Genomic DNA, 56,875 nt, shown 5'->3' on the forward strand with positions numbered 1-56,875 from the left:
CGAAAACGACCAGCTCTGTGCGTGCAGCGGCAGGAACAGCCCCACCGACAGCAGCCAGAAGATGAGACGCACCGTATCTCTCATGAAGCGCTGGCCAGGCTGCGGCGGAAGAAAAAGAGCCCCAGCAGAAAAAAGACGACGCCGATCCCGCTGATGGCAAGAAGCTGCGGCCAGACGATGTCGATACCGGCGCCGCGGTAGAGCACCGCCTGCGCCATGCTGACGAAGTGGCTCGTCGGCATCAGCAGCATCACGTTCTGCAGTCCCTGCGGCATGCTTTCAAAAGGGGTCACCCCGCCCGAGAGGATCTGCAACGGCAGGATCGTCAGGATGATGATCAGCCCCAGCTGCGGCATCGTCCGGGCGACGGTGCCCATAAAGATCCCCATCGACGTCGTCGAAAAGAGCATCAACAGCGATCCGAATAAAAAGAGCGTCAGCGACCCTTCGACGGGGACGGAAAGGATCCTCTGCACGACGATCTCGATCGAGAACGTGACACCGGCAAGCACGACAAGGCCCATCGACCACACCTTCGAAAGCATGATTTCCGCCGCATTCAGCGGCATGACCATCAGGTGCTCCAGCGTACCGTGTTCGCGTTCACGGATCAGCGCCGCGCCCGCCAGCATAATGGAAAGCAGCGATATCTGCCCGATCACCTCCATGATGCTGCCGAAGCGGATGCTGTCGAGCGTAGGGTTGTACTTCATGCGCGTGACGACTTCCACCGGCAGCGCTGCCGATGTCCTTTGACCGTAGAGAAACTCCTGGACTTCGTCGTTGACCATCTGCTGGATGTAGCCCGCCCCGATACCTGCCTGGGACATCCGCGTCGCGTCGATGCTGACCTGTAGCGTCGGGTGCCTCCCCTGGAGCAGCTCCTTCTCGAACGAGGGCGGTACGGTGATAATGAAGGTGTAGAGCCCCTCTTCCATCCCCGCATCGGCGGCGCTCGCGCTGATCAGGTCCGGCGAAAGGAACCGGGGCAGGTAGAAGGCGTCCATGATCCGCATGGAGAGGGCCGAACGGTCCCCGTCGACGAAAGCTACGGGCACGTTAACCAGCTCCGTCGAGGTAGAGGTCGCCTTGACGTAGATGGCGAAGGTAAAAGAGTAAATGATCAAGAAGAGCATCATCTTGTCCCGCAGCAGGCTGCGAAGCTCTTTGATGCCCAGAAGGTAGATGTTTAACAAGTGTTTTTTCATCTATTGCTCCTGCTGCTTCAACGCCGCGATGCTCAGCAGCGTGATAATGACGACTGCCGCCGCCAGGGCCGCAAAGTCGCGGGAGAGATCACTGAGGGTGAGCGCCTTGCTGAAGACGCCGCGGCTGATGTTGATGAAGTAGGTTGCCGGGTAAATCTCCCCGATGATACGCCCCGCTCCTTCAAGGGAGCTGACGGGTTCGCTGAGCCCCGAGAAGCTGATGGTCGGCAGCAGCGTCAAAATGGCCGTCGCTGCCAGGGCGGCGACCTGGGTCCGGGTAAACGCGGACATGAGCAGCCCGAGGCCCGTCGTGATCGTCACAAAAAGCAGCGCCCCCAGGCTCAGTGTCATCAGGCTCCCTTTGAGCGGGACCCCGAACAGCAGAACTGCAATCATGACCAGGCCGAAAAAACCGACCATGCTCACAGCGATGTAGGGGAGCTGCTTGCCCAGCAGAAACTCCAGGCGCGTGACCGGGGTGGCGTAGAAGTTGGTGATGGAACCCAGCTCCTTCTCCCGCACGACGCTCAGCGCCATCAGGATCGACGGAATGAAGACCAGCAGGATCGGGATGATCGCGGGCACCATCGCGAAAATGCTTTTGAAGTCCTGGTTGTAGCGGTAGCGCATCTCGATGTCGATGGGCGACAGCGCGGGGACATAGCCCAGCGTCCGTCGTGTCAGCTCCGTCAGGTAGTTGTAGTGCATCCCGCGGATGTAGCCCAGGATCGTTTCGGCGCGGAACGGCATCGCCCCGTCGATCCAGACCCCGATCTGCGTTTGCTGTCCCCGAGTAATATCCCTGCCGAAGCCCGGCGGGATCTCGAGGGCGACGGCAACCTCCCCGCTGCGCATACGACGGTCCAGTTCCGCCTGCGAATGCAGCGGCGGCTGCTCGAGAAAATAGCGCGACCCCGCCAGGCTCTGAACGTAGTCACGGCTCTGGGGGCTCTGGTCCCGGTCGAGCACGGCGAAATGGAGGTCCTCGACATCCATTGTGATCCCGAACCCCAGCGTGAGCATCAGCAGTACGGTCCCGAACACGGCGAAGGTGAGCCGGACCGGGTCGCGCAGCAGTTCAAGCGTTTCACGGTAACTGTACCCGAAAAGACGCAGTGGACTGAAGAAACGGTTCGGGCTCCTGGCACGGTGCGGCTCCGGCGGCGGCTCATCAGCGCTCTGCCCTTTCTCCTCCTCCCCGATCGCCTCCTCGAGGTAGTCGATAAAGGCCTCTTCGAGGCCCGTCTTCCCCCGAGCGCGGATGAGCGATGCCGGCGTGTCGCTGGCCAGGACCCTGCCCTGGTGCATCAGTGAGATACGGTCGCAGCGTTCGCCCTCGTTCATGAAGTGGGTGGAGATGAAGATCGTCACCCCGTCCTTGCGCGCAAGGTCGATCAGCAGTTCCCAGAAGCTGTCGCGCGACACGGGGTCAACGCCTGAGGTCGGTTCGTCGAGAATGAGCATCTGCGGCCGGTGTACGACGGCGACGGCGAGGGAGAGGCGTTGCCTGATGCCCAGTGGCATCCCGTCGGGGTAGCTGTGCTCGTAGGCTTCAAGCTTGAAGCGTTCGATCATCTCGCCGACCCTCTCCTCGACCTCCTGCTCGGGGAGGTGAAAAAGCTCGGCGTGCAGCACAAGGTTCTGCCTGACCGTCAGCTCCGCGTAGAGTGAGAAGGACTGGGTCATGTAGCCGACTTTGTTGCGAGTCTCCAGGTCGTGGCGCTCGCTGCGGACGCCGAAGAGCCACGCCTCCCCCTCGCTGGGGCGCAGCAGTCCGGTCAGCATCTTCATTGTCGTCGTCTTTCCGCAGCCGTTGGAGCCGAGAAAACCGAATATCTCGCCGCGTTTGATCCGGAAGCTGACATGGTCCACCGCCGTAAAATCGCCGAAGCGCATCGTCAGCCCCTCCGCGGCGATGGCCTCCTCTGCTTCCTCAAAGTTGCCCGGAGGCACGACGAGGGTTTCATGCCCCCGACGTTTGCGCTCGGGCAGCAGGCGGATAAAGGCTTCATCCAGCGTCTCCGTACCGGTCTGATGCCGCAGCGCATCGGGAGTCCCGGTAGCCAGAACGCGCCCTTCGTCCATCGCCACCAGCCAGTCGAAGCGTTCCGCCTCCTCCATATAGGCCGTGGCGATGATCACGCTCATCCCCTCCCTGTGGGAGCGGATGCGTTCGATCAACTCCCAGAACTGCCGCCGTGACAGTGGGTCGACTCCGGTCGTCGGTTCGTCGAGGATCAGCAGGTCCGGGTCGTGGATCAATGCGCAACAGAGCCCAAGCTTCTGCTTCATGCCGCCCGAAAGCTTTCCGGCCGGGCGCTCTTTGAAGGGGGCGAGCCCGGTGCTCTCGAGCAGCTCCGCGATCCGCGCTTCGCGCTCCGCCCGCCCCTGGGCGAACAGGCGGCCGAAGAACTCGACGTTTTCGTACACCGACAGAGACATGTAGAGGTTCTTGCCCAGCCCTTGCGGCATGTAGGCGATGCGCGGGCAGACCGATGCGCGGTAACCTGCACTGTCCATATCGCCCCCGAAGACCTCCACGCGGCCCGTTTCGATACGACGCACCCCGGAGATCAGCCCGAGCAGCGTCGATTTCCCCACGCCGTCGGGGCCGATGAAGCCGACCATCTTTCCCGCCGGAATCTCCAGACTGACGCTGTCGAGCGCCTGTGTCTTGCCGTAGTGGTGGGAGATCCCTGCAAGGGTGACCACACTGTTCATGGCGTCTGGTCATCCCCCGGCAGACGGTTCAGGCTTTCTGGCCACGGCGTCTGCGCATCCGTGCGGACATAAGCGGTCCCCGGCAGTCCGATCTTGACCCGTTCAAGGTAGCGGCGCAGCAGAGCTTCGTCGACTTTCACCTTGATTCGGAACATCAGCTTTTCGCGCTCGCTCTGCGTTTCGATTTCTTTGGGGGTGAACTGTGCCTGCGGGGAGACGAAGGTCACGACGGCCGGAATCGCGATGTCGGGACGCGCATCCAGGATGATCCGTGCGTCGCTGCCGATGTCGATGCGCCCCGCCTGCGCCGTCGGGAGGAAAATCGTCATATAGACATCGGTCAGGTCCAGCAGCGTCAGCACCTTTCCGCCGCCGCCGATGATCTCCCCGGGTTCGCGCAGCCGGTAAAGGATGCGTCCGTCAATGGGGGCATAGAGCCGGCTCTCTTCGAGGTTCGCCTTGATCGTATCCGCTTGCGCCCGCGCCGCGTCGATGGCCGCATCGGCGCTGACGACCTGCGCCCGTGCCGCCTCCAGGGCGGCTTCGGTGACGTTCAGGGCCGACTCGTGCTGCTGAAGCTGCACCAGCGGGATGTTCTTGTTCACGTAGAGGTTCTTGGAACGTTCGAGGTTTTTACGCGCAAGGGTCCGTTCGCTCTCGCGCTGCTTGACCACGGAGAGGGCGAGTTTGCGCTGCTGCTCCGCCTGGCGCACCTGCGCCAGGGCCTGGGCGTAACGTGCATCAAGCTCGTCGGTGTCCATGGCCGCCAGCAGCTCTCCCTTTTTGACCATGTCTCCCTCTTTGACCGTGATCTCGGAGAGCCTTCCGGGCAGTTTCGTTTCAATGTCGACCATCGTCGCCTCGATACGGCCGTTGCCCATCGCGATCGTCTCCGGTAAAGAGGGTCCCTCCAGCCGAAGCATCGTGAAATAGAGGACGCCGGCCGCGGCAGCCAGCAGCAAAGCGATGCCTGCACGTTTGAAAAATAGTTTATTCATGGGTTTCCTTTTTGACCGGGTACGCTTCCGGGGTTGCGAGCGCATGCCGCAGCCTCGCGATAAAATCTCTGCGCTCCTCCGCATTCATGAAAAAATCGAAACGCCCGCCGTCATACTGCAGCTGCATCAGATCGACGAGGAAACGGTACCGGGTATTCACCGCGCCGAAATCGGCCGAGAGCGCCGCGTTCTGCGCGACAAGCAGATCGGCCAGCGTCCGGTTCCCGAGGGCATAATTCTCCCGCACAAGCCTGTAACTTTTGCGCGCGCTCCCGGCCGCCGACTGCGCCAGTGCAATCGCCGGGTACGCGGCACGCAGCGTATGCAGGTCCCCCCGGACCCGCTGCTCCAGCGCCGACAGCCGCTCGAGGCGGTCCGCCTCCAGCCGTCTGACCCCCAGGCTTGAACGCGCGGCACGGGCGCTGCGCCCCCCGCCCTCGAACAGCGGCAGGGAGAGCGATACCCCCGCCATCCAGTTGGTCTCGTCCTCCAGGCTGAACGCCGCGCCGGGCGTACGGGTCTCGTCGAAGACATGGGTCACTTCCCCGTACAGCGCGATATCCGGGGACCAGTAGGCCTGCCGGTCGGAACGGTACTGCCGGCGCTGCGCCGAGAGCTGCGCGTCGACCGCATCCAGGTCCGGCGAAACCTTCTGTGCCTCAGCGACATAAAACGCGTTAAGCCGTTCGAACGACACCGCGTTGCTGATGCGTCCGAGCAGACCGCTATCACTGATCACGAGGGCGGGATCTTCCAGGGTTACCTCCGTCAATGCGTACCGGTCGGTGATGGGCCGGTGCAGGATACGGTTGAGCTGTTCATACGCCCTGGCGACATCGGCCTCGGCCCGCAGCCGCGCCTGTGTCGCTACCGCGATCTCGCTCTCCCACTGGTAGACGTCGGAGAGGTCCGTCATCCCCGCATCGACGCGCTGTCTTGCCATCGCAAGATTCGCCTGCATCAGCCGCTCGTTCTCCCGGCGGATGTCAAGCAGTGTTGTGGCCACGTGTGTCTGTAAAAAGGCCGTGGTCGCCTGACGGACCACCTCGAGCTCCAGCCCGCGCTGCTGCGCCACGCGCCCTTTTTGCAGCGATTGTTGCACCGCCAGCCTGGCCAGCGCTTTCTCCGAGAAGAGGATCTGCTGCAGCTTCAGCGCCCCGTCCGTACTCTTCTCGGCATAGAAGCCTCCTTCGACGTAGACGTTGTCGCCGTTGCGCTGGGTGTAGAGCAGCTCGGCACTCAGTTGGGGCAGCAGGACCGAGCGCACTTCGTCGATGCTCTCTTCGCCTTCCCGGACCCCCAGTTTGCCGGCGATCACGTTAAGGTTCTGCTTGAGCGCCGTTTCCGCCGCGGTGACCAGGTCCATCGCTTTGCCCTCAACGGCCGACTCGTGCAGCAGACGCGCCTGTGCCAGGATACGGAACGGCGGCGAGATCTGCAGGGCGCGGGCGACCGCCATATCGATGCGCAGCACGCTCTGCGCTTCGAAAGCGACGGGCTGGCGTTCCGCCGCCCCTCCCCCGGCGATCGCCACAATGTTCAGGGCACTTCGCCGCAGACGCCGTAGCCGCTCGTCGGGAACAAAGAGATCTGCCAGCACGCCTGAGCCCACCCCGGGTTCGGCTCCCAGGGAGAAAACGGGAAGCTTCTCCCGGCGGAGGCCATCCATCAGCTCCGTACGCGCCGCCGCGGCGAGCCCCGACATTTCTCCGAGCAGCACCGCCCCGCTTCCTTCGGCGACGCGGTAGCTCCCATCGGCGGCCACCGGCAGCACCTTGAGCCTGACCCCTTGCACTTTCGCCTGCTCCGCGGCACGCGCCGCCAGCTCAGGGAAGAGCGCGAGCACTCGCGCATCGACCAGCTGCGATGCTTGTTCAAACGGCACGATTTCGCGGTACCGCTTCAGGGCCGCACCGAACGTGCTATGGCCCAGGACATAGTTGACGTTGCGGATACCGCTCCCGTCCCCTGCCGGTATGATCCCCCGCAGGCCGGTACCCTCTGCAAAAGGGATCACCGTCGGCTTTTGCAGAGCACCCCGTGAGAGGGCGACTTCCCCCGCCAGTGTGCCGAGCAGAACGATCATGTCGACCTTCGCATCCTTTTGCAGGCGTTCGATCGCGGCAGCGGTCCGGGCAATATCGCTCCCGCCCTCCGCCTGCAGTGTCTCTGGGAAAAGGATCTTTGAAGGGATGGGGGCGAGCTGTTTCACTTCCGTCACCAGTGCCGCCCGGTCTTGGGCGAATGCTTCATCGTAACGGTCCGCGACAATGCCCACATTGAGGGCGGAAGCCAAAACGGGGAACAGGAGCAACGCCGCAGCGCCCCAACGCCTACATCCGGTTCTCATCTGATCCTCTTTTTTGCTGCCGCGCAGCGTTCCTCGTGTCCGGGTAACAACCTCTCGTCTGGCAGATGAAGGTATCACACAACTGCCCGGCGAGCACCTGCGGATCTCCGCCCGCCACCACCCAGTACTGCATGTAACCGTGCAGCTGTCCGCTGAAGACATACCCGAGCAGATCGGTCTGCTCCCTGTCCAGATCGGGATTGATCTTTGAAAAACATGTCGCCAGGAAACTGTGGATTTTTTTGGCACTCTGCGGAAACTCGTTGCTGACGGCGTTGAAAAAGAGCGGATTGCTGCTTACTCCCTCTTCGAAAACAAGCCGGCCCTGCTCCAGCATGCCGAAAATGAAGCCGGCATACTGTTTGAGCTGTATGACGGGATCTTCATCGGCGATACGGTCTATGGCTTCAAGGAGTGTTGCAATCTTCGATTCGATGTAGGCAAGGTATATCCCCTCTTTTGAACCGAACATCGCATAAACGGTACTGATGGAGACGGAACCCGCTTTGGCCAGCTCCGCAACTTTTAACTGCTGAAACCCCTCATGTTCCAACATCGTGGACGCTATTTTCAAGAGCCTGGCTTTTTTCGTATCCGTTGCACTTATTTTCATGCCGCACACCTTTACTGTGTTGACTGCTTAAAGTATAGGAGCGGTTTTATTAAGAGTAATTTAATTACTGAAAAAATTTGTACAGGTTTTTTTGAAGCAAAAGCGACCGCCTCATCACGCCCCGTTCTCTACACGCGTCAGAAGGTGCAGTGTAACCGGTCAGTACTTCCGTTTTTGGGGAATGACGCCGCGCACCCCGCCCTTGGGGTCATTCATATCTCCCCGGCGACGCGGGATCAGGTGCATATGCACGTGGAAAACCGTCTGGCCGGCGTCGGCGCCGACGTTGATGCCAACGTTAAACCCGGTGATCGTGCCGTCCAACCGGAGTAGGCGCGCTTTTTGGCACAAAAGAAGATCGTGCATGGCGGCGATCTCCTCCTGCGTCAGTTCAAAATAGTCCGCGACGTGGCGCTTCGGGATGATGAGCATATGCAATTGCGTGACCGGGTATTTATCGTAAAAAGCACACACGAGCTCGTTTCCGTCGACGATCGTATTTTCAGGCAGGTGGCAAAAGATACACTTCATAGACATAGGATGACAGAATATCCATTAAAATGCCTTTCGCCCGCATACATCGTCTTTTATGTATCAATAAAATTGATATAATTATTGTCATCCCATTGAAAGGGGATGCGGCGGCTTCGGTATCGTCTCCTTTGCTATGCCTCTCTTTCAAATTGGTGTTTTATTTCCAAATCCGCACAGGATTTACATAAACATAAGAAAACACCTGTAACAATGGGAAATACCGATTTTCATCAGGCGGTACGTTTCGCGCCAAAGGAGTGCTTGCATGAAATACGTCCTAATCCTCTCACTGATCGCCGCTTCCCTGTTGGCCGAGATCGATGTCAGACAAAATATCAAGGCCCTTTATATAGGGGTTCCCCTGACAAAAAGCCAGATGAATTACATTCTGGACAACCAGCCCCAAATCCTCAGCCTCATGAAGGCCCAGGCGATCCAGACGGTCGGTGCACAGCAGATCCATGACAGCAACGTCGTGGAGTTCATGCTGCGCAGTGACGGGACGGCCGACAGCTACAGAGTCCTTGACCATGCCAGCCGACGCAATATCGACCGGCTCAGCGAACTCGTTGTGATGGAGGGCTACAAGCAGATGCCCGTTCCCCCCATGGACACCCCTATCCGCTTCATTATCCGGTATCGTACCGGTAATATGGAGAGCGCCGTCGACCTCACGCCCGAGCCCGAACCGCAGCCGAAGCGGAAAAAACGCGTACGCTGACCCCCTTTCCCGGGGCAGCGCCCCTCTCCCATGCAGATGCTACACTACTGCATCATCGGCGACGTCCACGGCTACTACGACAAACTGATGCGCCTCATCGCCCAACTGCCGAAGGAAGCGCGGCTCGTCTTCGTCGGCGACCTCATCGACCGCGGGCCGGATTCGGCAAAGGTCATCACCTTTGTGCGCGAAGGCGGACACCTCTGCGTGCTGGGGAACCACGAAACGTTCATGCTGTCGCAGCGCCCCGAAAACGGGCGGCGATGGGAAGCGGACGATGCCTATCATCTTTGGATGCAAAACGGCGGCGATGCGACCCTCGTCTCGTACGGGCTGCAAGACTACCCCTCATTGCGGCAGGAAGGAAGCTCCCCCCTGCTCGCCCCTTTTTTCCGCGATATCGCGTGGCTGGAGACGCTGCCTTACTACCTTGAGCTCGAGGGGTGCAGCGTGAACGGCCGCCGGGTCGTCGTCTCCCATGCCTCCGTGTCGCGCATCTGGCCGAAACGCCTGAGCGACCGTGAGGCCTTCAACCGCGACGTCCTCATTAACCGCGATCCCCCCGCGCCGCTCCCCGGCATCTACAACGTCTTCGGACACACCCCTTTTCGCACGCCGAAGCTCTACGATTACGCGGCGCGCATCGACACAGGCCCCTACCTCTACGGTACCCTCAGCGCCCTCGAAGTGCCGTCGCTGAAGCTGTTCGGCAGCACCTGACGCAGACGTTTCAAACCAAAGGTTAACCGCGGAAGCGTTACCATAGCTACATCCCATCCCAAGGCGGCAACAGTGCAAACGTCCCGGAAAAGTATCGGTCTTGTCAGCGCCGTCGCTATCGGCATCGGCGGGATGGTCGGCGGGGGGATCTTCGCGGTGCTGGGCGAAGCGGTTTCCCTCTCCCGCGGCGCCACCCCGCTGGCCTTCCTCTTCGGCGGCATCGTCGCGCTGCTGACCGCCCTCTCCTACGCGCGCCTCTCCGTCGCCTATCCCGGGCGCGGGGGAACCGTCACCTACATCGACAACGCCTTCGGCAATACCCTCGCCTCGGGCAGCGTCAACCTCATGCTCTGGCTCAGCTACCTTGTCACCATCGCCCTCTATGCCGTCGCCTTTGCCGCCTACGCCCACACCTTTTTTCCCGACGGCCCGCCACTGCTGCGCCATATTCTGATCTCGGCGGCCATCGTGCTGCCGACGGCCATCAACCTTGTCAGTACCACCTTCGTCAGCCGTTCGGAAAGCTTCATCGTCGGCGTAAAGATGCTGCTGCTCGCCGTCATTATCGTTTCCAGTCTCCCCTATCTCCAGGCGGCCCCTTTCGAACCGCGCCACTGGGGGCCCCTCTTCTCAATCGTCTCCGCCGGGATGATCATCTTCGTCGCCTATGAAGGGTTTGAGCTTATCGCCAACGCCTCCGAGGATATTGCCGACCCCAAGCGCAATCTTCCCCGCGCCTTCGTCCTCAGCGTCCTGATCGTCATCGTCCTCTACGTGCTCATCGCCGCGGTGACGGTGAGCACCGTTCCCGAAGCGGTGCTGGAAAAGGCCAAAGATTACGCCCTGGCCGTCGCGGCGCAGCCGGCGCTGGGACACGGAGGGTTCATCCTCGTCGCCGTCGCCGCCCTGCTGGCGACCTTCTCAGCGATCAATGCCACCATCTACGGCAATGCCCGCCTGGGCTATACCCTCGCCAAAGACGGCCGCCTGCCCGAAGCCTTCGATGCGGAACGGCGGAACGAACCCTTTATCGGCATCCTCGCCACCATGGCCGCAGCACTGCTGATTGCCAATACCTTCGACCTGACCGAAATCGCCATCATCGGCAGCGCCGGTTTTCTGCTGATCTTCGCCCTCGTCAACGCCGCGGCACTGAAACTGGCCGCGGCGACCGGCGGCAACCGTTTTCTGCACCTGCTGGCCCTGCTGCTGAGTGCATGCGCGCTGGTAATACTGCTTTATCATACCTGGGAGGAGAACGGCCGTGCCGTCATGATCTTCGGGGGATTCATCGCCCTGTCGGTACTCTTCGAGAGCGTCTACGGGCGACGGGTTCGGGGACACTTCCTGAATCGCCCCTATTAACACTGCAAAACGCAGCGACGGGGCAAAGAGGCTGTTAGAAGTTTGCGCTAAGCCTCGAGACGGGCGATGGCACGGCGGAAGGCATCGAGGTGGCTTTCACTCCCCTCTTTGAGGTTTTCAAAGACCGACACCACATCCTCGGGCATCCCGGCGGCCGCCGATTCCAGATCGTCCAGATCCGTCAGCTCGATCAGTTCGCCGACTTTCAGCCCTTCGAGGCGTGAGATATTCCCCTGCGCGACACAGGCATCGTAGAGATCCTGCAGTGCCGGCAGCTCGAACACACCGACGGCGTCCAGGTCGACATAGGAGATGTCGATCCCGTAGCTTACACACAGCGCACCGACGGCTTCGATATGGCTCTGCTCGGAGAGCTGGATCAATGCGAACGTGCTCTCTTCCGGGTAACGTTCCCCCAGCGTGATATAGACGTCGCGCGCTACTTTCTCTTCTTGGTAGATGTAAAACAGCGTATCGCGCTGATCGTCGCTCAGAACCGGATCCGTATCGCTGCTGCTTTTCACACTCCCGTTCGCCTGCAGCGCCGTCGCGCTTCCTGCCAAGAGCAATGCCCCCGCTTTTGCTACGTTTCCGAGAAACTCACGCCTCGTATTATTCATAAAAACTCCTTATATGTGATGGCGCATTGTAATGGGGAAGTGTGAGCGGAGTGTGAGGGCGATTCTTCCCTGAAACGGGGGAGTGGCGCCATAAATCATACGCAAGAAGCAGTGCCTATAAGAGGATCAAAAATTTTGGGAAAGAGATGAAAATTGAAGCAAAAAAACGGCGCTCTGCCCGGGGCGCGTTTACGGAACGATCCGACCCGCCTTCAGAGACGCTCGCTTCCCCGTCTGGCATGCTGTATCGTCGGCGCGAAGGCCTTGGTGCTCACCTGCACGGTCTGCCCGACTTCGAACTGTGCCGCCTCCTCTTTGTCGCAGACGACTTCGACGATCTGCTGCCCGATGGCCACGACGGCGATGTAGATGACGTCGGCGCGAATAATGTCAAGCAGCTCCCCTTCCAGGGTGAACTTCTGGCTGCCGCTGGTGCGCAGCAGCACCTCGCCGGGGGTCCCGTCGTGCACGATCCGCCCGTGTTCGAGGACGACGACCCGCTCGGCCAGGCGGTAGATCTCGCTGGGATCGTGGCTGACCATCACCGTCGTCGTGCCGAACGCCTTGTGCAGGGTAAGGATGTCATGCTGCAGCTTCAGCCTCATGGCCGGATCGAGCGCGGAGAGCGGCTCGTCCATCAGCAGCAGTTTCGGACGGTTCATCAGGGCGCGGCAGAGCGCAACACGCTGCTTCTGTCCGCCGCTGAGCGTCCCCGGGAGACGCTCTTTGAGCTCAAGCAGACCCGTCATCTCCAACAGTATGGCGGCATGGGCGCGGTCGTTGTTGACGTAGAGCAGGTTCTGTTCCACGCTCATATTGGGGAAAAGCGCATAGTCCTGGAAGACGAAGCCGATCCCGCGTTTCTGCGGCGGGAGCATGGTCTTTTTGCCCAACCACGTCTCGCCGGCGACGCTGATCTCCCCCTCCGCGCGTTCCAGACCGGCCAGCAGCCGCAGCAGCGTCGTCTTCCCGCTGCCGCTCTGCCCCGCCAGCGCCACGAAACTCTTTTCCCGGATGGAGAGTGCGATATCCAGCGGCATGTCGCCGCTGCTGCCCTGCAGCATTTTGTGGATGTCCAGTTCGATCATCAGGCGACTCCGATCCGACGGTTCTGGCGCTGGTTGAAGAGGTAGACCCCAAGCAGCACCACGAAACTGAGCGCCACCATGATCGCGCTGTAGATATGCGCCGTGGTGTAATCCATCACCTCGACCATTTCGTAGATGGCGACCGAAGCGACCTTGGTTTCGCCGGGGATGGACCCCCCGACCATCAGGACAACCCCGAACTCGCCGACGGTGTGCGCGAAGGTGACGATAAGCGCCGTGATCAGGGCCGGTTTGATGTTGGGCAGCGCCACGCGCAGCAGGGTCTCCGCCTTTCCTTTCCCGCTGATGTAGGAGGCTTCAAGCATGTTCTTGTTCAGCCCCTCGAAGCCGCTTTGCAGCGGCTGCACCATAAACGGAAACGAGTAGAAGACGCTGGCGATGACAAGCCCCGTAAAATTGAACACGAGTTTGATGCCGAAGGTCTGCTCGAAAAAGGCGCCCAGCGGCGAGTTGTACGAGAGCGCGTAGAGGATGTAAAACCCGAGCACCGACGGCGGCAGGACGATCGGCAGGGAGGTAACCGCCTCGACGAAAGGCTTACAGCGGCACGCCGTCTGCGACAGCCACCATGCGACCGGCAGAGCAACGACAAAGAGAATGAACGTCGTCAATCCCGCCAGTTTGAACGATAGGATAAAGGGGCCGAAATCAATCGCTTCCATCTGTCTCCCACCGCGCCGTCAGGTCGGCCATGCCCGCCTGATAAGGGCTGCTTGTGACGACCCCCTCCACGCCCGATGCTGCGTAATCGGCCACGTTGGCCGGGTTGATCCCCCCTGCGGCCAGGATGGTCGCGCCGGGATGGTGTTCGCGCTTGTAGGCGACAAGTTCCTGCAGCGTGTCGGGACCGCATTTGTCCATCTGGATCACGTCCGCGCCCAGGGCCAGCATCCGCTTGGCATCCTCAAGCGATTCGGACTCCACCGTCAGTTTCTTCTCGACGCAGCGCTGCTTGAGCTCCCGCAGCGCCGCCTCGAACGCGGCGGTGTCCTTGTAGAGTGCGCGGTGCTGTTCGAAAACGAGTACCGTCTCCGAGAGGCCGAGCCGGTGCGGCATCGCCCCGCCGCACATCAGGGCACGGGTGGAAAAGCGTTTGGCGAAGGGGAAACTTTTGCGGGTAACGAGCAGTTCGCAGTGCGGGTTGACCGCATGCGCCTTTGCGAGCATCGTCCGGGCGCGCGTGGCCATGCCGCAGGCGTATTCGAGCAGTATCTGGCAGAGCCGCCATGCGCTGTGCAGCGTTTCGTGATCCCCGTGCAGCTCCAGCAGCACGCTGCCGGGCGCCGCAACGCTCCCCGACGCGAAGCTGCTTTGCGCCTCGCACCCCAGGAGTTCCCCGATGCGCACCGCCTCTTCGGTGCAGGCCGCGACGACCTCGTCGCGCGTCAACACCTTCAATGTCGCCCGCTGCGGCGGCAGTGCGAGCAGCTGCGTCGTCAGATCGAAATAGGGAAGATCCCCCCTGATATACTCCCAGAGCTCCGGGTCCGATAGCCGGTTCATGCCTCTCCTTTTTCAACGATCTCCAGGATGGAGAGATCGCTTGCCTTGATCAGCGCCGTGACGCTGTCGCCCCGATGCAGCGCCATTGTCTCGGCGGAATCGCGGGTAATAATGCTCTCCATCCGGGCCGGGCCGACACGGAGCGTCACGCTGCACAGCAGCGCCCCCGTCTCAACCGTTTCGATCACCGCCTCGAGGCGGTTGGAGATGGAGAGATGCCCCTCCAGTTTCTTGGCCAGCGCCACATGGGACGCTTTGGCCCCGAGGATCACCCGCGTTCCGACGGCGATCGGGATTGCAAGCCCCAGGGCCATCATCCGCATCGGTGCCCCCGCGGCATCAAAGGAGACAATCGTGATGTTGTCCCGGCGTTCGATACTGGTGATATAGGCCTCGATGCGATTCACTGTACGATGTATCCGTAACGACGCAGGATCGCCTTCGCTTCGTCGCTGAGCATAAAGTCGTAGAATGCTTTGTACTCCGCACTTTTTCCGGCATTTTTCAGCAAGACGACCCCCTGTTTGATCGGCGTATAGAGTGCCGGATCGACACTCGCCCAGTTAACGTTTTCCTTGTATTGTGCCATTTTCGGGCTGTAAAGGGAAGATTTCGCGATGAAACCGACGTCCGCTGCCGTCAAGGCATACGTCACGGTCTGCGAGATCGACTCGGCATAGACGAACTTCGGCTTGGCGGCATCATAAACGCCCCCTTTTTGCATCGCCTCGACCGCGGCGGTACCGTAGGGGGCCGTTTTCGGGTTGGCAATAGCGATCTTGCTGACGGATTTGTCCGCCACCAGGGCGATCCCCTTGGAGAAATCCATCGGTTTCGCGCTGAGGTACGCCAGGGCGCCCTGTGCGTATACGACCGGCTTGGTCACGGCAATGCCGTCGGCATAGAGCGATGCGGGGTACTTCATGTTCGCCGCCATGAAAAGCCCGTAGGGGGCGCCGTTCTTGATCTGTGCCGTCAGCTTCCCGCTGCTGCCCAGCGTGACCTGGACTTTCGTATCCGGGTAGTGTTTCGCAAACACCGCTTTGAGTTCATCGATTGCGTAGCTGACGTTCGCCGCCACGGCGATATTGATCTCGCCGGCAATCGCGGAGAGGGACAAGAGCAGTAACAAAAATGTCTTTTTCATCATAATAGGTTCCTTTATTTCGCGATCATAACGTCGCTGGCTTTGACAATGGCGATGACGTTGCTGCCCTGCTCAATACCCAGTTCCGCCATGGATTCGTTGGTAATGATAGAGGTCAGCAGATCCCCGCTCTCCAGCTGAATGATCAGCTCCGTATTGACCGCCCCCTGGATCACTTTCTCTACATGACCCGCCAGTTTGTTGCGGGCGCTGATCTTCGGCATGCCCCCCGTCGCGATCAGAACGTGCGACGCTTTGAAAAAGGCACGGACCACGTCCCCCACGGCCAAGCCGAGGCTCTCGACACTTTCAATCGTAATGATGGCGCTGAGCGTCGTCCCTTTCGGCGCGCGCAGCGCTATCTTGGCGTTTACCGCCCCTTTGTTGACGGAGAGCACCCCCGCCTCGATCTGGTTTCTGGCACTGATTTTCATTTTTTGTTCCTTCTTTCTTATTTGGCAGGTTTAGCGATCATCATGTCCGAGGCTTTGATGATCGCAACGACGGGCATACCCGACTGCAACTCCAGGTTTGAAACGGCGTCGTCGGTCACGGTCGCGCTGATACGGTCCCCGCCGCCTAGCCGGATCCGCACTTCCGCATTGACAACGCCGCGGTGAACGGTTTCGATCGTCCCTTCGAGCCGGTTCCGCGCACTGATGGGGATGGCCCATCCCGTGGCGACCAGCACATGCGAATCTTTGAAAAATGCGATAACCCGGTCCCCCTCCTTGACGCAGAGCGTATCAGAGGCGTTCCCTGTGATCGAAGCGAACATCAGGGTCCCCTGCGCCGTTTTAAGTTCCAGCAGCGCACTGACCCCGTCCCGGCGCACCGCGACGATATCGGCATCGATCTGGTTACGTGCACTGATCATCATGCTCTGCTCCTTTAGAAGAGGTAGTTGAGCTCGAAGCGGGCATCCAGGCTGTCGGCATCCGGTTTTTCGGTGTCGTTGTACCCCAGGCGCAGCCGCCACTGCAGGTCGGCCAGCATGGGCAGGTTCTGGACGAATCCGAGGTAGTAGTAGTTCTCATCATAGTACCCCTTCGACTCGTCCGCATCGGTATGAAGAAAGGAAGCCTGTACGAACAGGTCCGTAAAGACCCCGGTTTTGTTGGCGGCGCGCTGCAGCTCGACGCGGTAGCTCTTCGTATTGGCCATCCAGTTGTAGCGGGCCATCGAGCGGGTATAGCCCGCCGTCGGGAAGCCCCGCCACGGGGTGATCAGGTCCGCTTCGTCGAAGACCTGGGTATAGCCGAAGTTGAGCTTGTACTTGCCCAGCTGCGCCACGATCCGTGCGGCCACCATCTGGGCGTCGAGAGAGTCGGCTTCTTTATAGCCGCCGGCCGCGCCGCTCTGGCCTGCCAGTTTGCCGCTGTATGCCGCGCCGCCGACCTTACCGGCGCCGTTATCGAACTGCTTGATGTAACGCACACCGGGTGTCAGCGATACGCTGCCGAGGCTGACCTTGTAGTTCGCCTCCGCCATCACCTCGCTGACGAGCTCCGGGACGATGTAGAATGCGCCGTCGAGTTTCAGGTTGGCGATCGCCGTATTGTGCAGGTCCCCGGTGATCAGCGGTGCGTCCGTCGGCTTGCCTGCCGCTTTGAGACGCGTATAGGTAAGCCCCTTGTGCATCGCGGAGTCGTCGTTCTCGCTCCACTCCGGGCGCTCGGAACTGCTGCTGTTCGCGTCGCCGTACATTAGGACCGAGTGCGCCTGCGTATGGTCGCGCAGCTTCTGTTCGGCGAGGTAGGCCACTCTCACGGCTGTCGCCGGAACCGCCTTCGTATCGATGACGATCCCGTCAAAGGTGTTGGGGATCATTTTCGTGTCGTTGGACTTGGTATAGAAGGTCTCCACCAGCTGCCGGCCAACGGCAATGCGGGTTTTGGGGATGCCGCTGTAGGCGATGTACGCCTGGCCGAGTGCTCCCATCCCCTTGTTGCCCGTATTGACGTAATCGTAACGGCTCAGGACATCTTTGCCCGGTTTAAGCGTATTGACCGGATCATTGCTGTCATCGAAAAAGGCCTGGGAGTAGTAAAGGCCCATGCCGAAATCGAATCCACCGTAGCCTGCGCTGCGGTAGACCAGCGAGCCGCCGAGGGCACTGATAAGATGGCTGTCCTGCTTGGCCGTCTCCGTCTGCCATTTATAGTAGAAGGTATTCGAACGCAGGCGGGCGTAAAACTCCCCCTCGCTGAACATCTCCGTGAAGCTCTCCGCCTCTCCCGGTACAGCGTTATATACCAATGTATAGTTCGAATTCAACGCCTGTTTCGGGGCATTTGCATCCGCCGCGTAAAGCGAACCTCCAAGAACCCCCGCTAATACGGCACTTATCCAGCCTGTCGTTTTCAATGACTCTCCTTTTATCACGCTGCTTATAGAGCGTTATTTTTTATAAAACATAACGATGTCTGCAAGGTCTATTCTCTAAAAAGTGCCCTAGAAGCACGAATAAAGCAGAAAAATGCGACAAAACATGACAAAAGTGTTATATTCTGAAAAATATAACGGTATCGTAGATGAAGTTGCCTTGCCCCCTCCTTAAGGAAGGACGCATCCCCGTTCACATCGTCTTAGGACGAAGGGAGAGCGTTTATACTATACCTAAAACCATCCGGACGGTAGCGTATGCAGCTTGATCTCACCCAAGGCAGTATCCGAAGCCATATCAGGACCCTGGCGGTGCCTGCGTGCATCGGCTTTTTTTTCCACACCCTCTTCAACATCACCGATACCTACTTTGCAGGGATGATCTCGACCCAGGCGCTGGCTGCCCTCTCACTCTCCTTTCCGATCTTCTTCATTATCATCTCCCTCGCCGAAGGGATGAGCGAAGCGGTGACGGCCCTCGTCGGCAATGCCCTGGGGGCCGGGGAAACGGAGCAGGCACGCCATCTCGCACACAATGCCCTCCTCTTCGGGGGCCTGCTGGCCATCGCACTGACCGCCGCGGGCTTTGTCACCGCCCCGGCACTGATGTCCTCGCTCGGTGCCCGGGACGCCTACCTCGCGGAAGCACTGGCCTACATCAATGTCATCATCGCCGGTACGGGCCTCTTCGTCTTCACCTTTTTTCTCAACGCCCTGCTCAATGCCGTCGGGGATACCGTCTCCTTCCGCAACGTGCTCATTGCCGCCGCCGTGATCAACGTCGCGCTCGACGCCTGGTTCGTGCGCGGCGGGTTCGGCGTCGCACCGATGGGCGTCACGGGCATCGCCCTGGCCACGGTCATCATCGAATCCATGAGTGCCGCCTATCTCTTTTACCGCCTCAAGACCAAACCCGTCTACCGCGGCAGCGCGCCCTTTCGTTTCGATCCCTCCGCCCTCGTCGAGCTGATCCGGCAGGGGATCCCCCCCAGCGCCAACCTGGCGCTGATGGCCGCGGGCATCTACATCATCACCTATTTCGCCGCGCCCTACGGGCAGGAGGTCGTCGCGGCCTACGGCGTGGGCATGCGGATTGAACAGATCATTCTGATGCCCGCCGTCGGCCTCAACGTCGCGGTCTTGGCCATCGTTGCGCAAAACAGCGGCGCCCACCGGTTCGAACGCATCGGCGAGACTGTCGGCCGCTCCCTCTTCTACGGTGCCATCGTCGCCCTTATCGGCGGTATCGTGCTCTTCGCGGGCGCCGGGACGGTGATGGGCATCTTCAGCAGTATCCCGAGCGTGATTGACGAAGGCGTGCTTTACCTGCGCGTCGAGGCCTTCCTGATCTACCCCTTCGTCGTCATCTTCACCTACGTCGCGATGCTCCAGGGGGTCAAGCGGCCCGCGTTTATCTTCTATATCAGCCTCGCCCGGCAGGTCGTCGCTCCGCTGATCGTCCTCTGGATCCTTGCCCGTATCGCGCCGTCGGCTCTCTCCGTATGGCTCGGCGTCGGGGGCGTCGTCATCACTGCCGCCGTCGTGACATACTGGTATGCGCGCCGCATCCTCACCGACCTCTCACGCGCCCCGATCTGATACCCTTTTATCCACCTGGAGTGATGAATTTTTCATCATTCTCGAATAGACTTTGCACTAAAACTCATCTACAATGCCCGGCGTGAATACGATTTGACCACAGACATTATATTTTCTCCTTTTCCCTCTCCACGGTGCGGTTGCGCCGGAGCAGAGAACATGGCAATTTTACGAAGGAGTTTCCATGCAGAACCTTGTAACCATTTACGAAGAGAATGCCGACCTGATCCAGAAGTTCATCCTTGCGTCCATCCAACGGATCGGACTCATCCATCTGACGGAAAAGAACGTCAAGCACATTTTTTCCGTCTTCCCGAGCCTGGAGCTGGCCTATGAGACCGACGAAGGGTTCGCCCAGACCTCCGCCAACCACAGCCGCCACAAGAAGGATTCGGCAGCCGTCGGCGCGGACCGGAGCTACCTCATCGACGAGAGTAAACTCTCGGGCGACTACTATTTCCATGAACCCTACCTCTCCACGACGACGGGGCACCTGTGTATCACCGTCGTCTACAAGACGGCCAAAGGGGGCTATATCCTGCTGGACTTCCAGCTGCGCAACCTCCTTGAACGTTTCATGCTGATCGAGAATAACGGCGCCCTCAAGCTGACCCACCGTACCCTCTACGGCATTATCGGCGGGGGGCTGCTGCTGCTGGGGATCTTTGTCGTCCTCTACGGACTTTTCAGTTTCGGCCACTACCTCATCGTCGAAGATGTGCTTTCGCTGGAGATGTTTTTCAAACCCGTCATCGCCCTCACTCTGGGACTGGCCGTTTATGACCTGGGAAAAACGATCGTCGACCAGGAGGTAATGCCCAAAACGCAGAAAGTCCATGAGGGGATCAAAGTGAAGACCCTGCTCAACTTCTCCGTCTCAATCATCATCGCCCTGATGATCGAGGCGCTGCTGGTCGTTTTCAAGATCTCCATCTCCAACTACCACGACCTTCCCTACGCTGCCTCGCTGATCGGCGCGCTCGCCCTGCTCTTCTTTGTGTTCTCCTACTTCATCTACATCGTCAGAAAGAGCGGGACTGCCCCTGAGATCGAATAGACCTCAATAGGCATCGAAGAGCGTCTGAATGAGCGCGGCATCGTGGGTCGCGAGCGAGAGCGGACGCCGCTGGCCGTGGCGGACCCGTTCGTCGAACGTATCGCTCTCAAGGCGGTAGAAGACGCCAAGCGGGAACGGCCCGCTCTCCATCGCCCGCGCCATCGCCGCACCGAGATCGGCCGTGTCGTGGGAGGCGTCCAGTTCGTAGGTATGCTCCCCGAACCAGCCGAAGGTGTTGATTTTATTGAAGGTCACACAGGGCTGGAAAATGTCGACCAGGGCATAGCCGCGGTGCAGAAAAGCGGCTTTGAGCACCTGCTTGGCGTGTACGGGGTTGCCGATATTGACCCGGGAGACGAACCCCGCCCGCAGCGCCAGCGCCACGGCGAGAGGGTTGAAGGGCTCGTTGCCGACCCCGTCGACCTGCACCTTCGTTTCCATCCCCTTTTGGCTCGTCGGCGACGCCTGCCCCTTGGTCAGCCCGTAGATCATATTGTTGTGGACGATATGAACGATGTCGACGTTGCGGCGGACGGCATGCAGGAAGTGGTTGCCCCCCTCCCCGTACATATCGCCGTCTCCCCCCTCGGCCACGACGGTCAGTTCGGGGTTGGCCGCCTTGACCGCCGTCGCGACGGGAACGGCGCGCCCGTGCAGTACCCCGAACATATTGACGTCAACGTAATAGGGCGTCTTCGCCGCCTGGCCGATGCCCGAAACGATGACCACGCTGCGGCCGTCGGCTTTCAACTCGTCGAGCACCTCGCGGATCAGGGTCAGGATGCCAAAATTCCCGCATCCCGGACACCAGCCGATATCTGTATTTTCACGTTCAAACGGTTTCATGCGCGCTCCTTTATGACGGCGGCGAGTTCCTGCGCCAGCTGGTCGGCAAAATAGGCGAAACCGTTGCTCTGCAAGATACGCCGGTCGACCCTGACACCGTGCAGCGCCAGCTGCTCCGCAAAGGCGCCGTCGGCGTTGTTCTCGACGACGATGCGGTAGTCGTAGGTCTGCAGGAAGGCGAGCTGTTCGGGATTGAGCGGATGCACCCAGGCAAAATGAACCTGGCAGGTCCGGTCGTCTCCCAGACGTGCCAGGGCCTCGGCAATCGCACCGCGGCTCGAGCCCCAACCGATCACCGCGATGCTCCCTGTGCCGCGCACCTCCGGCGGCCACACCTCGGCCACGATCCCTTCGGCCTTTCGGGCCCGCTTGGCGACCATCGCCTCTCGGACGCGGAAATCCTCGGTGATCTGCCCCCTTGCGTCGTGTTCGTGCCCGTCACTGCAGACCAGCCCCTCGCCGCCGCCCGGCACGGCCCGGGGGCTGATGCCCGAGGGGGTGTCGGCGTAGCGGTTGTACGTTTCGGATGCGGGTGCAATGTAACGGCGCTGTTCGAAGGCAGCGAAATCGACGTCGCCGGTCATCGCCATCGTATCGGCCAGGTACTGGTCGCTGAGCACGATGACGGGCAGCTGCCACCGGTCGGCCAGTTCAAAGGCGAGATGGCCCAGTTCGACGCATTCGTGCAGCGAACCCGGGGCGAGAATAATCCGCGGGAAGGGGCCGTGCCCCGAGTGCAGCGCGAGGTTCAGATCGCCCTGTTCACTGCGGGTCGGCAATCCCGTCGCCGGGCCGGGCCGCTGCGCCAGGTAGACGACGGCGGGGGTCTCCGTGATGCCCGAGAGGCTTATGCCCTCTCCCATCAGCGCGAACCCGCCGCCCGATGTCGTCGTCAGTGCCCGTGCACCGGCGTACCACGCCCCCATCACAAGGTGGATCGAGGCGATCTCGTCCTCGCTCTGCTCCACGGCGATCTCGAAACGCTTGGACATCCCCGCCATAAAGTTCAGGACTCCCGTGGAGGGGGACATCGGATAGGAGGCGACGAAGTTGCACCCCCCGGCAAGGAAACCGAAACCGCAGGCGGTCGTGCCGTCCATCAGGTGCAAGACGGCGGCCCCTTCGGGATGGGAGTAAGGCAACGGCGGCAGCGGGGGGTGCTGAAGAGTACGGCCCGCATCGGCCCCGGCCTCCGCCGCAAGAACATTCCCCTCGTCCCGCGCGAAACGCGCCTGCACGCTGGCTTTCAATGCATCCGTTTCAAGGCCCAGCATCCCGTAGACCAGCCCGGCGGCATAGGTGTTGGCGTAGCGCGGATCGCCCAGCCGCTGCGCCTCGCGCTGCATCGCAACGGCAATCGCGCCGGGCGCCTCCGCCGAAAAACGCTCGTCGGTCAGTACGACCGTCTGCGCGCTAAGGCGCGGCGCCGCGTGGGTCAGGGCCAAGGCGTCAAGCGCAATGAAGAGGTCCACTTCCCAGCAGGGTGCCTCCAGCGGGGTATCGGCAATGCGGATAAGCGTCGTATTGCTCCCCCCGCGTACCCGGGACATGAACTCCTTACTCGAATAGACGTAGTAGCCGCTGCGGACAAAGGCGTCGCTGAGCACCTTTTCCAGGGTGTCGATCCCCATGCCCGCTGCCCCGCCGATCAAAATGGAGAGGCTCTGCCCCGTTGCGGGCGGGGTTGAAGACGCCGGCATATGCCGCTGCAAGGGCGGCATAAAAGGGTCGGCGGCGAAAGGGACCTCATACCGACCGGCCGAAGGCAGCTTCGCCCCCGTCTGCGGCGAAGGCACGGATGCCGCCGCGGCAGTGGACACGGGCGCCTCTTTCGCCTGGGGATAGGGCATGCTCTCGCCCCAGGTGATCTTGCCGCCGTAATAGCCCAGCACGATCACCCCCAGGCCCGTCAAAAGAACGATGGCATGGTAGGTAATGCCTTCGGCCGACATCGTGTAGACGATGCCCGGGGCTTCGAGATAGAGCATGATCGCGACGATCCCCGCCAGCAGCATCGCCACGGAGAGCACGATCTTGACGGCAAAGGGACGGCGCCACGTGCCCCCGTAATTGATCCGCCAGCTGATCAGCCCCGGTACCATCGCGACCGCCCCCATGACCGTCGCTGCCAGGAAAGTATAAAAGACGGCGGCGGCATAGAGTGCCGTCGGCACGGCGAAAAAGAGCAGGTCCATCAACGCTGAAAAGAGGTGCAGCGCGATGGGAAAGTGGACGGTCATCGGGTGGGGGTGGTAACGGCGATAGAGCGCCTGCCAACGGCGGCGGCGCTCCTTGTTCGCATCCGGAGGCGGTGCATCGGCCCGGGCCTTCAGCTCCGGCTCCGCATCCAGCGTGCCAATGACGCTGTAGCGTTCAAACACCTCATCGCCGTGCGGCGCACCCTCAAGCATGGGCGTGAGATCGCGCCCCGCCTGATGCATCCCCTGGTGGTTCCCCTCCGCCCACATCGGGCTCTCCGACACGTCGTAGATCTTCCCTTTGTAGGCAACATAGGCGGGTCTTCCGTCGCGGCCGTCGTAGGCCGCAAGTTCACGCGGTGTCATGGCCTCCTCCTTTCGCTTCGCTTTTCGCGGAGGCCGTCACGCCTGCTTACGTGGCGGTCGTTTCGTTTGCCTGCATCGTATCGACATAGTCGCAGACTTCGCTGTCGTCATTGCACGGCTGGCTGTAGCCTGCGATAGGGTCGTTCTCCTCCGCGGCAAGGTTGTCGGAAACGAAGCGCCAGTTGATCAGTTTCCACCAGTTTTCCAGGTACTCCGGCCGGGCGTTGCGGCGGTCGATGTAGTAGGCGTGTTCCCAGACATCGCAGACCAGCAGCGGCCGGCGACCGTAGCGTACGGGCGTGTCCGCGTTGGAGGTCGTTTCAATCACGAGGGTATTATCATTCCTGAGAATAAGCCAGGTCCACCCCGACCCGAACAGCCCGGCCGCCGCGGCGAGGAAGGCCTCTTTGAACCCTTCCATGGAGCCGAAGTCGCGCTCGATCATCTCGGAGAGCTCCGCCGACGGCTCCGTGCTCCCGGAGGAGAGGCCCAGCCAGTAGAAGTCGTGGTTGAAGACCTGCGCAGCGTTATTGAAGGTTGCACCTTCAGCCTCGCGGATGATCTTGAGCAGCGGGACATGTGCGAAGACCGTCGCGTTGATCAGCGTGTTGAGTTTTGCGACATAGCCGGCATGGTGTTTCCCGTAATGGAACGACACCGTTTCGGCAGAGATATAGGGTTCCAGCGCCGTCTCTTCGTACGGCAGCTTCATCAGTTCAAATGCCATATTATGCTCCTTTGATTGGGCTCGCTTGTATTATCATAACTTATCGAGGTAAAGGGATGGGAAGGAAATTGTTTTAGCGTCCGGATAAAGCCTGCCTTCAGAATAAGCAGACCGCCCGGGCGCGCGGGAACCAAAGAGTGTATACTTCCGTCAAAAAAGACCCGTCCAGTGAAGCAGTTCCTCTCCCAGACCGACCGCGGCGTGCTTTTCATGCTGCTCAGCGCCCTCATCTCCGCCCTCAACGGGGCCGTCGCCAAGCTGCTCGGCGACGACCTGAGCGCCCTGGAGATCGTCTTTTTCCGTAACCTCATCGGGGTGCTTATTATCCTCGTGATGCTGCGCCATACTCCCCCGACCCTTCCCGGCGGCAAACTCCACCTGCTCCTGCTGCGCGGCTTTTTCGGCTTCAGCGCGATGATCCTTTTCTTCTATACGATTACCGTCATCCCGCTGGGCGAAGCGATTACGCTCAACAAGACCTCGCCGCTCTTCGTCTCCGTACTGGCCTTTTTCCTGATGAAGGAGCATCTGAACCGTTACGCTCTCGCGGCGCTCCTCATCGGTTTTGCCGGTGTCCTCTTCATCTCCAAGCCGACGGGGATGCTGATGGGGTACGAGCACTTTCTCGGGCTGCTCGGCGGTTTCTTCGCCGCCTCGGCCTACGCCACCATCAAAACGATCCGCCACGTCTACGACACCCGCGTCATCGTCCTTTCGTTCATGGGGGTGGGTACTCTTGCGCCCCTGCTGCTCTTTGCCCTTTCCCCCTTCGTGAGCGCGCCGGATGCCTTGGCGTTCCTCTTTCCCGCGTTCTTCTGGCCGACATCGCCGAAGGTGTGGGGGCTGATCGCCTTCATGGCCCTCATCTCCACCCTCTCGCAGTGGCTGCTTACCAAAGCGTACAGTTTCAGCAAAGCGGGGATCATCGGGGCGGTGAGCTACACGAACATCCCCTTCGCCGTCGGTTTCGGCATCATGCTCGGCGACGGTTTCCCCGACGCCGCCGTCTGGCTCGGCATCGCCATGATCATCGCCGCCGGACTTCTGGTCAAAAAAGGATAAGAAATGCAGCAAGAGCACATTGTCATTCTCGGCGGCGGTTACGGCGGCTTGCGGGCCGTCGAACATCTCGCCGGCGACCCGCGCTTTCGCATCACGCTGATCGACCGCCACCCCTACCACTACCTGCAGACCGAAGCCTACGGCTACATCGCCGGGCGCTTCGACATCCACGACATCACGATAGACCTTGCGAACTGGTGCCGGGGCTTCGGCCGGCATGTCGCTTTCAAGCAGGCGGAAATCACCGGCGTCGACCCGGAGGCGAAGGAAGTCGTTTTGGAACATGAACGCATCCCCTATGACAGCCTTATCGTCGCCACCGGGGCACGCACGAACTTCTTCGCGTTTATCAAGGGCCTGCGCGAAAACAGCTACGGGGTCAAGAACCTCCAGCGCGCCTTCGCCTTCCGCCAGACCTTCGAACAGCTCGTCTACACCAAGGTCGAAGAGACCCGCGACCCAGAGCCGGCCGAGCTGCAGATCGCCATCGGCGGGGCGGGGCTCAGCGGCGTCGAGATCGCCGCGGAAATGGCCGACGTCATCGAAAAACACCACAAGACCCTCGGTACCAATGCGAAGAAGATCAGGATCACCCTCATCGACGCGGCCGACACGATCCTGCCGGGGATGAGCAGCTATATTGTCAACCGTACGGCAAAGCGCCTGGAATCGCTGGGAATCCGGATCCTGACCAACGCCTTTATCGACCGGGTCGAGGATGGCGCCATCCACCTCAAAGACGGCACGGCCCTCTCCTACCGTTTTATGATCTTCACCGGGGGGATCATCGCCAATACGCTGCAGAGCGACGTGCCCCTTGAGACAAACCGGCTGGGCCAGATCGTTCCCGATGCCTATTTGCGCCTCTCCCCCCACATGAATGTCTACGCGGTCGGCGACTGCGTCGAACTCAAAGACGCGAAAGGCAACCTTCTCCCGCCGACGGCCCAGACGGCAGAAAAGAGCGCTGAGTACGTCGCCGCCTCCATCCGCAAACGCCTGAACGGCGACCCTGTTTCCCCATTCCACGCCAAGGTCGACGGCGTCTTTGTCGCCCTGGGCGGCCGCTACGCGGTCGGCGAGCTCTTCGGCATCATCCGCGTCAGCGGCTACACGGCCTACCTGCTGAAAAAACTGATCACCAAGGGGTACTACCTCGGGCTCAAACTGCGCATCAACACCGGCTTCAAAAAACGCACAGAGGCCTGAAGCCGTCAGATGACGCTGACGGGCAGGTAGAAATCGAGGTCGAAACGTTCGTCGGCTTCGAGAAAATGGTTCCGGCGGTAGACGACGTAGGGCGGCAGGGTCTTCGCTTCGAAGCCGCTCTCGGGCAGCCACGTATGGTAGATGTAGCGGATCAGGTTCGGGACCTCGCCGTAGCGCCCCTGCATCGTGAAGCGCGCGCAGAGCGACGAGGGGATGACGAAGCTGGAGACGGAACCCGACACCTCAAAGTCGTCGGGGATCTCGATAGCAGCGACGTAGGCGCACTCCTCAAGCGGCACGATCGAGGGGTTGTCGTGGTGCAGCCCGATCTGCCGGGCCTGTTCCAGGCCGTGTTCGACCGCGTAGGCATAGAGCCGCTGCCAGACGTCGGCAATGGAACGGTTGTAGCCGCGGTGGCGGATGTAGGCGACGCGGATGGCGGGCATTTTGACGATGGCCGGTTTGAGCCCCGTAAAATTCGACGCGATCCGCGGCACATTGTCGGAGTAGCGGATATTCTCCCGCGAAAAAGCGAGGTAGCCCCCTTCGCGCCACTGCGTCGGCGTCAGGGCATAGCGCTGCCTGAAGGCCCGGATAAAGGCCGAATGCGTGCTGTAGCCGCACTGCTGCGCGATCATTGAGACTTTCTCTTTCTTGTTGACGATGAGCAGGTTCGCCGCCTTCTGCAGCCGGATGGACTGCAGGGTATCGTAGAAGTTGCGCCCCGTCACCTCCTTGAAGATCCGGTGGAAATGGTAGACGCTCGTGCGGTTGCGCTCTGCGAGCACCTCCAGGGTGATCGGCGAATCGATATGGCGGTAGATGTAATACAACGCATCGTTGACGATGTGGGCGTGGTGGCGCAGCGTCTCTTTCTTCATACGATAATTTTAGCAAGATCTGCATAGTTTTATGCAAGAAATATTGAAGATTAATCTTCGGAATCGGCGTATCATCGCGTTCATATAAAAGGATAAGAACATGAAACGCCAATTTATCCGGGAGATCCTGGATGTTATCACCGCGGACACCATCTCCTTCGCCGGAGGGCTTCCCGACGCCGACCTCTTCCCCCTCGACGCCTTCAAAACGGCGGCCGACCGCGTCCTCTCCGAGCCGGCCAGCCTGCAGTACTCGCGTTCGCAGGGGTACGCCCCCCTGCGCGAAAAGATCGCCGAGCGCTACTGCGCCGCGGGCTTTGAAACCCGCGCGGAGGAGATTCTCATCACCACAGGCTCACAGCAGGCCATCAACCTCATAGCCTTGAGCATGCTTCCCTACGGGGTCACCGTCGAACTGCCCGCCTACCTCGGGGCGCTCAGCGCGTTCCGGCTGGCAAAAGTCAAGACCGAGGGGGTCGCGCTGGAACACGACGGCATCGCAATGACACCGTTGAGACGCAGCATCGCCAGGACGGGAGCGGCCTACCTGATCCCAGACTTCCAGAACCCGACGGGGCTGCGCTACAGTGCCGCCAAACGCCAGGCCGTCGCCAAGGCGGTGCTGGACGCAGACGCGCTGCTGATCGAAGACGCACCCTACAGCGAGCTCTATTTCGACCATGCCTCCCTGCCCATCAGCGCAACCATGCCCGAACGCAGCTTCCACCTGGGCTCCTTTTCGAAGATCCTGGCCCCCGGCCTGCGGGTCGGGTGGGTCCGGGCCAGCGAGGCGAACCTGCGGCGGCTGCTCGTCGTCAAAGAGGCGATCGACCTGCATACGTCGACACTGGACCAGCGCCTGATCGACGCGTTTTGGGAGACCGAGGGGCTTGACCGCCACCTCTCATCGCTGCGCATCCATTACCGGGCTAAAAAAAACGCGCTCTCCAACGCACTGCGCACCCAGCTGCCCGACTTCGTTTTTGACGAGCCCCGCGGCGGCATGTTCCTCTACGGGAGGCTGCCCGGCTTTGACACGAAAACATTGGTCAACCGCTGCTTGGAGCGCGGGGTCGCCTTCGTCCCCGGCAGCGAGTTCTACCCCGGCACGCCTGCGCTCGACGAGCTCCGGCTCAATTTCACCCACACCGACCCGGCGCAGATGCACCGCGGCGTCGGACTGATGGCCGATGCCTACCGCGAACAGATCGTTTCGAAAATAACGGGGGTGGCCAGGGCCACTGCATGAAAACCGCTTCGCACGCCTTTACGGAGAGGATGGCCGCACGCTTCGAGACCTTCGACCGGACCATCGAAGCCCGTCTCGACCTTGTCTTTTCCAAACTGATCACCGGGCTCAAATACGCCTTTATCGCCGTGATGGTGCTCTACCTGGCCGTCTGCATCCTGAGCCTGTCGCACAAGATCGTCTCCTTTACCCTGGACCAGGGGGCGCTCGATTTCCGCTCCATCAAGATGATCCTGACCGACGGCCTCTTCGTGCTCATCGTCATTGCCATTACGCGGACCTTCCTGATCCGCAGCGCGTTCAACTATGCCCTGACCCTGCTCGAGATCGGTTTCGTCGTTATCATCCGCAAACTCATCCTGCTCGACACTGTCCCGGAGGAGACGGGGCTGATGCTCGTGCTGAGCCTCACGTCGACACTCTTTTTCCTGCTCATCGTCTACATCCACAATCTCCGGCGCCGCTGGAACAGGGAGGACGGCGCGGGGGATTAACGGTAAATTAATGCCTTTGCTCTACAATGATTGACATTCAACCACCTACAGGAGTTCTCCCAATGAAACCCTTCACAAAAATGGCCGTTATCGCGGCCGCCAGCCTCGCTTTTGCCACGACGGCAGCCGCTGCCTGCGGCGGCCAAAGCACTCCGCAGGGCATGCACGGCACCGCCGACAACAAAATGCATATCGCCCGCAAAGTCGTCAATGCCGTCAGCCAGACGGGGCTCAGTGCCGCTCAGACACAGGCCGTCACCGACGCCATCAACACCTTCAAAGCCAAACAGATGACACGCAAAGCCGCCAAAACATTCCCCATCGACGCCTTCGGGGAAAAAGCCTTTGATGCCAAGCAGTTCAAAGCGGCGCAACAGAAGCAGTTCGATGCCAAGATCGACGCCATGACCGAACTCTTCACCACCATCTACGCCGTGTTGACTCCGGAACAGCGCCCCGTCTTCAAGCGCGCCTTCACCGCACCGATGGTCAAGATGATGATCAAACGCAACATGATCAAAGGTGGTATGAAAAGCGGCGGCGGCATGCAAAAGAGCGGCATGAAAGGCGCGGGCATGAAAAACAGCAATATGAAATGCGGGGGGATGAAGTGCGGCGGCATGTCCCACTGAGAAGCGAACCCGCCACCATCTATTGAACCGTACCGTACTCCCTCCCCGCGCGGCCGGGAAGCGGTCGGACGCACACTTCAGCACTCCTCCATTCCGAGACGTATTTCTCCCTCAATACCCCGTTACTTTGTAAAGAGAGTGTCAAGAAACGCCCCTTGTCGTCTTGACACCTTGGTACTACCATGTGAACATCTGAATACAAGGAGTACCTATGAAATCCATTCTGATCGCCGTCGTCTGCGCTTCGTCCCTTATGGCGGCGAGCCCGGAAGTCGGCAACTACATGCAACAGCTTCAGACAGAAGCGTCCGAACCGTTTGACGCCGCGCGCGGCGAAGCGCTCTTTACCGCCGAACAGATCGGCAAAAAAGGGACGAAGATCGCCTGCACCAGTTGCCACGGCAGCGACCTGACCCAAAAAGGGAAAAACGTCAATACCGGCAAGATCATCGACGCGCTCTCCCCGGGAGCCAACCCCGCGCGCCTCACTTCGCTCAAAGAGGTCAAAAAATGGCTGCGCCGTAACTTCAAGGATGTCTATAACCGCGAGGGAACGGCCCAGGAAAAAGGTGATGTCCTCACCTACATCATGCAATACCGCTAAGGAGTTTACAATGAAAAAGCATCTCTTTGTTATCACGTGCGCACTGCTGGCAGTCGGTTCGGTCTACCTCGCGGCGGATGACCATTACGAAAAACACAATGCGCAGAGGTATGAAAAAACCGCTGCCGAGGATGCCGTCACGTCCGGCGGCCAAAAACGCAGCACAGCACCGGTCGAAACGACCTCCGCGCGTCTTTACAAAAACGAGTGCGGCGCCTGCCATATGGCCTACCAGCCGGGCCTGCTCCCCCGTGCCTCCTGGACACGTATGATGGTGTCGCTTGGGGACCATTTCGGGACCGATGCAACCCTTGAGCCGGCCGATGCGGCAGAGCTTGCCGCCTATCTCGACGCGAATGCCTACGTAAGCGCGCCTTCATCGAAACATATGGCGAGGATCGCCAAATCCGTCTCCGCGGACGCGCCGATGCAGATTAGCCAAGCCGGCTACTTCGTCAAGGAACACCGAAGAATTCCGCAACGCGCTATCGTTCAGCCCGATGTCAAGAGTCTTGCGAACTGCAACGCCTGCCATACGAAGGCCGAAAACGGTAGCTACCGTGAACGGGAGATCTTTATCCCGAACTACGGGCGCTGGGACGACTGACGCATCTGCGCGTCAACCCGGAGGTGAACCATGAAAAATAGCTATATCTGGAGTCTGCCAACACGCCTCTTCCACGGGCTGCTCGTGCTCTTTATCCTCGGTGCCTACCTGAGCGCCGAAGAGGAGAGCTGGCTGCTCTGGCACGCGGCGTTCGGTTTCGCCGTCGGTGCCCTGCTGCTTTTCCGTATCGTCTGGGGCTTTTGGGGGCCGGAGCATTCCCGTTTCGCCGATTTCGACCTGAAACTCTCCTCGTTGAAGACCTACATGCTGACGCTGCTAAACTCGCACAAAACGTACGCAGGCCATAACCCCGCCGCCAGTTTCGCCGTGATCGGTATTATCGCCGTGACACTGCTGCTCGTGCTGACGGGCCTGCTCACCTACGGTGTCCAGGAGAACCGCGGGCTCTTCGCTTTCCTGCACGGCACGTTTTTCAAGAAGATGGAACTGTTCGAGGAACTCCATGAACTCCTCGGGGCCCTGCTTTATCTCCTCATAGGGGCCCATATCGCAGGCGTTTTCCTCGACCGTCTCCTGCACCCTTCCCACGGCACGCTGCGCTCCATTGTCAGCGGATACAAACCCATTGAAGGCCGCAGTGTCAAACTGACATTCTTTCAAAAAGCCATCGCGCTACTGGGCATTGGGCTCGCCCTCGCGACCCCCGTTTACCTGCTGACGGTGCGCGACAACCCCCTTACCGCCACACACACGGCCGCCGTCGATTACCGAACGGAGCATCCGCTCTTCGCCAACGAATGCGCGGCGTGCCATACCCTTTATCCCCCCTCGCTGCTACCCGGCCGTTCCTGGCGGCGCCTGATGGCGGATCTGGAGAACCATTTCGGCGACGATGCCTCGCTGGAGGCGGCCGAGACCCAAAACATCCTGGCCTACCTTGTCGCCAACGCGGCGGAACACGCCACCTCCGAGGCCGCCTTCAAGCTATCGGCCTCTATGTCAAATATGGATATCATAGCAGTGACGCAGACACCGTTCTGGAAAAAGACCCACCGCAGGATCGCCGCGGACATTTTCGCACGCGACGCGGTCAAAGGCAGGGCCAACTGCAAAGCCTGCCACAGCGACGTTGAACGCGGCCTGCTCGAGGATACGAATATCACGATACCGGGAGAAAGGAGTTGAGATGCGTTTCATCGTTCTGATTGCCCTGCTTTTCACCCTGCTGGCGGCGGACCACGACGACCACCGCGAACACCACATGCCGATGGACATCAGCTACCTCGACCTCACTCCGCAGCAGCATGAACGCGTCGAGAAGATCGCCCGCGACTACCGCAAAGCCCATCACCGCCTCAACCGCCTCGAAGCACAGACCCGCGACTCCGTCAGGGCCCTCTTCGAAGCCGAACGTTTCGACCGGACAAAATTTCTCGAACTGACTACGGCGCTGCAGAACGAAAACGACAAAGTCCAGGCGGATTTTTTCGAAGCGCTCCACGCCGTTTTGACCCCGATGCAGCGCAAACGCTTCACCCCCTACCTGGAGGAGTGGGAACGTGACTAAGCGGGTAATGCTGATCGAAGATGACCGGGCCATGCAGGCGCTTATCAGCGGCTACCTCACCGATTACGGTTACGGCGTCAGCAGTTTCGGCGACCCCCGCAGCGCCCTCGAAGCACTGAAACAGCACAAAGAGGCGTTCGATATCGTCATCCTCGACCTGATGCTGCCCGGCATGGACGGTTTTGACGCCGCCAGGACGATCAAATCCGTCAGCGACATCCCCATCATCATCTCCTCCGCCCGCGGCGACATCGGCAACAAGATCCACGGTTTTGAGCTCGGCGTCGACGACTATCTTGCCAAACCCTACGAACCGCGGGAGCTCATCCTGCGCATCGAGGCGGTCCTGCGCCGCTACGGCAACGCCCCGCAGCTGCAAGTCTCGGACTTCACCGTCGACGAACAGAGCAGAACGGTCAGTATGGAGGGGTACCCCGTCGACCTCACCCCCGTGGAGTTCGAGATCTTCCTTTTCCTGCTGAAAAACCGCGGCAACAACGTCTCGCGGGAGCAGATCGTCCACGCCACTTCGCTGGAACCCGAGACCAAGGGACGCACCGTCGACATGCACATCAGCAACATCCGCCTCAAAATAGGCGACAGCGCCAAATCCCCCAGCTACATCAAGTCAGTCTGGGGGATCGGCTACCGCTTCATAGGTTGATCCGATGTCCATTTTCCGAAAAATCATCCTGCTTTTTTCCGCCAGCCTGCTGCTGATGCTTGCCATCGGCTACCAGGTAGACGCCATGTATACCCAGCGGACCGAAGCCCTCGTCACACAGCAGTACCTTGACGATGCCCGAAAACTCTACGGGTTGCTGGCGACGACCGAACCCGAGGCGCTTGCAGCGGCCCTCCCCTCGATGGGCTTTGAAGCGGTCGAATCAACGCAGGCGACCGGGGCCGAGCCCCTGCTTGAACGCCCCCACTCCTTCGGGGATATGCGGATCCTGAAGACGCGCGACGGCACCTATCTGCTGGCCATCCGCTACATGGAGACCGCATTGCTGCTGCGGGACACCGCTCTCGACGGCACCCTTCAGGGGCGGTGGCTTCCCCATCTGCTTGTCGGGCTCGATATCGTCCTGCTGGTCATGATCTTCCTTGTCATCATCGCCATGCTGGCCCCCCTGGGACACCTTGCCGCCAAGATGCGGGCCTTTGCCGAAGGAGATTACGACAGCCGCTCCGATGTTCCTGGGCGTGACGAGATCGGGGCCGTCGCCGAAACCTACAACCACCTCGCCCAGCGCCTGCAGGACACGATCGTTGCGCGCGAAGCGCTCCTGCGCGATATCGGCCATGAACTCCGGACACCCATTGCCCGCGGCATGTTCGCCGCAGAGAAGCTCCCCGATTCCGACGAAAAAAAGCTGCTTCGGCGCTGCTTTTCGGAACTGGAGTCCATGACAAGCGAGCTCCTTGAAGTGGAGAAGCTCTCCGTCACCGGGGAGCTGGATCTCCAGACGATCCGCGCGGAAACGCTCATACTGCAGGCGCTCTCGAAAATGATGATCGACGACGAGGAGAAAGTTTCCATTGCACTTGACGAGGATTTCGATCTTGAGGGCGATCCCCTCTACCTCTCCATCGCACTCAAAAACCTCATAGACAATGCGCTGAAATACGCCACTGCGTACCCGGTGACGGTTACGGCCGGGGCCGGCAGGATCTGTGTCCGCAATCGGGGCAAGCCGTTAAGAGAACCGGTTGCAAAGGCCCTGGCTCCTTTCCGGCGCGGGGTGCACTCACGGCGCCAGAAAGGGTTCGGTCTGGGCCTCTCCATCTTGGCCAAGGTCCTGGAACGGCATGCCCTTCCGCTCTCGCACCGTTACGAAGAGGGGTGGCACTGCTTCTGCATCGATTTTAGCCCCGCACAGCGCCAAAAGGGCAGTGAGACCGGATAATCCTATGCCCCAAGCCGCTGCATATAGTGCAGGTAGAACTGCTGCGCCGTGCGGCCGCTGCGCGAAGCCCGCGCGGCCGAGAAGCGCAGCGCTTCGCGCATGAGCAGCTCCCGGTCGGCATCGACCCCTTTGAAATAGTGCTCGACCATGACCAGATAATCGTCCTGCGTCCCCTGGTAAAAAGAGAGCCAGAGACCGAAACGGTCCGCCAGGGAGATCTTCTCCTCGACACTGTCGCCGTAATGCAGTTCGCCGTCCTTGACCGTCGTGCCTTCATTGTCGCTCATGTATTCGGGGACGAGGTGGCGGCGGTTGGAGGTGGCGTAGACCCGGACGTTTTCCGGCGCGCTCTCGATGGAGCCCTCCATCGCGCTTTTGAGATAGGTATAGGAGAGGTCCGTCTCGCCGAACGTCAGATCATCAAGGAAGAGGATAAAGCGGTACGGCTCGTCGCGCAGCTCGTCTATCACCTCGGGTAGGTAGCGCAGGTCCTCTTTGAAGAACTCGACGATCCGCAGCCCCTCCTCGGCGTAGGCCTGCAGCAGCGCCTTCACCAGCGACGACTTACCGGTGCCCCGGCTGCCCCAGAGCAGCACATTGTTTGCAAAACGTCCCGCAAGGAAGTTCTCCGTATTCTCGACAAGCGCCGCCTTCTGGCGGTCGATGTTGATCAGCGCCTCCAGCGGCATCGCATCGATCCGGGCGATGGGTTTGAGCGTCTCCGTCCGCCGTCTGAAAACGGCAGCCAGGGTTGTGTTCCATGCGATCATGGCATCTCCTCTCCGGCAAGGTATTTCCCTGCCATTATACCCCTGTGCAAATTTCGGGCACCTTCGCTACAATGATAATATAATTTCACAACGGAGGGCGGAATGAGAATTGCCATGGGCGGTGCTACGGGGTTCGTCGGGAGACACCTGCGAAAACGATTTGAAGCGGAAGGATGGGCGGTCATTCCGCTCAGCCGCAGCGACCTCGCGCTTCCGGCCGAAGCACTGGCCGAGAAGCTCATCGGCGCCGATGTCATCATCAATATCGCCGGCGCGCCCGTCGACCGCCGCTGGAGCCGCCGCTACAAGGCGCTGCTCGTCTCGAGCCGCGTCGGCACGACGGAGCGCCTCGCCGAGGCGATCGCCCTGCTGGAGGTCAAACCTTCCCTCTATATCGGCGGCTCCGCCGTCGGCATCTACCCCTCGAAAAAATGGCACGACGAACTGAGCGAAGAGTACGCCTACACCTTCCTCGGCGAACTCTGCCAGCAGTGGGAAGCGGCGGCGACGGAGGTCAAAGCGTACGGCGTGCGGACGGTCATCTTCCGCCTGGGCATCGTCCTGGGCAACGGAGGAATGCTCGCACGGATGCTGCCCGCCTTCCGGCTCGGCCTCGGCGGCGTCGTCGGCGACGGGAAGCAGTACCTCTCCTGGATCCACATCGGCGATCTTTGCGAGGCCTTCGCCCGCGCCGTCACCGATGCCAAGATGCGGGGAATCTACAACCTCGCGGCGCCCCGGGTCTCGACCAACAAGGAGCTCACCGAAGCGCTGGGAACGAAACTGCATCGCCCCACTTTCATGCGCCTGCCCTACTGGTTTCTGCGCCTCGTTTTCGGCGAGGGGGCGGAGGTGATCGCCGGCGGCCAGTGGGCCGTACCGCGGCGCCTGCTTGATGCCGGTTTCACCTTCCGATTTGACCATCTCGGCGACGCCCTGGACAATCTGCTTACAAAACGGAAAGATTAAAACGCTTCCCTGCCCCGCCCGAGCGAAATAACGCTATAATTCAACCATCATTCGCAGCGGCGGAGCGTACCGAAAATCCGTCTCTTTCCCTGCACTACCAAGGACACACCATGGCCATCCCATCCGTAGCGTTCAAACGCCAGAATCACCGCCTTCTGCTCTGTGAAGAGAGCCGTAAAAACGAGCTCCTTGCCCAACTGCTTGAGGAGAACGCCGACAGAAAGATCAGCGTCGTGACCGCCGGCGATACCGGAGCCATCAGCGTCCCCGAGACCGTCACCGTGCTAAGCGACGATGCTGTAGAGGGCGCTGAAGCATGCGACCTGCTCATCAGCTACGACCTGCCGGAAGTGCCGCAGCGCTATCTCGATCGTATGGCGCTCGCCCGCGAAGGGGCCCTCGTCCTGCTGGGCGAGGAGGACCGCCCGCGGCTCATGGGCATCGAGATGCTTCTGGGCCGGGCCATCTCCCAGGAGCGTCCGGAGGGCTTCGCCCCCGAAGAGGCCCCCAAGCCGGTGCAGCGCCCGAAACGCTACAAGAAACCATCCGCCCGTCTCTACGCAGAGGACGCACCGAAAAAAGCCCCCGCTAAACCGAAAGGCAAAGGCGCCCCGCGCAAGCCGAAAGAGAGCGGCGTTTCACGCTACATCGGCACGGACGAGAACGGCAAACCGATGTTCTCGGGCAAAACGGGCGAACGCAACCACCGCCATGACGGCAAGCCCCATGACGAAGAGAGCCTTGCCGCGAAAAAAGAGTGGGAAGCGAAACGTAAGAAGTACGGCAAGAAGCCCTATGATGCGAAGAAAAAACCGCCCTACAAGGGTGAGAAGAAACCCTATGAGGCCAAGAAGACCGAGACCCCTAAGGACAAACCGAAACGCCCGATGATCCGTATCAAGGCGGAAAAACTCAAAAAGAGCGAACCCAAAAAGTAAGCGCCGCTATTTCCCCAGCGTGTAGAGGTTGTTGCTGCCGTGGCACGCCGCCTTGAAACGCTCTTTGAGCTCCCGGTCGTAGGTCATGATGAAGACGTCGGCCTGCCGGAGCTGTAAACGCTCAAACTCCCCCAGCAGAAAATCATCCGCCACGTTCTTGCCGTGATCGACGACGGTGAAGTTGAACGACTCCAGCCGCTTGCCGTAGTCATACAGCTCCGCCTCCCACTCCCGCCGCTTGAGGTAGAGCGAGTCGGGGTTCGCCGCCAGGTAGATGCGGTCGTCGGGGACGTTGAACTTCTCGATGACGTGGGTGAACATGGGACCTATGGGGCCGAAGTTCTCGATATCCCAGAAGAGGTAGGTGCTGCGCGTACGCGTGCGCCGCTGTTTGTTGAGCAGCTTGAGACGCTTGGAGATATTGAGGTGGACATGGGCGTTGTCGTTGGTGAGCTCGATCTGCAGCTTCAGCGCCTCCGCCTCCGCCGTCTTGAACCCCAGCACCTTCCCCATGTCGATCAAGAGCTGCAGCTCGGCCAGTTCGGCCTGCGCCCCGCCCTTCTGGTAACGCCCCAGCGCCTTGATCTTCTCCGGCGGGAAAAGCAGCGCAAGCGTCACCGGCCGCTTTTCGGCCACAGCTTTGCGCACGGCATGGAAAATGGTGTAGGCCCCAGGCGTTTCCGGCATCTCGACCGCCCCTATGACCTCATCGCCTATCATAATCTTCTTCATGCTGCGGATTATAAGGAGAAAGCATAAAGGGGGCCTGAGATTTTCAGCCCGGAAGAAAATCATGGGAATGGCGCTTCGGCATTTTCAAGGCGTGTATTAATACTCTAGTGTTAGAATGCATCACACCATCGAAAGTCGCCCCTTGAAATCGAACAATACAAACGTCAGAAAACACCTCACCGAACAGACCATTATGTTCGCCAGCGTTGCGAAATGGATTGTCATCTCCTCCCTGATCGGCGCCGTGATCGGCAGCATCGTCGCCTATTTTTTGAAACTGCTTGCCTACGGTGAAATGAACCGTGGACAACTGCCGTTTGATTACTACCTGCTCCTCCCTTTCGCGTTGATGCTCGCCGTCACGCTCGTGCGAAAGTTCGCGCCCGCCGCGGAGGGTCACGGTACGGAGAAGGTGATCGAAGCGGTGCATAAACATTCGGGTAAGATGAATTTTGTCGTCGTCCCCGTCAAGCTTCTCAGTACGGCGCTGACGATCTTCTCCGGGGGTTCCGTCGGGAAAGAGGGACCGAGCGCCCAGATCGGGGCCGCCACGGCCTCCCTCCTCGCCTCCGTGATGAAATTCAGACCCAAAGACCGGGAGAAAGTCGTCATCTGTGGTATCAGTGCGGGCTTCGCCTCCGTTTTCGGCACCCCTATCGCCGGGGCGATCTTCGGGGTCGAGATCCTGATCGTCGGCGCCCTGATGTACGATGTTCTTCTCCCCTCCATCGTCTCGGGATTCGCCGCCTTTTATGCCGCAAAATTCTTCGGGATCGAGTACACCTACTTCGATATCGCCTTCTACACCAATCTTGATTTCGACTTTTTCCTGCTGCTCAAGGTCGTCGCCGGCGGAATTTTCTTCGGGCTTGTCGCCGACTTTTTTATCACGGTGATCCGGAGCAGCCACCGCTACATCGAGACGTTGCCCTTTCACTACCTCACCAAGGCCTTCGGGGGCGGTGTCATTTTGCTCCTGCTGACGCTCGTCGTGGGAGAGGCGTACCTGGGGCTTGGCTTCTCCACGATCCAGGACGCCCTCTCGCCCGACGGTTCGGCATCGGACGGCATTCCAGGATACGCCTTTATCCTCAAAAGCATCTTTACCGCCGTCACGCTGGGCAGCGGGGGGAGCGGCGGGGTCATCACCCCTATCTTCTTCGTGGGCGCCACCAGCGGCAACGTCTTCGGCCACATGGTCGGCGGCGACATCCCCTTCTTCGCGGCGCTGGGCTTCGTCAGCGTCCTCGCCGGAACGACCAACGCCCCTATTGCCGCCATGATCCTCTCGGTGGAGCTCTTCGGGATGAACGTCACCCACTATGCCGCCCTGGCGATCATCATCTCCTTCCTGATGACCGGCCACCGCAGCGTCTTCCCCTCCCAGCTCCTGGCCATGCGCAAGTCCGAGGCGCTGAACGTCAAACTCGGCGACGAGATCGTCAACGCCGACGCGACGCATACCACGCGTTTTTTCAAGAACATGAAAAAAATCTTCGGCATCCTTTTGAACTTCTGCTGCGGCGGCGGAGATGCGGAACGCTCCTTCCCCAGACTGCCGCGCACGCCCTCGAAGAAGCGGCGTCATGACGCCTGAAGGGCTTTCACCGGTTTAGGCCGCGTAAAGTGTTCGCATTCCGTCGCCGATGATGCATTTCTTCATAATCAGGATTATGACAGGAACGGATACGAGCGGGCTGGTGATTTTGGGGAGCAAGCAGATTACAGCAGTATGTTTAGGGACCGAAAGCGCACTAAACGGATGAAAAAATCTTTGCGGAAATCCAACCGCAGAAAACCCGGACGGGTTTCCGGCGGATGGCAGGGCTTTGACACACTTACTGGAAGATTGTCGGTCCGCCGGGTACGACCCGGACGAAGACCATGCTGCCGTCTACTGTCATGTAGTTGTTGGTCGGATCGAAACTGACCGTCATGTTGACCGGGACCTGCGCCCCGAGCGTATCGTCGACCGTCAGGCCGAACTCCATGTTCGTATCGCCGGCGATCGTGTCGCATCCGGAGGTGATCGTATCGGTACAGACCGCACTCTCGTCCGTCGGGGCAGCCGGCGTCATCGTGACCGTGCCGTTCGTTTCGACCACATAGGTGCCGAACTCGGTCATGTTAAAACGCCCGACGGTTCCCGGTTCTGAACCGACGGGATCGGAGCCCTGGCTGTCGTCGATGTCGGCAACCATATAGTTGCCGGCGCCGTCCAGGACCATGATGACGAATTTGATGTTGCCGGTCGTCGACTGGTTGACGATCCATGCCCCCGCTTCCGGACTGATTGCACTGCTCAGACGGTTTAAGACCACCGTACCGTCAATGCTGGTCAACGTTGCCGTATCATCGCCGTTATCGCTCACGGTCGCTCCCACGGCAGTATCGCCGGCATTGGTGTTGATCACCGGGGCGGCTGAGGTGAAGCTGCCGGAGGGGTCGAGCGTGTACTGACCGACTTCCACGCCGCCGATGACGCCGTTCGTGCCCAGGACCTGCTGAACCCCCATGTACTTGTCGTTGTCGGCGATGATCAGTAGGGCGTCCATCGTCGTGATGCCGCCCAGCGCCCAGGCACCGACCAGCGTCGAATCGTTCGCGGTCGCCGTACCGGAACCGCCCCCGTTCATGAAGTAAGCGATCAGCGCGTCGCGGGCGATCGCATTGAACTTGATCTCGATATCGCCCGTAAACGCCGGCTGCATTTCGCCCTCGGCGACATAATCGCCGCCCCCGTCGTTCATCACGGTCGCCGCGAACGGCACCTGCATGCTCGGCAGCTCGACGATGATCACATCGCCGTTGCCGTCGTTCTGGACATACCAGCTGCCGTTTTCAACGACCTGGGGGTTCATCATGTCGCTGAAGTCGATCAGCACGACCGTCCCGCTGCTGCTTCCGTCCGTATAGGTGTCCCCGGTAGTGAACTGGATGCCGGTACTGCCGTTGACGTTGAAGACGTAACCGCTCGTGCCGCCCTGGTTGGCCGCGACGAAGTCCGCCAGCGTCGTGAACGTCATGGAGGAGTAGTTTACATCATACGATGTCAGCATCCCCCAGAAATCATACTCATCACTCAAACGCAGGTGCGCCGTTTTATACCCGACGGAGCCCGCCGGCATGGTGATGCCGAACATCCCTTCGAGTGCCGCCTGGTCATAGACATCTCCCAGGTTCGCAAAGAGGTGGCCGTTCGGCGGGATGGAGACGTTGAGCTCCGTCCCGCTGGCGTCGATCGTGAAGGGATGGCTCTCCGTCACCGTGCCGTTGATATCTTTGAACATGACCGTGCCGTTCGAGTCGGCATAGAGTCCGTCGGAGTTGACCGCATAGACCGCCGTACCGTTGCTGTCGGGCCAGACGCCCCACAGGTCCATGTCCGCGAGGAGGGAGACCTGTGCCTTGGCAAGGGCATCCCACTCCGCCTGGCTGATGGGGATCTCGGTCAAAGCGTAGAACCCGTCCACCGTCACCGGCGGTACCGGCGGCGTGTAATTTTCAAGTGCCGTCGTAATTGCACCCATCGCAATATCGTTCCCCATCAGACTGCCGTCGTTGTCGAGAATATAGCCGGCCGTCGGTGCATTGTGCGCGCCCAGCCAGACATCGCCGTTGTACATTGTGACGAAGATATCGCCGTCTTGCATCAAGGCATCGTAATTCGGGATACTCGCATTAAGTTCAGTAAAGATCGTCAGCTCTGCCTGATTGGGCAGGTTACCCACCGTCCAGGTACCGACGATCTGTGTATTATCGCTGTCACTAACGAGGTAACCGCTCATCCCGAGACTCAGCGTCGTGACGTCAGTACCCGTATCATCCACCGCAGCCGTAAAGGAGGCGTTCATCTGCGGTCTGACTCCCGTCGAACTGTTTTCGTCCCAGTAGATCATGTTCCCGTAGTTGTTGTTCATGAAATCTTCCATGAAAGCGTATGGCACGCTGACATTCATCGGGCGCCAGTCAAGGATGTACGTATCGACAAGATACTTGCTCTGCATCGTATAGTGCAGGGCCCCGGAGGGGAAGGTCACCGGCAGCGTCATACCGCCGCCGATATCGATATCAACCGTCTGGCCGTCCAGCACTTCCGCCTGGGCGATCTGATAGGCCGCAAAGGGAGAAGAGAGCGTCGTAGCGTCCGCACTGATCGTATAGGTCGACGACACTGCAGCCTCCGTCGTCCACGTGCCGTCGGCGGTATTGAGCATGAAATTGGTCCCGAACGATGCAGAAACCCACATGCTGTTGTTCCTGTCAAATACGTAGCCGTACACACTCATCGTACCGCCGTTCAACGTATGGGTTTCGTACGCAAGCGTGCCGTTGTCCTCCACCCAGTAGCTGTAAAGCGTCATGCCGTCATAGAAGGACGTATCGGTGAGCACCGGGTCGGCAACGACCGTGACGGTAAAGGTCTCCTGTGCACTAAGCACACCGTCGTCGACGGTGACCGTCACGGTCGCCGTACCGACACCGGTCGGATCGACCGCCACCGTCGTACCGTTCGCCGAAACCGCGGCGACCGTCGGATCGGACGAAACGGCGCTCAGCGTCAGCCCGTCACCGTCAATATCGGCAACGGAAACCGTGACATCGAAACTCGGCGCGCTGAGCGCCACCGCTGCCGGATCGCCGATGGGGTCGATTGTCGGGGCGTCATTGATAGGCGCGACCGTGACGGTGACCGTCCCCGGAAGCGAGGTCGCGCCCTGGTTGTCCTGGATCGTGTAGGTAAAGCTGTCAGAACCGTTAAAGTTTGCATTCGGCATGTAGGTCACAACACCCGTGACCGGATCGACGGTGAGGTTACCGTCTGTCGCAGCGGAGACCGCCACCGTCGTCGCATCCACCGAACCGTCGCTGTCCCCGGTGTGTGCCACCACGTCGATCAGTACCGCCGTATCTTCATCGGTAGTGGCCGCAAAATCGCCCGCTGTGGGCGAGAGGTTGGCCACGACATTGATGGTGACCGTTGCCGCAGCGCTGGTGAGGTTGCCATCGGAGACCTGATAATCAAAGGTAAAGTTGCCTTCGGAGGCGCTGGTGAAGCTGAAGGTACCGTCACTGTTGAGTGTCAGACCGGCAAGCGTCCCGACCTGCGTGAAGGTCAGCGTGTCGCCGACATCGATATCCGACGCATACGTACTCAGATCGCCGTCGAGCGGGGTATTCGTCTGCACCTGGAACGTTGCGGCCGACGCCGTCGGCGCGTCATTGACGTTGATGACTTCCAGATCGAAGGCTGCCAGCGTCGCCGTCAGCGCTGAGTCGGAGACGGAGATGACGATGCCCGTGGTCGTGCCGACATCGGCATTGCCCGGGGTGCCCGAAAGCGTACCCGTCGCCGTGTCGAACGTTGCCCAGGCGGGCTTGTTCACGATGCCGAAGGTCAGCGTGTCGCCGTCGATATCGCCCGAAGACGGCGTAAAGGTGTAGAACGCGTCCTGGTTCACCGACGTTGCCGGCGTACCGCCGATCGTCGGCGCGTCGTTCACGTTAACGACCGTCACCGAGAAGAGCGGCAGGGAGACCGTCACCGTACCGTCGCTGACCGAGATATTGATATCGGCGGTCGTTCCGACATCGCCGTTGCCCGGCGTACCCGTCAGCGCCCCCGTTGCCGGGTCGAACGCCGCCCAGGCGGGCTGGTTGACGATGCCGAAGGTCAGCGTGTCGCCGTCGATATCATTCGAGGACGGCGTGAAGCTGTACGGCGCATCCTGGTTCACCGACGTCGCCGGCGTTCCGCCGATCGTCGGCGCGTCGTTTACCGGAACGACGGTCACGCTGACATTGCCGTCGGCGCTGCGTCCCGTACCGTCACTGACCGTATAGCTGAAGCTGTCCGGGCCGTGATAATTGGCGACCGGGGTGTAGGTGACCGTCCCGTCCGGATTGATCGCCGTCGTGCCGTGGCCTGCAGCTGAAACCGACGAGACGAAGAGCATGTCGCCGTTTTGGTCCGTATCGTTCGCCAGGACGTTGAGTGAGGCATTGGTATCCTCGTCGAGGGTCAGAGTGTCGGCCACCGCTACCGGCGCGAATTCGTTGCGCTTGACGACAAGGTCGAATGCCCGGTTGTTCGTAACCAGGCTGTTCGCGACCGTCGCTTTGAGCGTCACGGCCACGTCCGCCGTAGCACTGCGTGTCACGGCGCCGGTCGCGACATCGATGACGCCCACAGGCGTCGCCGACCATGTCAGGTTAAGATCCGGCGTATCATAGGGTGCCGCAGCGGGACTGCTCAGGACGAGATCGGCTGTAATGCTGTCATTGGCCGTATTCGTCCCGAGATAGGTGATGTTGTTTGTGAGGGCATCCTCGACCTGCGCCAATGCGGCGATCATCGGGTCGACATAGGTTCCCGTTTCGATCGCATCGGCGACCTGGGTCGTGTTCATGTCGTTCAACGTCGTCGTCAGCTCCGTGACGGCGGCCGTATCGCCGTTTTCGATTGCCCCTTCCGCGGCTTCGGCGTAGGTGTTGATCGTCTCGCCGAAACCGTCCAGTTCGTTGACGGTCGTGACGTTCGCCGCGAGCGCATCGATCGTCCCGGCGAGCGTTTCAACAAAGGTCGCGATCGACGGATCGAGCGTCACCCCCGTATCGGTACTGACCTGGCCTGCCAGCTCGGTCGCGTTAAAGTCGCCGCTGAACGTCGTGGCTGCCAGAGATGCAAACACTTTCGCATAGGCAGCGTCAAACGATTCGCCGTCGCTTTTTGTCGCAGCGGTCAGTACTTCGGCGACTTTCTGTACTTTCTGCGCCGCCATAAAGCTGTCGCTGTCGAGCATCGGGTCGTTTTTGACCTGATCGGCAGTGACCCCGAGGTTGGCCGCAACCGTATCGGCCGCCGCATCGAACGTGATCGACGGGTCCGATGCCATGATCGCCGTGACATAGGTTGTCAGCGGTGAAAGGACGATATCCGGACGCGTCGCGTCGTAAACAGTCGAGAGCCGCCCTTCAAAGGGGTAGCCCGTACTGATATCGGTACCGCCGTAGGCATAAATCCTCGTCCCGTCCGCGATCGTCGCCTCAAAAGCGAAGTCGCCGTTCGTGTCGGTCACCGTCGACAGCTCCGTAGCGTTATGCTCCCCTTCGCCGGTACTGTCGACAAAGACGGTCGCTCCCGATACATATCCGTCAACCACTCCGCCGCCGCTGGCGCTGCTCGTACTATTACTGCTGCCGCCACCGCCGCAACCGCCAATCGCGATTATGGCAGCCACAGACAGCATGATCTGGCTTATCTTGATCATTATGAACTCCTGAAACTTTTCCTGCTATAAAGCTACAGGAAAAAAGTCAAAAAAAGTCAAAAAATGTGTTAGGGGGTGAAGCGGGTTTTACGAAAGAATGTAACCCTGTTTGCTGAGGCTCTTGATCCGAAGCTCGGGGGCGCGTTTTCGCAGGGAGTAGACGACCGTTTTCAGCGAGGATGACGACACCTCCTCGTCGGCCCAGATGGCGAATTCGAGGTCGTGGTAGCTGACGACCTGGTGGCGGTGCCGTACCAGATGCTCCAGCAGAATATTCTGTTTGACCGTCAGCGCCACATCTTCCCCGTCGGCATAGAGGCTTGCGGTGACGAGGTCATAGGTATGGATGGGCGAGAGGACGATACGTTCGCTCTTTTCCGCCTCGTCCTCCTCTAATCGTTCGCTTTGGTGGCGGCGGTAGGCGCTCCGCAGGACGGTTTCAAGCTCCTCGGGGCCGAAAGGTTTCATCACGTAGCCGTATGCCAGGGGGCGGAAAGCCTTTTGCAGCGTCTCGTTGTCGCAGTACGCCGTGATGTAGACGATGGGGACCGTGTGCTGCTCCCAGATCATATCGCTCAGCGCGAAACCGTCGACTTTGCCTCTGATATTCACGTCCATCAGGACCATCCCCGGAATCTCCTCCTCGAACGCGGCGATAACGGCCATGGCGTTATCGAACACACCGATAACGCGGATCCCCCACCCGTTGAGAATACTGGTGATGTAGCGGGCCGTCAGCATTTCATCTTCCACCACCATCACGGAGTCGATCATGCCTGCCCATCCTTTGCTTCAAATGTTATGGTAATGGTCACACCCCCGTCGGAAGCGATGTCGCAGGTACCGTTATCCAGCCCTTTGACAAGGTCGGTGATCAGCATCATGCCGATGCCCTCACTCGTCTCCGAGCGCTCAGGAAGCCCCTTGCCGTAATCCCGTACGATCAGATCGTAGCTTCCCCGGCCGCGCTGAACGAGTTTGATCAAAACCTCTCCGTGCTCCGTGTCGTCATAGGCATACTTGATGGCGTTGGTAACGCCTTCGTTGACGATCAGTCCGATCGACAATGCATTTCGGATTCCCAGCCGGATGGATTTCTCGCATTCGCAGTGAATCTGTACCGCCGAGATTTTCTGGAGGTTCAGCGTCAGCATCTGCAGGTAGTGATGCATATCAATGTCTTCAAAATCCTCTGCACTGTAAAGGTTTTCATGTACCATCGCCATCGCCCTCAAGCGGCCGATGTTTTCGGTGAAGTATTTGCGGTATTTCGGCTCTTCGATCTTCTCCGACTGCAGCCACAGCAGGCTCATGATGACCTGCATATTGTTTTTGACGCGGTGGTGAAGCTCCCGGAGCATGACTTCGCGCTCCCGTGCCGTTTTTGCCAGGCGCACTTCATAATCCACGCGCATATGTTCGAAATAGTAGACGACGAACGAGATAGCGACATAGCCGATAAACATCTGGATCAGGAGCCCCGCGGGAAAGATCGGGTCGCCGATATGAAACGCGCTCAGCAGCAGCACGACGCCGATACCGGACGCATTGAGGACACTCCACCGGATCCCCCGCTTCAATCCGTGCTGGGCAAAAACGTAAATCGGCAGGGAGGCGGTCCAGAAGAGCGCGGAATCCCTTTCGAATCCGTCGATGTGCAGCGAGAGAATGGCGAGGCCCGAGATCACCCCGACAAGGATGCTCGAGGTCGTTTCCAGCCTGACCCTCCGGGTGCGGAACAGCATGTTGTTGATCAGGATAATGACGATCCCGAAGAGCTCCAGGACGGCAAGCGTATCAAAGCCGTGGGCCAGGTTGTTATAGATGTCCAGGGCAAGGACCAGGACCGCGAAGACCGTAATAAGGTTTGCAATGACCGAGCGTTTATACTCGATTGAATCTTCGGGATAGTCGATATTGTCACGGACAAAACGTTTACACCAGTGCGAGCAGAACATTCAGCCATCATAGCATGTTTTCTCTTGCGCCTGACGCGACCGCCCTTTCGGGCTCACTTCCCGGGCTGATTCGCCTTGTCGTGATCTTTCGCCTCTTCCATGCACGCGATCAGTTCCGTCTGCATATAGGCGCCCTGCAGTTTTGCGACCTGCTCGTCATGCCGCTCCTGCTGGTGCGCATCCAGTCCCGTGTCGTTATCCGCCACTTTGTCGTAGATGCTCTGCATCGCCGACCCCGCAAGCGTTTCGGTGGAATCCGTATGGACCATCTTCCAAAGTCCGTCGAGCCCGTCGGCGGGCACGGGGAGATTGCAGTAATAATACTTCGCCGGCGTCAGGCCCCAGAAACAGAAGCCGAGCGAGAGGTAAAACTCCAGTGCCTGGGGGACGCAGCTCGCCTTGAAACGCCGGACATGGTGCTGCACCGCCAGTTCGAACACCCAGTGCAGCAGCATCAGCGCGTAGCCGTGGCGCCGGTGGCACTGCGGGGTGAGGATATTGTGGATGGTCAGGTAATCGTGATAGCGGTCGATTTTGTAGAAAAGGTAGCAAAGGTGCTCCCCCGCATCATCCGTGAGGATAACGCTCCCCTCGGCATTCCAGCTGTAGTGGCGGTCCCACCACCGCATCGCCTGGTCGGCGAAGCCCCGACTTTTCGCATCGTCGATCTGCGCGATGGAATCAAAGTACTCTTTTCGGTTAACGTCAATGACACGGTACGGCATAAGTGCCCCTTTGCAAGCCAATAGTAATGCTTGAAAAGGGAAAACTTCACAGAGGTATTAAAAGTGACAAATAAGTGATGCGTTCAGTATAACGCCCCGGCTGTATCTGCGGTCCGCCCGGGTGTATAAGAAGTGACCATTTGGGTAACCTTCACTCTTTTGCCTTCAATATGTCTGCATTTCAACTTGCGATGTAGCTGATTTTGAGATATGATACAGCACAAGAAAGATGATATAGAGAGTTTCATCTTGGTTAGTTAAGTATTGAAGGCATTCTTTCCTCAATTTTTTCGATACCTTGCAGAGTGCTCCACATTCAATTTCGACGACTACATCAAAGACAAGGACTTGCGTTGGCAGATCTTAAAAAGGGAACCGTTAAATGGTTCAACAGTGAAAAAGGCTATGGGTTTATTTCCCCTGAAGACGGCGGTAAAGACGTATTTGTACACTTTCGCCAGGTCAACAGAACAGGCTACGGCCGCGTTGAGCTCCAGGAAGGTCAGGAAGTGACTTTCGAGATCGGCGAAGGGCAAAAAGGCCCGCAGGCAGAGAACGTCACTCCGCTCTAAGCCCCTGTCGGCGGAACCCTCCGCCACCAGGACACCTTTGAAAACCCTGCAGATGCCCTCAGGTTTTTCAAAGATGCCCTGCTCTCCCCGGGTCCGGAAGGTTCCGGCTACGCTTCCGAAACACTCTCCGCTTCAACTTCCAGTTCCTCTTCCGGAACGTAGATCTCCGGAAGCGGCACGTAATCATCGCTTTTCTTGGCCTCTTTCTTGAGGCGTTTGGCCTCTTTCTTCTGCTTTTTATCAAGCTCCCGACGACGTTTTTCGAATGTCTGCGTACTGCGGGCCATCAGCGCATCCCCGCTTTCATCTGCGACAGATACGCCGCGACATCTTCCGCTTTCATCGGCTGCTCTTTACGGCGATCGCTCTGCGCATTGCGCTTCTTGTTCTGCTGCGCCGGCCGCTTTTTCGCATCGCCGCGCTCGCTTTTCGGCTGCTGCGAAGCGCGCTTGCCCGCGCTGTTCGTTTTCGCTCTGGCGGCAGACTTCGTCTTTTCGGGCAGCCGAGTCTCGAACCCTTCAACACTCTTCTGTGGGATCGACGCCTTGATCAGCTTCTCGATGTTGCGCAGGTAGTCGGCCTCTTCGGCGCAGACCAGTGAAACGGCCTCCCCTTCGTTGCCAGCGCGGCCGGTCCGGCCGATGCGGTGCACGTAGTCTTCAGGCACATTCGGCAGCTCGAAGTTGACGACATGCGGCAGCTGGTCGATGTCGATCCCGCGCGCCGCGATGTCCGTCGCCACGAGGACACGGACCCGACGTGCCTTGAAAGCCGCCAGCGCCTTCGTGCGCGCATTCTGGGTCTTGTTGCCGTGGATCGCCTCGGAAGGAATGCCGTCGGATGTGAGCTGCTTGCAGAGGCGGTTCGCCCCGTGCTTGGTCCGCGTAAAGACCAGGACCTGCTCCCAGCCGTTGGTGTTGATCAGCGTGGAGAGCAGTGCGCGCTTACGGTCCTGTTTGACCGGGTAGACGACCTGCGCGACGCGTTCGGACGTCGTGTTGCGGCGGGCGACCTCGATGAGTTCAGGATTGTGCAGCAGGCCGTCGGCCAGCGTCTTGATCTCGTCGGAGAAGGTCGCGGAGAAGAGCAGCTTCTGCGCCTTTTTCGGTACGAGTTTGAGCACCTTTTTGATGTCGTGGATAAACCCCATGTCGAGCATGCGGTCCGCTTCGTCGAGGATCAGGAGCTCGATGCGCGAAAGGTCGATGTTCTTCTGGTTCGCATGATCCAGCAGGCGCCCCGGCGTCGCGACGACGATGTCCACGCCGCCGCGCAGTTTATTGATCTGCGGGTTGATGTTGACCCCGCCGAAAATCACCGTCGAGTTCAGCTTCAGGTATTTGCCGTAGGTCTCGACGCTCTGTCCCACTTGTGCGGCCAGTTCACGCGTCGGCGTGAGCACCAGTGCACGGACGGGTCGTTTGCCTTTAGAAGGCGCCGCGCTGCTGAGCAGCTGCAGCATCGGCAGGGTAAAGCCCGCCGTTTTGCCCGTACCCGTCTGGGCACCGGCAAGGAGATCTTTCCCGCCGAGCACGACGGGGATCGCCTGTGCCTGGATGGGTGTGGGTTCGGTGTAGCCCGTTTCGGCGACAGCACGCAAAATGGGCTCTGAAAGGCCCAGTGTAGAAAATGACATATGTATTCCTGTCAATAGGGGAGTACGTGTAGGATCCTCCAAGGATCCGAACGTTCCCTCAAGCCTGCCAAATATCCGAAAACATTATCGATCCAGGCTGTGGTGAAAAAAAATTGTTAAGGTAATCAAAGGATGGCTATGCGCAATCGAAGGATGACGAAAACGGAGTCAGTCGCAGACCGTGGTGCGCTGAAAGTATTGACATTATACCATAACCCCTACTTCATCGGTTCGCAGCCTGCACCTCACCGACAGAGAGCATGCTCTTCTTGCTCCCCGGAGGAGAGCGGCGTGAGCTTTTCAGGCTATAATAGTTCCCAGTGGAATACCGCAATCCCCTCAGTCTGAAAGGGAGCAGATGTATTACTACATCGTTAAAATCATCACTACGACGCTGCTGATCGTCGTGATCTCCGAAATCTCCAAACGGAGCACCCTTATAGGGAGTATTCTCGCTTCGATCCCTCTGGTCTCGGTTCTGGCAATGATCTGGCTCTATGTCGATACCGGTAACACCCAAAAAGTGACGGAACTCTCCTACAGCATCTTCTGGCTGGTTCTCCCGTCGCTGACACTGTTCCTTTCTCTTATGCTGCTGCTCAAGCGGGGGGTGGGGTTTTATCCAAGCATGGCGCTTTCGATCATCCTGACCATTCTGGCCTACTATCTGATGATCGCGCTTCTGGAGAAGTTTGGTATAAAGCTGTAGCAGCCAAGGAACCCTGAAAATCACACCGAGGTTTATCCCGGGAAGGCGCGAGGAGTGTGTAATGATGGAAATGATGCCGATCGGTAAAGCCTTTACCCTGATAGAATCCGGCCCCGTCGTCCTTGTAACGACAAAAGACGGAGAAAAAAACAACATCATGACCATCTCATGGACGATGGTGATGGATTTCACGCCGCGCTTCGCCATGACGACGGGTCCTTGGAACTACTCTTATGCCGCGCTGCAACAAACACGCGAATGCGTCATTGCGATCCCGACGGTGGACCTCATCGACACGGTCGTCGGCATCGGTACCTGCAGCGGCTCGGATACGGACAAATTCGGGAAATTCGATCTTACACCGGCTGGCGGTGAATTTGTCGGCGCACCGCTTATCAAAGAGTGCCTGGCGAACATAGAATGCACGGTCGTCGATATCATCGAGCAGCACAACATCATCGTGCTCGAAGGCGTGTGCGCATGGTTTGATCATGCGCGGAAAGAACAGCGGACCCTCCACGCCGTCGGCGACGGTACGTTTATTGTCGACGGCGAACGGCTGGACCGTAAGCGGATGATGCGTTCAAAACTTCCGGAGGGCGTCTGACGTGCGGGCGTCGGGAAGTAGAAATATTGTAATTTTCATCCAAATGGACTAAGATTCATTAAATACTGTTTTTATTAAATTATGAATAGTGAAACAGAGCGGACGTCCTCCGTCTGTACCAAAGGAGAATCTTATGGCATATTGGAGCAAAAACAATCGCGCCTGCAAAACGACCTGGTCGACGTTAAAGCTTCTCGACCAGCTCGACACGGTCTTTCTTGAAGCCGGAGAGCTCAAGATCAAAGAGCTAACCTTTTTCAATCAGACCAGCAGCACCGATCAGCGCAAAGCCGCGGCCCGGATGCTCGCGATCCAGCTGGACAATGTTTTCCGCGAAGTACGTGGGGCGACGTATGAGGAGGATATCACGGGAGAGCAGGCGATCGACTCGATGCTCAAAGTTCTGACGACACCCGAGGCAACCGTTTCGGACCTGGCGGAAAAGTGTGATGTCAGTTACAACTTCTACGGCGAGGAAGACGAATGAAAAGAGGCAGTTCCCTGTGCGCACTCGTCGCGGGCATCATGAGCGCATTTTTTCTCGTATTGAACCCGGCCCGGGCCCATGCAGAGATCAATACGGCAACCATCGTCAACGCATCCAAATCCGGTGTCAGCCGCCTGCTGGACGAACGGCAGCCCCTCGCCGATGCCGCGCAGCACTCCATTCTGGAAACGATGCTCAAAGGCGCGGATATTAAGCTCAAAGTGTTTGAAAGCGACGACAACGCCTCCACATCGCTCGGCTTCGAGTATGAATATTCCAGGGACATCGCCCAATACGCTTTCCGTTCGGAGAAGGCAACGCACACCGGACTGGCACTGAACTTCAGCGCTTCGGGCAACGTCGCGTTTGAGCAAAGTGCCAACCCGCGCAATCTGACGGACACGCGCTTTTCGTTCGGATACTACTTTTCGACCGGAGGCGTTCTACCCGGGACACCGGATTTCGCCCTCCTGAACAGGCTCGAAGACGCCGCCGCCGAAGCCAACACGACCGATGAACTCCGGCAGTTGTCCGCATGGAAAGAGCTCGCCAAAGCGGTTCGGAATCAGCTCTCGGATCAGTACTACTTCGACCTCTCCGTCAAAGGGGGCCTTGAAGCGGATCAGTCCTTTAAAGCGAAGCAGTATTACTACGGGCTTTATGCCAATATGATTGCGAAGGGTTGGAATGCCGAAACGTCGGTGCTGGCCCAGTTCAATATCCTCGACTACCCGGCGGCGCTGCTGCGTCTGCTCAGCGGCGTCGATGACACCTGGCAACCAAGAGGCTCTTCTTTTCCGGAGTTTTTGATCGGCATCGACCAGGTGGACCCGGATTCAGACACCCCGCGCCAGATCATCGCCGGGGATGAATCCTCTTTTACGCGGATGCGGTTCGAAGCCAGTTTTCGGACCCTCGCCGCGACCTACAATGACGCCGACGCTTTTATAGAGGCGAACTACCGCTACTACCAGGAGATCAATCCCTCCAGTGCGGTCAAAGCCGCGGGGCTGGACACCTACAGCTTTTTTACGGTGGCGCTCGTCATGCCTGAGGCCGAGGGCCTTTATGTCAGTTATTCCGACGGGAAACTTCCCCTGGACAGACAAAACGACCAGGTATACGAACTGGGCTTCAAGTACAAGTTTTAACGCGGGCTGCGGCGCAACGGCTACTCTGTTGCGGCCGCGGGTTTCGATAGAAAGAGCGACGTATAGATCCCCGCCCCGATCAACACCGCCCCGACGACGTGATAGGACTGCAGCGTTTCGCCGAGAAAGATATAGGCCAGTACGGCGCCGAAAAGCGGCATAAGGTGGGCAAACTGTCCCGTTTTCGCCGCGCCGAGCACGTCGATTCCCCTGTTCCAGAAGATATACGAGAGGATCGAGGCGAAGAGCGAGACGTAGATGAAGTAGGTCCAGTAATTTTCAAACAGCAGCAGTTCGGTATGAAACGTGTATCCCTGCACCAGGTAGATCGGCAGCAGGTAGACGAACCCCAGGTACATATTGGCCATGAAGAGCTCCGCGCTGCTGAAGCCCGCGGGCTTCAGTTTGAACAGGACCGAATAGAGCGCCCATACCAGCGAGCTGACGAGCATCCAGAAGTCGCCGTGGCTGAGGTTGAGCGCGGCGATGTTGCCTATTTCCCCCTTGAGGATCAAAAAGAGAACCCCCATCGTCGAGAGGGCGATGCCCATAACCTGCCGCTTCGTCACGTCATGCTTGAGCATGAGCGCCGAGAGGATCAGGATCATGATGGGCACGCTGGAGTTGATGAGCAGCGCATTGGTTGCCGTCGTCGTCTGCAGCGCCGTGTAAAGGATCGTGTTAAAGAAGGTCACGCTCAAAATGGCCAGGACAGAGGTGACGACGAAGTGCGCGCGGATCAGCCGGATGATGTTGCGGAGGCTGACATAGTACAACGCCGGCAGCAGCATGACGCAGACCAGCAGCCAGCGGAAAAAGACCAGCTCCAGCGGCTGGACATCGTCACGGACGAACCGCCCCAGTACGAAGTTGCCCGACCAGAAAAGCACGCAGAGACCGACAAGAATATAGACGCTGTACTTCTTCATAGTGCCCCCCACGCTTAATGACTAGCGGCATTGTACAGGATTTTGAAATTTGGTTAAGATAGCCGGTAATGATTATGGGTAAACGGACACTGCCGATGACACTGCTCTACCTCTTCCTCATCGTACTCGTGCTGCTGATCATCGCGCTCTCCCTGCTCCGCTTCTGGGACCGGAACGCGGAGCGGACCGAATGGCGGCGGCTCCTCTCGAAACAGCCTGTGCACCCCGTACGGTTCGACCCGGCGACGGTGGCGGAGCTTCCGGAAGCGGCACGACGCTACTTCGCCTACACCATCGCCCCCGGCACACCGCTGCTAAGCGTCGCCGAGATCGACATGAAAGGCCTCTTCAGCCTCAAACCGCCCGAGTACCTGCCCATGGAGGCCCGGCAGATCCTCGCCCTGCCCTACGGCTTTGTCTGGAAGATGCGACTCGTCGGCGGCCTGCCCGTCTCCGGTTCCGATACGGACAGCTGGACGCGGTTTCGGATACTGGGGCTCATCCCCGTTGCCCGGGCGGGCGGCGATGCGGACCATACCCGTTCCGCCTTCGGCCGCTACGTCATCGAAGCGGTGTTCTGGACCCCGGCGGCCCTCCTGCCCGGACCGGGCATAAGATGGGAAGCAGTAGGCGAGAGCGGCGCCCGCGTCACCGTAACCAGGGGGGAGCTTTCACAGTCGGTGGATGTCACCCTGAGTCATGAAGGAAAGCCCATCGAAGTCTCCATGATGCGCTGGAGCAACGCCAACCCGCAAAAGCAGTACCGGCTGCAACCCTTCGGCGGGATACTGTCGGACTTCCGCGACGTCTCGGGCTACCGCCTCCCCTTCAGGGTCGAAGGGGGCAACCTGTTCGGCACCGAGGAGTATTTCCCCTTTTACAAGGCGGAAATCACGGCCATCCGCTTCCCCCTGAACACTATGCCTAAAAACTGATCGCAGCACATTTTTTTTAAAAATTATTAGGAAATATGATAAGCTTGGTGTCAGCAACGCATTTCTTGCCCGCAGGAGGGAATAAAATGTACCGTATCAACCGGGAGAAGCTCCTGGCCGTCATCCGCGAAGTGGATCAGGCCATCTACAACCATAGCCAGTGGTACCAGAACATCATCCGTTCCATCGTCTGCCGCCTCCCCTTCGACCAGCGGGACATGGCCGAAGACGCCCACCACCACTGCACTTTCGGACAGTGGTACTACCACTGTTCCGAAAAGGAGATGCAAGAAAACAAGACCTTTCAGTCCATCCGCGGCGAGCATAAACAGGTACATGCCAATGCGAAGCTGCTGCTTGAGACCTCCTCCCGGGGCGAGGCCATCTCCTATATCGATTACGACAACTTCGCCAATGCCGTCGAACGCCTGCGCCTGAACCTCCAGACGCTCAAATACGAACTCGAAGAGACCCTGTACAACCGCGACCCCCTCACCGGTGTACGCAACCGTATCAGCATGCTCAGCGACCTGCGCAAGCAGATGGACCTGATCGATCGCCATGTGGATACGACGGTCATCGCCATCCTGGACGTCGACCGCTTCAAGCAGGTTAACGACACCCATGGCCACCCGGTAGGCGACCTTGTCCTTGCCAACATCGCCGCCTATATCCTGCAGCATCTGCGCCCCTATGACAATGTCTACCGCTACGGCGGGGAGGAGTTCTTGATCATGATGCCCCATACGGATGTCGAGACCGCCGCCGCCGTCATCGAACGTATCCGCGAAGGGGTTGCACAAATGCAGACGCACATGCATAACGGCGAAACTATCAGCGTCACGATCTCTGCCGGTGTGACCAAGCTCCGGGACCACCACAACATTGAAACAGCCATCGAAGAGGCCGACAAAGCCCTCTACGAAGCCAAACTGGGCGGGCGAAACAAGAGTGTCGTTTCCGCCTGATTGGCGCCTTTCCCGCTGCACCAAGCGCGCTGACCTCTGCAAAACTTCAATCAATATTAAAATCTAAAATAAGAAAAATTTTTATCATCATCTGTTTTTTTTATAGTAACATAACCGCCGTAACTAAAAACAAGGAAAAATCACAATGCGTATTCTTGCCGCCCTCACCCTCTCCACTACGCTGGCATTCGCCCAAAGCGTCACCTTCCAGGGCAACCCCGTCGCCCTGGAAGGCACCATGCCAGGCGTGGGCGAAAAAGCCCCGACATTCACCGCCGTCAAGAACGACCTCTCGGTCGTCACCATCGGCGGGACACATCCGAAGACGCAGATCATCGCGTTCGTGCCTTCGATCGACACCCCGGTCTGTTCCCTCGAATCCAAGGCCTTCGACGACAAGGTCAAACAGATGAAGGGCGTCGACCTCTACATCGTTTCCATGGACCTTCCTTTCGCCCAGAAACGTTTCTGCGGCTTTGAATCCATCGGCAACATTACACTGGCATCAGCCTACAAGCGCGCCGATCATGCGGGGGCGTCGCAGTACGGCGTCAG

General features: G+C 59.4%; 56 protein-coding genes (2 of these 56 only partly in view). 27 read left to right on the forward strand and 29 right to left on the reverse strand.

What is annotated here, in order from left to right:
- From WCY31_RS09025 to WCY31_RS09055, 7 genes are all read right to left on the reverse strand, one after another.
- A protein-coding gene (locus WCY31_RS09025) for a lipid A deacylase LpxR family protein (protein ID WP_345972128.1) crosses the window boundary here: on the reverse strand, positions 1–84 show its 5' portion. It extends 927 nt beyond the left edge of the window; 84 of the gene's 1,011 nt are visible here — the first part of the coding sequence; its start codon is at positions 82–84; the stop codon falls past the left edge of the window.
- Positions 81–1,208: an ABC transporter permease gene (locus WCY31_RS09030; RefSeq protein WP_345972129.1), complete on the reverse strand. Its 1,128-nt coding sequence runs from the start codon at positions 1,206–1,208 to the stop codon at positions 81–83. The genes WCY31_RS09025 and WCY31_RS09030 overlap by 4 nt, the downstream gene beginning before the upstream one ends.
- A complete protein-coding gene (gene rbbA / locus WCY31_RS09035; RefSeq protein ID WP_345972130.1) occupies positions 1,209–3,929 on the reverse strand; it encodes a ribosome-associated ATPase/putative transporter RbbA in 2,721 nt (906 codons plus the stop codon).
- The gene (locus WCY31_RS09040) at positions 3,926–4,927 is read right to left on the reverse strand and encodes an efflux RND transporter periplasmic adaptor subunit (RefSeq protein ID WP_345972131.1); all 1,002 of its coding nucleotides are present in this window, start codon (positions 4,925–4,927) and stop codon (positions 3,926–3,928) included. Before WCY31_RS09040 ends, rbbA begins: the two co-directional genes overlap by 4 nt.
- Positions 4,920–7,277, reverse strand: coding sequence for a TolC family protein (locus WCY31_RS09045; RefSeq protein ID WP_345972132.1), 2,358 nt, complete (start codon positions 7,275–7,277; stop codon positions 4,920–4,922). The genes WCY31_RS09040 and WCY31_RS09045 overlap by 8 nt, the downstream gene beginning before the upstream one ends.
- A complete protein-coding gene (locus WCY31_RS09050; RefSeq protein WP_345972133.1) occupies positions 7,261–7,890 on the reverse strand; it encodes a TetR/AcrR family transcriptional regulator in 630 nt (209 codons plus the stop codon). The genes WCY31_RS09045 and WCY31_RS09050 overlap by 17 nt, the downstream gene beginning before the upstream one ends.
- Before the next feature lie 159 nt (positions 7,891–8,049).
- A complete protein-coding gene (locus WCY31_RS09055) occupies positions 8,050–8,421 on the reverse strand; it encodes an HIT family protein (RefSeq protein ID WP_345972134.1) in 372 nt (123 codons plus the stop codon).
- Positions 8,422–8,689: 268 nt separating this feature from the next.
- Between WCY31_RS09055 and WCY31_RS09060 the strand changes: the two genes are divergently transcribed.
- The 3 genes from WCY31_RS09060 to WCY31_RS09070 all read left to right on the forward strand — a co-directional run bounded on the left by WCY31_RS09060 (position 8,690) and on the right by WCY31_RS09070 (position 11,230).
- A complete protein-coding gene (locus WCY31_RS09060) occupies positions 8,690–9,145 on the forward strand; it encodes a hypothetical protein (RefSeq protein ID WP_345972135.1) in 456 nt (151 codons plus the stop codon).
- 30 nt (positions 9,146–9,175) lie between these two features.
- Positions 9,176–9,865, forward strand: a complete 690-nt coding sequence (locus tag WCY31_RS09065) for a metallophosphoesterase (RefSeq protein ID WP_345972136.1) — start codon at positions 9,176–9,178, stop codon at positions 9,863–9,865.
- Between the two features lie 72 nt (positions 9,866–9,937).
- Complete coding sequence (locus tag WCY31_RS09070; protein ID WP_345972137.1) at positions 9,938–11,230, forward strand: APC family permease; 1,293 nt, start codon at positions 9,938–9,940, stop codon at positions 11,228–11,230.
- A 47-nt stretch (positions 11,231–11,277) separates the two neighbouring features.
- On the opposite strand, the gene WCY31_RS09075 is transcribed toward WCY31_RS09070, so the two are convergent.
- The 9 genes from WCY31_RS09075 to WCY31_RS09115 form a co-directional block, all read right to left on the reverse strand.
- On the reverse strand, positions 11,278–11,850 hold the full coding sequence (locus WCY31_RS09075) for a DUF2202 domain-containing protein (RefSeq protein ID WP_345972138.1): 573 nt from the start codon (positions 11,848–11,850) through the stop codon (positions 11,278–11,280).
- Between the two features lie 212 nt (positions 11,851–12,062).
- Positions 12,063–12,938: an ABC transporter ATP-binding protein gene (locus WCY31_RS09080; RefSeq protein WP_345972139.1), complete on the reverse strand. Its 876-nt coding sequence runs from the start codon at positions 12,936–12,938 to the stop codon at positions 12,063–12,065.
- A complete protein-coding gene (gene modB / locus WCY31_RS09085) occupies positions 12,938–13,621 on the reverse strand; it encodes a molybdate ABC transporter permease subunit (protein WP_345969485.1) in 684 nt (227 codons plus the stop codon). Before modB ends, WCY31_RS09080 begins: the two co-directional genes overlap by 1 nt.
- Entirely contained in the window at positions 13,608–14,462 is an 855-nt protein-coding gene (gene modD / locus WCY31_RS09090; RefSeq protein WP_345972140.1) for a ModD protein, read from the reverse strand. Before modD ends, modB begins: the two co-directional genes overlap by 14 nt.
- Positions 14,459–14,869, reverse strand: coding sequence for a TOBE domain-containing protein (locus WCY31_RS09095; RefSeq protein WP_345972141.1), 411 nt, complete (start codon positions 14,867–14,869; stop codon positions 14,459–14,461). Before WCY31_RS09095 ends, modD begins: the two co-directional genes overlap by 4 nt.
- Positions 14,866–15,609 (reverse strand): molybdate ABC transporter substrate-binding protein, encoded by a 744-nt coding sequence (gene modA / locus WCY31_RS09100; protein WP_345971546.1) that lies wholly within the window; start codon positions 15,607–15,609, stop codon positions 14,866–14,868. Before modA ends, WCY31_RS09095 begins: the two co-directional genes overlap by 4 nt.
- A gap of 14 nt (positions 15,610–15,623) precedes the next feature.
- On the reverse strand, positions 15,624–16,043 hold the full coding sequence (locus WCY31_RS09105; protein ID WP_345969488.1) for a TOBE domain-containing protein: 420 nt from the start codon (positions 16,041–16,043) through the stop codon (positions 15,624–15,626).
- A gap of 17 nt (positions 16,044–16,060) precedes the next feature.
- On the reverse strand, positions 16,061–16,489 hold the full coding sequence (locus WCY31_RS09110; protein ID WP_345969489.1) for a TOBE domain-containing protein: 429 nt from the start codon (positions 16,487–16,489) through the stop codon (positions 16,061–16,063).
- 11 nt (positions 16,490–16,500) lie between these two features.
- Positions 16,501–17,976 carry a hypothetical protein gene (locus tag WCY31_RS09115; RefSeq protein WP_345972142.1) on the reverse strand — a complete coding sequence of 492 codons (1,476 nt, stop codon included), beginning with the start codon at positions 17,974–17,976 and terminating at the stop codon, positions 16,501–16,503.
- 276 nt (positions 17,977–18,252) lie between these two features.
- Between WCY31_RS09115 and WCY31_RS09120 the strand changes: the two genes are divergently transcribed.
- Complete coding sequence (locus WCY31_RS09120) at positions 18,253–19,593, forward strand: MATE family efflux transporter (RefSeq protein WP_345972143.1); 1,341 nt, start codon at positions 18,253–18,255, stop codon at positions 19,591–19,593.
- 184 nt (positions 19,594–19,777) lie between these two features.
- Positions 19,778–20,650, forward strand: coding sequence for a hypothetical protein (locus tag WCY31_RS09125; protein ID WP_345969492.1), 873 nt, complete (start codon positions 19,778–19,780; stop codon positions 20,648–20,650).
- 3 nt (positions 20,651–20,653) lie between these two features.
- Here the strand turns inward: WCY31_RS09125 and WCY31_RS09130 are convergent, their stop codons facing one another.
- From WCY31_RS09130 to WCY31_RS09140, 3 genes are read right to left on the reverse strand one after another with little or no spacing between them, the layout of a single operon-like run.
- On the reverse strand, positions 20,654–21,496 hold the full coding sequence (locus WCY31_RS09130; RefSeq protein ID WP_345969493.1) for a thiamine pyrophosphate-dependent enzyme: 843 nt from the start codon (positions 21,494–21,496) through the stop codon (positions 20,654–20,656).
- Positions 21,493–24,060 (reverse strand): 2-oxoacid:acceptor oxidoreductase subunit alpha, encoded by a 2,568-nt coding sequence (locus tag WCY31_RS09135; protein WP_345972144.1) that lies wholly within the window; start codon positions 24,058–24,060, stop codon positions 21,493–21,495. Before WCY31_RS09135 ends, WCY31_RS09130 begins: the two co-directional genes overlap by 4 nt.
- A 46-nt stretch (positions 24,061–24,106) precedes the next feature.
- Positions 24,107–24,787 carry a superoxide dismutase gene (locus WCY31_RS09140; protein ID WP_345972145.1) on the reverse strand — a complete coding sequence of 227 codons (681 nt, stop codon included), beginning with the start codon at positions 24,785–24,787 and terminating at the stop codon, positions 24,107–24,109.
- 168 nt (positions 24,788–24,955) lie between these two features.
- On the opposite strand from WCY31_RS09140, the gene WCY31_RS09145 reads away from it, so the two are divergent.
- Together WCY31_RS09145 and WCY31_RS09150 are read left to right on the forward strand one after the other, a co-directional pair.
- A complete protein-coding gene (locus tag WCY31_RS09145) occupies positions 24,956–25,849 on the forward strand; it encodes a DMT family transporter (protein ID WP_345972146.1) in 894 nt (297 codons plus the stop codon).
- A gap of 3 nt (positions 25,850–25,852) precedes the next feature.
- Entirely contained in the window at positions 25,853–27,058 is a 1,206-nt protein-coding gene (locus WCY31_RS09150; RefSeq protein ID WP_345972147.1) for an NAD(P)/FAD-dependent oxidoreductase, read from the forward strand.
- Positions 27,059–27,063: 5 nt separating this feature from the next.
- On the opposite strand, the gene WCY31_RS09155 is transcribed toward WCY31_RS09150, so the two are convergent.
- Complete coding sequence (locus WCY31_RS09155) at positions 27,064–27,939, reverse strand: AraC family transcriptional regulator (protein ID WP_345972148.1); 876 nt, start codon at positions 27,937–27,939, stop codon at positions 27,064–27,066.
- Positions 27,940–28,039: 100 nt separating this feature from the next.
- Between WCY31_RS09155 and WCY31_RS09160 the strand changes: the two genes are divergently transcribed.
- From WCY31_RS09160 to WCY31_RS09200, 9 genes are all read left to right on the forward strand, one after another.
- Entirely contained in the window at positions 28,040–29,188 is a 1,149-nt protein-coding gene (locus WCY31_RS09160; RefSeq protein ID WP_345972149.1) for a PLP-dependent aminotransferase family protein, read from the forward strand.
- Positions 29,185–29,682 (forward strand): hypothetical protein, encoded by a 498-nt coding sequence (locus WCY31_RS09165; protein ID WP_345972150.1) that lies wholly within the window; start codon positions 29,185–29,187, stop codon positions 29,680–29,682. Before WCY31_RS09160 ends, WCY31_RS09165 begins: the two co-directional genes overlap by 4 nt.
- Positions 29,683–29,744: 62 nt before the next feature.
- A complete protein-coding gene (locus WCY31_RS09170) occupies positions 29,745–30,314 on the forward strand; it encodes a Spy/CpxP family protein refolding chaperone (protein WP_345972151.1) in 570 nt (189 codons plus the stop codon).
- A gap of 211 nt (positions 30,315–30,525) precedes the next feature.
- Positions 30,526–30,918, forward strand: coding sequence for a DUF1924 domain-containing protein (locus WCY31_RS09175; protein ID WP_345972152.1), 393 nt, complete (start codon positions 30,526–30,528; stop codon positions 30,916–30,918).
- A 10-nt stretch (positions 30,919–30,928) separates the two neighbouring features.
- A complete protein-coding gene (locus tag WCY31_RS09180; RefSeq protein ID WP_345972153.1) occupies positions 30,929–31,525 on the forward strand; it encodes a cytochrome C in 597 nt (198 codons plus the stop codon).
- Between the two features lie 30 nt (positions 31,526–31,555).
- On the forward strand, positions 31,556–32,671 hold the full coding sequence (locus tag WCY31_RS09185; protein WP_345972154.1) for a cytochrome b/b6 domain-containing protein: 1,116 nt from the start codon (positions 31,556–31,558) through the stop codon (positions 32,669–32,671).
- 1 nt (position 32,672) lies between these two features.
- Positions 32,673–33,053, forward strand: a complete 381-nt coding sequence (locus tag WCY31_RS09190) for a Spy/CpxP family protein refolding chaperone (protein ID WP_345972155.1) — start codon at positions 32,673–32,675, stop codon at positions 33,051–33,053.
- The gene (locus WCY31_RS09195) at positions 33,046–33,717 is read left to right on the forward strand and encodes a response regulator transcription factor (RefSeq protein ID WP_345972156.1); all 672 of its coding nucleotides are present in this window, start codon (positions 33,046–33,048) and stop codon (positions 33,715–33,717) included. Before WCY31_RS09190 ends, WCY31_RS09195 begins: the two co-directional genes overlap by 8 nt.
- A 4-nt stretch (positions 33,718–33,721) precedes the next feature.
- Positions 33,722–34,963 (forward strand): ArsS family sensor histidine kinase, encoded by a 1,242-nt coding sequence (locus tag WCY31_RS09200; RefSeq protein ID WP_345972157.1) that lies wholly within the window; start codon positions 33,722–33,724, stop codon positions 34,961–34,963.
- Positions 34,964–34,965: 2 nt separating this feature from the next.
- Here WCY31_RS09200 and WCY31_RS09205 read toward each other — a convergent pair whose 3' ends face one another.
- Positions 34,966–35,733, reverse strand: coding sequence for an ATP-binding protein (locus WCY31_RS09205; RefSeq protein ID WP_345972158.1), 768 nt, complete (start codon positions 35,731–35,733; stop codon positions 34,966–34,968).
- 102 nt (positions 35,734–35,835) lie between these two features.
- Between WCY31_RS09205 and WCY31_RS09210 the strand changes: the two genes are divergently transcribed.
- Together WCY31_RS09210 and WCY31_RS09215 are read left to right on the forward strand one after the other, a co-directional pair.
- Positions 35,836–36,702 carry a TIGR01777 family oxidoreductase gene (locus WCY31_RS09210; RefSeq protein WP_345969503.1) on the forward strand — a complete coding sequence of 289 codons (867 nt, stop codon included), beginning with the start codon at positions 35,836–35,838 and terminating at the stop codon, positions 36,700–36,702.
- Between the two features lie 110 nt (positions 36,703–36,812).
- Positions 36,813–37,640, forward strand: a complete 828-nt coding sequence (locus WCY31_RS09215) for a hypothetical protein (RefSeq protein ID WP_345969504.1) — start codon at positions 36,813–36,815, stop codon at positions 37,638–37,640.
- A gap of 6 nt (positions 37,641–37,646) precedes the next feature.
- On the opposite strand, the gene WCY31_RS09220 is transcribed toward WCY31_RS09215, so the two are convergent.
- Positions 37,647–38,372 (reverse strand): hypothetical protein, encoded by a 726-nt coding sequence (locus tag WCY31_RS09220; RefSeq protein ID WP_345972159.1) that lies wholly within the window; start codon positions 38,370–38,372, stop codon positions 37,647–37,649.
- Between the two features lie 142 nt (positions 38,373–38,514).
- On the opposite strand from WCY31_RS09220, the gene WCY31_RS09225 reads away from it, so the two are divergent.
- The gene (locus WCY31_RS09225; protein ID WP_345972160.1) at positions 38,515–39,969 is read left to right on the forward strand and encodes a chloride channel protein; all 1,455 of its coding nucleotides are present in this window, start codon (positions 38,515–38,517) and stop codon (positions 39,967–39,969) included.
- Between the two features lie 241 nt (positions 39,970–40,210).
- Here the strand turns inward: WCY31_RS09225 and WCY31_RS09230 are convergent, their stop codons facing one another.
- The 4 genes from WCY31_RS09230 to WCY31_RS09245 all read right to left on the reverse strand — a co-directional run bounded on the left by WCY31_RS09230 (position 40,211) and on the right by WCY31_RS09245 (position 48,326).
- A complete protein-coding gene (locus WCY31_RS09230; RefSeq protein ID WP_345972161.1) occupies positions 40,211–45,643 on the reverse strand; it encodes a tandem-95 repeat protein in 5,433 nt (1,810 codons plus the stop codon).
- Positions 45,644–45,730: 87 nt separating this feature from the next.
- Positions 45,731–46,417 (reverse strand): DNA-binding response regulator, encoded by a 687-nt coding sequence (locus tag WCY31_RS09235; RefSeq protein ID WP_345972162.1) that lies wholly within the window; start codon positions 46,415–46,417, stop codon positions 45,731–45,733.
- Positions 46,414–47,601, reverse strand: a complete 1,188-nt coding sequence (locus WCY31_RS09240; protein ID WP_345972163.1) for a sensor histidine kinase — start codon at positions 47,599–47,601, stop codon at positions 46,414–46,416. The genes WCY31_RS09235 and WCY31_RS09240 overlap by 4 nt, the downstream gene beginning before the upstream one ends.
- Before the next feature lie 53 nt (positions 47,602–47,654).
- Positions 47,655–48,326 carry a GNAT family N-acetyltransferase gene (locus WCY31_RS09245; protein ID WP_345969510.1) on the reverse strand — a complete coding sequence of 224 codons (672 nt, stop codon included), beginning with the start codon at positions 48,324–48,326 and terminating at the stop codon, positions 47,655–47,657.
- Positions 48,327–48,679: 353 nt separating this feature from the next.
- On the opposite strand from WCY31_RS09245, the gene WCY31_RS09250 reads away from it, so the two are divergent.
- The gene (locus WCY31_RS09250; protein ID WP_345969511.1) at positions 48,680–48,898 is read left to right on the forward strand and encodes a cold-shock protein; all 219 of its coding nucleotides are present in this window, start codon (positions 48,680–48,682) and stop codon (positions 48,896–48,898) included.
- Between the two features lie 107 nt (positions 48,899–49,005).
- On the opposite strand, the gene WCY31_RS09255 is transcribed toward WCY31_RS09250, so the two are convergent.
- Positions 49,006–49,185, reverse strand: coding sequence for a hypothetical protein (locus tag WCY31_RS09255; RefSeq protein WP_345969512.1), 180 nt, complete (start codon positions 49,183–49,185; stop codon positions 49,006–49,008).
- Entirely contained in the window at positions 49,185–50,534 is a 1,350-nt protein-coding gene (locus WCY31_RS09260; protein ID WP_345972164.1) for a DEAD/DEAH box helicase, read from the reverse strand. Before WCY31_RS09260 ends, WCY31_RS09255 begins: the two co-directional genes overlap by 1 nt.
- Positions 50,535–50,892: 358 nt before the next feature.
- On the opposite strand from WCY31_RS09260, the gene WCY31_RS09265 reads away from it, so the two are divergent.
- The 4 genes from WCY31_RS09265 to WCY31_RS09280 all read left to right on the forward strand — a co-directional run bounded on the left by WCY31_RS09265 (position 50,893) and on the right by WCY31_RS09280 (position 53,488).
- Positions 50,893–51,243, forward strand: coding sequence for a DUF3147 family protein (locus tag WCY31_RS09265; RefSeq protein WP_345972165.1), 351 nt, complete (start codon positions 50,893–50,895; stop codon positions 51,241–51,243).
- 61 nt (positions 51,244–51,304) lie between these two features.
- Positions 51,305–51,850, forward strand: a complete 546-nt coding sequence (locus tag WCY31_RS09270) for a flavin reductase family protein (protein ID WP_345972166.1) — start codon at positions 51,305–51,307, stop codon at positions 51,848–51,850.
- 133 nt (positions 51,851–51,983) lie between these two features.
- Complete coding sequence (locus tag WCY31_RS09275; protein ID WP_345972167.1) at positions 51,984–52,337, forward strand: hypothetical protein; 354 nt, start codon at positions 51,984–51,986, stop codon at positions 52,335–52,337.
- Positions 52,334–53,488, forward strand: a complete 1,155-nt coding sequence (locus WCY31_RS09280) for a hypothetical protein (protein WP_345972168.1) — start codon at positions 52,334–52,336, stop codon at positions 53,486–53,488. The genes WCY31_RS09275 and WCY31_RS09280 overlap by 4 nt, the downstream gene beginning before the upstream one ends.
- A gap of 20 nt (positions 53,489–53,508) precedes the next feature.
- On the opposite strand, the gene WCY31_RS09285 is transcribed toward WCY31_RS09280, so the two are convergent.
- Positions 53,509–54,417 (reverse strand): DMT family transporter, encoded by a 909-nt coding sequence (locus tag WCY31_RS09285; protein ID WP_345972169.1) that lies wholly within the window; start codon positions 54,415–54,417, stop codon positions 53,509–53,511.
- 74 nt (positions 54,418–54,491) lie between these two features.
- Here WCY31_RS09285 and WCY31_RS09290 point away from each other — a divergent pair, with 74 nt between their 5' ends.
- The 3 genes from WCY31_RS09290 to tpx all read left to right on the forward strand — a co-directional run.
- Positions 54,492–55,352 carry a DUF6544 family protein gene (locus WCY31_RS09290; RefSeq protein ID WP_345972170.1) on the forward strand — a complete coding sequence of 287 codons (861 nt, stop codon included), beginning with the start codon at positions 54,492–54,494 and terminating at the stop codon, positions 55,350–55,352.
- 86 nt (positions 55,353–55,438) lie between these two features.
- On the forward strand, positions 55,439–56,320 hold the full coding sequence (locus tag WCY31_RS09295; protein ID WP_345972171.1) for a diguanylate cyclase: 882 nt from the start codon (positions 55,439–55,441) through the stop codon (positions 56,318–56,320).
- Between the two features lie 145 nt (positions 56,321–56,465).
- Positions 56,466–56,875 carry the 5' portion of a thiol peroxidase gene (tpx, locus tag WCY31_RS09300; protein ID WP_345972172.1) on the forward strand. Its footprint extends 151 nt past the window's final position, so the window shows 410 of its 561 coding nt (coding positions 1–410); the start codon lies at positions 56,466–56,468; its stop codon lies off the right edge, out of view.

This window comes from Sulfurimonas sp. HSL3-1, assembly GCF_039645995.1.
GTDB lineage: Bacteria > Campylobacterota > Campylobacteria > Campylobacterales > Sulfurimonadaceae > Thiomicrolovo > Thiomicrolovo diazotrophicus.

Coding starts and splice junctions, on each gene's coding strand:
- WCY31_RS09205 (WP_345972158.1), bottom strand. CDS start 35,733: ATGATCGCATGGAACACAACCCTGGCTGCCGTTTTCAGACGGCGGACG.
- WCY31_RS09215 (WP_345969504.1), top strand. CDS start 36,813: ATGGCCATCCCATCCGTAGCGTTCAAACGCCAGAATCACCGCCTTCTG.
- WCY31_RS09240 (WP_345972163.1), bottom strand. CDS start 47,601: ATGTTCTGCTCGCACTGGTGTAAACGTTTTGTCCGTGACAATATCGAC.
- WCY31_RS09170 (WP_345972151.1), top strand. CDS start 29,745: ATGAAACCCTTCACAAAAATGGCCGTTATCGCGGCCGCCAGCCTCGCT.
- WCY31_RS09060 (WP_345972135.1), top strand. CDS start 8,690: ATGAAATACGTCCTAATCCTCTCACTGATCGCCGCTTCCCTGTTGGCC.
- WCY31_RS09255 (WP_345969512.1), bottom strand. CDS start 49,185: ATGGCCCGCAGTACGCAGACATTCGAAAAACGTCGTCGGGAGCTTGAT.
- WCY31_RS09190 (WP_345972155.1), top strand. CDS start 32,673: ATGCGTTTCATCGTTCTGATTGCCCTGCTTTTCACCCTGCTGGCGGCG.
- WCY31_RS09140 (WP_345972145.1), bottom strand. CDS start 24,787: ATGGCATTTGAACTGATGAAGCTGCCGTACGAAGAGACGGCGCTGGAA.
- WCY31_RS09130 (WP_345969493.1), bottom strand. CDS start 21,496: ATGAAACCGTTTGAACGTGAAAATACAGATATCGGCTGGTGTCCGGGA.
- WCY31_RS09040 (WP_345972131.1), bottom strand. CDS start 4,927: ATGAATAAACTATTTTTCAAACGTGCAGGCATCGCTTTGCTGCTGGCT.
- WCY31_RS09185 (WP_345972154.1), top strand. CDS start 31,556: ATGAAAAATAGCTATATCTGGAGTCTGCCAACACGCCTCTTCCACGGG.
- WCY31_RS09125 (WP_345969492.1), top strand. CDS start 19,778: ATGCAGAACCTTGTAACCATTTACGAAGAGAATGCCGACCTGATCCAG.
- WCY31_RS09290 (WP_345972170.1), top strand. CDS start 54,492: ATGGGTAAACGGACACTGCCGATGACACTGCTCTACCTCTTCCTCATC.
- WCY31_RS09150 (WP_345972147.1), top strand. CDS start 25,853: ATGCAGCAAGAGCACATTGTCATTCTCGGCGGCGGTTACGGCGGCTTG.
- WCY31_RS09220 (WP_345972159.1), bottom strand. CDS start 38,372: ATGAAGAAGATTATGATAGGCGATGAGGTCATAGGGGCGGTCGAGATG.
- modA (WP_345971546.1), bottom strand. CDS start 15,609: ATGAAAAAGACATTTTTGTTACTGCTCTTGTCCCTCTCCGCGATTGCC.
- WCY31_RS09280 (WP_345972168.1), top strand. CDS start 52,334: ATGAAAAGAGGCAGTTCCCTGTGCGCACTCGTCGCGGGCATCATGAGC.
- WCY31_RS09080 (WP_345972139.1), bottom strand. CDS start 12,938: ATGATCGAACTGGACATCCACAAAATGCTGCAGGGCAGCAGCGGCGAC.
- WCY31_RS09295 (WP_345972171.1), top strand. CDS start 55,439: ATGTACCGTATCAACCGGGAGAAGCTCCTGGCCGTCATCCGCGAAGTG.
- WCY31_RS09120 (WP_345972143.1), top strand. CDS start 18,253: ATGCAGCTTGATCTCACCCAAGGCAGTATCCGAAGCCATATCAGGACC.
- WCY31_RS09045 (WP_345972132.1), bottom strand. CDS start 7,277: ATGAGAACCGGATGTAGGCGTTGGGGCGCTGCGGCGTTGCTCCTGTTC.
- WCY31_RS09260 (WP_345972164.1), bottom strand. CDS start 50,534: ATGTCATTTTCTACACTGGGCCTTTCAGAGCCCATTTTGCGTGCTGTC.
- WCY31_RS09245 (WP_345969510.1), bottom strand. CDS start 48,326: ATGCCGTACCGTGTCATTGACGTTAACCGAAAAGAGTACTTTGATTCC.
- WCY31_RS09270 (WP_345972166.1), top strand. CDS start 51,305: ATGATGGAAATGATGCCGATCGGTAAAGCCTTTACCCTGATAGAATCC.
- modD (WP_345972140.1), bottom strand. CDS start 14,462: ATGAACCGGCTATCGGACCCGGAGCTCTGGGAGTATATCAGGGGGGAT.
- WCY31_RS09050 (WP_345972133.1), bottom strand. CDS start 7,890: ATGAAAATAAGTGCAACGGATACGAAAAAAGCCAGGCTCTTGAAAATA.
- WCY31_RS09165 (WP_345972150.1), top strand. CDS start 29,185: ATGAAAACCGCTTCGCACGCCTTTACGGAGAGGATGGCCGCACGCTTC.
- WCY31_RS09110 (WP_345969489.1), bottom strand. CDS start 16,489: ATGATGATCAGTGCACGTAACCAGATCGATGCCGATATCGTCGCGGTG.
- WCY31_RS09135 (WP_345972144.1), bottom strand. CDS start 24,060: ATGACACCGCGTGAACTTGCGGCCTACGACGGCCGCGACGGAAGACCC.
- WCY31_RS09235 (WP_345972162.1), bottom strand. CDS start 46,417: ATGATCGACTCCGTGATGGTGGTGGAAGATGAAATGCTGACGGCCCGC.
- WCY31_RS09030 (WP_345972129.1), bottom strand. CDS start 1,208: ATGAAAAAACACTTGTTAAACATCTACCTTCTGGGCATCAAAGAGCTT.
- WCY31_RS09155 (WP_345972148.1), bottom strand. CDS start 27,939: ATGAAGAAAGAGACGCTGCGCCACCACGCCCACATCGTCAACGATGCG.
- modB (WP_345969485.1), bottom strand. CDS start 13,621: ATGGAAGCGATTGATTTCGGCCCCTTTATCCTATCGTTCAAACTGGCG.
- WCY31_RS09265 (WP_345972165.1), top strand. CDS start 50,893: ATGTATTACTACATCGTTAAAATCATCACTACGACGCTGCTGATCGTC.
- WCY31_RS09105 (WP_345969488.1), bottom strand. CDS start 16,043: ATGAAAATCAGTGCCAGAAACCAGATCGAGGCGGGGGTGCTCTCCGTC.
- rbbA (WP_345972130.1), bottom strand. CDS start 3,929: ATGAACAGTGTGGTCACCCTTGCAGGGATCTCCCACCACTACGGCAAG.
- WCY31_RS09275 (WP_345972167.1), top strand. CDS start 51,984: ATGGCATATTGGAGCAAAAACAATCGCGCCTGCAAAACGACCTGGTCG.
- WCY31_RS09180 (WP_345972153.1), top strand. CDS start 30,929: ATGAAAAAGCATCTCTTTGTTATCACGTGCGCACTGCTGGCAGTCGGT.
- WCY31_RS09075 (WP_345972138.1), bottom strand. CDS start 11,850: ATGAATAATACGAGGCGTGAGTTTCTCGGAAACGTAGCAAAAGCGGGG.
- WCY31_RS09200 (WP_345972157.1), top strand. CDS start 33,722: ATGTCCATTTTCCGAAAAATCATCCTGCTTTTTTCCGCCAGCCTGCTG.
- WCY31_RS09285 (WP_345972169.1), bottom strand. CDS start 54,417: ATGAAGAAGTACAGCGTCTATATTCTTGTCGGTCTCTGCGTGCTTTTC.
- WCY31_RS09160 (WP_345972149.1), top strand. CDS start 28,040: ATGAAACGCCAATTTATCCGGGAGATCCTGGATGTTATCACCGCGGAC.
- WCY31_RS09230 (WP_345972161.1), bottom strand. CDS start 45,643: ATGATCAAGATAAGCCAGATCATGCTGTCTGTGGCTGCCATAATCGCG.
- WCY31_RS09065 (WP_345972136.1), top strand. CDS start 9,176: ATGCAGATGCTACACTACTGCATCATCGGCGACGTCCACGGCTACTAC.
- WCY31_RS09175 (WP_345972152.1), top strand. CDS start 30,526: ATGAAATCCATTCTGATCGCCGTCGTCTGCGCTTCGTCCCTTATGGCG.
- WCY31_RS09210 (WP_345969503.1), top strand. CDS start 35,836: ATGAGAATTGCCATGGGCGGTGCTACGGGGTTCGTCGGGAGACACCTG.
- WCY31_RS09055 (WP_345972134.1), bottom strand. CDS start 8,421: ATGAAGTGTATCTTTTGCCACCTGCCTGAAAATACGATCGTCGACGGA.